The organism is Mesorhizobium sp. FG116 (assembly GCF_057809835.1).
Genome location: NZ_JBMDKS010000017.1, coordinates 1 through 55325, shown reverse-complemented (window position 1 = coordinate 55325; position 55325 = coordinate 1). Strand labels below are relative to the sequence as shown.

Sequence of the window (55325 nt, the reverse complement as noted above, 5' to 3'; positions counted from 1 at the left end):
GGCCTGGGACTGGATCGCGCCGACGAGCCCGAGCCGCACGGCCGCCGTCGCCAGCGATGCCGCTGCCTGATAGCCGCCCATCGCGATGGCTGTCTGTTCGTCGAGCCCCAATTGCCGCCACAATAGGCCTTGCACAACGGCAAGATGGCCAAGCGCCTTGCCTTCCGCGATCAAGGCTCGATAGGCGCTGGCACCCGTCGTGCCGATGCGGCTGTGGGTCGTCAAAAGGGCCACGCCATTGCGACGCGATCCGGCACGCAGGCCCTCCACAAAGGTCGATGCCTCGACCTCGAAATCGAGTTCCGCAAGTTTCTCAGCATCACCGGCTAGCCGGTGCGCACGCGCCAGCGCCACGCGGTCGGCGACAGCCCAACGGTGGCGAAGCTGCGTTTCCAGGAAGTCCTCGAAATTGCACGGCCCCAGCCGGGCAGATAGCTGCGATGACGCTTCCAGCCCTTGCGAGAAAGCAAAGCCGCCAGAGGGAAACTGGCTGTCGGCATGCTGCAAGGCAACAAGTAGCGTGCTGTCGATGCCGATGCTCATTCATCCTCCTCCGACAACGTCACCCTGTTTGCACTGATCATCGGCTCGATGCGCGCCGCGTAAGTGGCCGCAGGACCGTCCAGCGCAATCAGGAGATCGGTGCCGTCGAAGCGCACCCGCCAGTGCAGGTTGCCGGCGTGGTAGCCCAGTTCCAGCGCATCGCTCGATGTGGCAGGTTTTACGCGCAACCAGCGCTGCACCCCTGCCCGCACGATCACCGCGCGGTGATCGTCCAGCAGCAGCACCGCGCCGTCGTAGAGTTTCTGGTCACGCGGCAACGCAATCGCCACCTCCTCGCCGCCGTCGGTGCGCGCCAAAAGGCGTCGACGGTCGAGGTCGACCGGCGCAATGCCGACGAACTCCACCGTCCCGTGATGCTCAAGATGGTGAATAGCATGATGCAAAGCCGCATCCGCGCGGCTACCCAACACACTTTCAACTCGAAGCATTGCGCTGTCCTTTCAATAAAAATGTCCAAGCCACCATCATCAAAGGCTCATATGCTTGCGGATCAGGTCGTTGCTGAGGTCGGCCGTGTCGCCAGCGGCGGCGATGCGGCCCTTTTCAAGAATGGCAAAGCGATGCGCGGCGGTTCTTGCAAAGCGGATTTTCTGCTCGACAAGGATGATGGTCAATCCGTGGTCGCGGTTGAGCGAGATGATCGCCTTCTCGATATCTTCGACGATATTGGGCTGGATGCCTTCGGTCGGCTCGTCAAGCACGAGGATGCTGGGGTCCGTCGCCAGCGCGCGGGCAATCGCCAATTGCTGCTGCTGGCCGCCGGAAAGGTTCGTGCCGCGCCGGTTAAGATGCTCCTTGAGGAAGGGAAACAGCGTCCAAACCAGATCGGGCACCGATGCCTGACCGTCCTTCCGTGCGTTGCAGCCGAGCAGGATATTGTCGAGCACACTGAGACCGGGAACGATCTCACGCCCCTGCGGCACGTAGCCGATGCCCTTCCTGGCGCGCTCATAAGTAAGGTCGCGACTGATCTCGTCGCCCTCGAACTTGATGCTGCCCGTGGTGCGCACGTCGATGCCAAGCAGGCTGCGCAACAGCGTGGTCTTGCCCACCCCGTTTCGCCCGAGAAGACAGAAGGTTTCGCCCTTGCGGACCTCCATGTCGAGGCCGTGGATGATGTGGCTGGTTCCGTAGAACACGTTGAGGTTCGAGAATTTAAGCATGGCTGAGCGTCGCCGATCCGAGATATGCTTCGATGACTGCAGGATTGTGCTCGATTTCTTCCGCCGTTCCTTCGGCCAGAACCGCGCCCTGATGCATCACGGTAATCGTCCGGCAGATCTGGCGCACGAACGCCATGTCGTGCTCGATCACCAGCACGGTGTGGTCGCCGGCGAGATCGAGCAACAGGCCGGCTGTCTTGTCCGTTTCGGCAGCCGTCATGCCGGCGGCCGGCTCGTCCAGCAGGATGATCTTGGGTTCCTGGCTCAGCACCATGGCAAGCTCGAGCCATTGCAACTGGCCGTGCGAAAGCTCGGAAGCCCGCCGGTTCAGCGAGTCCTGCAATCCGGTGCGCTCGGCCACCGCCGCCTCGCGCTCATTGGCCTTGCCGGCGATGCGCTCGAACAGGTTTTCGAACACGCGAACGCGCCGATTGCTTGCCACCTGCAGGTTTTCGAGAACGGTCATGTCCTTGAACACGGTCGGCGTCTGGAACTTGCGGCCGATGCCGCTGCGGGCAATAGCTGCTTCGCCAATGCCGGCAATGTTCTTGTCACGCAGCCAGATTTCGCCTTCCGACGGCAGGGTCTTGCCGCAAAGGAGGTCGAGCAGCGTCGACTTCCCCGCACCGTTGGCGCCAATCACGACGCGCAGTTCGCCATCGGCAATGTCGAGATTGACGTCGCGAACCGCCGGGAACTCGTCGAAACGCACCGTCAGGTTGCGGGTCCGAAGAATCGGCGATGCCACCGGCTCGAACGCCTGTTTGCCATCAATTGCAGTCATCAGCATTAGCTTCCCTCAGCAGTTGCGGGGACGGCGCGGCCATCGTTTGCAGAGGCCGAACGACGATCGAAGAAGTCCTTGAACAGGCCAGCGATACCATTCGGCATGACCAGCACGACGAAGACGAAAAGCCCACCGAGAATGATCGGCCAGACCGGCTGGAAGGTCGCGCTTTCGCTGGCCAGCGAGCCGATGAAGTTGACGATGAGCGCGCCGATGCAAGCGCCGAGAAGCGATGCCCGCCCGCCGGTCGCAGCCCAGATCACCATCGAGATACTGAAGGACGTGGCCATCAGCGAGGGTGCGGCAAACTCGGACGTCACCGTAAACAGCATGCCGGCGAGACCTGCCACGCCAGCCGAGACGCAGAAGATGAAGAGCTTGTAGTTCTCAACGTCGTAGCCAAGGTAGCGAGCCCGCGCCTCGTCTTCGCGAATGGCCTTCAGCACCTGCCCGACCCGCCCGGATAGCAGGTAACGCGCCAGGAGCGTGACCGCGAGCAAGGTGAACGTCACCAGATAGTAGACGCTCGGTCCGTACGGATCGAACTCGAAGCCTGCGATTTCAAGCGCCGCCAGGCTGGCGAGACCATTGAAGCCGCCGGTCAAAGGCTGGTTGTTGATGATGAGCAACTGGCCGATGAGCGCAAAGGCCAGCGTGATGATCGAGACATAGACGCCGGTGGTGCGCCGCTTGAACATGACATAGCCAATGAGCGCCGCCAGAACGCAGGGAACGACAATGCCTGCAAGGAGGCCGACCGTGACCCATCGAAACGGTATCCAGAGGAACGAGCCGGTGGTCACGCAGCAAAGGTCGCGGACCGCGTCGGGCTCCATGTTGAGCAGCATGAGTTCAGGCACCGGATTGTTGCCCGGATCGGCCAGCGTCAATGACATGGCCAGCATGTATGCGCCCATGCCGAAGAACAGCCCCTGTCCCAGGCTGAGGATGCCGGCATAGCCCCATGACATCGCAATGCCGAGCGCGCAGATGGAGTAGACCAGATAGGTGGCCATCCGGTTGGTCCAGAAACTGTTCAGGAAAAAAGGCAGCACCATAAGCAGCGCAAAGAAGGCCACATACGCTACCAGAGAGGCTGATCTGTAAGTCATACGTTCTTCCACCATTCTCGTGGTTGACCGGCCGCCGACTATCGTCAGCGGCTTTTGGTCACGAAGAGGCCTTGCGGCTTGAACAGAAGGATCAGGATGACGACCGTGAAGAGCACCGTGCGCCCGTAAACGTCGTTGAGCCAGGTTGCGACGAAGCTCTGCACTTCGCCAAGGATGCCCGCTGACAAGAGCGTTCCCATGAGATGGCCAACGCCGCCGGCGACGACCACCAGGAAGGCGTCGACGACATAAGGCGTGCCCATGTCAGGCGAAACGGTCTTGAACCCCGACACCAGAACACCTGCGATGCCGGCCAATCCCGAACCGTAGGCAAACGCCAGCGTGTTGACACGCTTGTCGTTGATGCCACAGGCGGCAGCCGTGTTTCTGGCAACCGATACGGCCCGCAACTGGCTTCCGAACCGGGTCTTGAAGATCAGCCACCAGCTGATGGCGCCCAGCAACAAGGCCATCACGAAGATGAAGGCTCGATAGACCGGGATGTTGGCGCCAAGGAACTGGAAAGCCTGCTGCAACTCGGAAGGCACCGGAACATTCTGCAGGTCGGACCCTAGTCCGTCGATGTGGATGCCGAACAGCGCAAGGCCGAAGTGGATGCGAATGAGCTGCTGCAGGATGAGCGCAATGCCCCAGGTCGCAAGCAAGGTGTCGAGAAGCCGCCCGTAGAGACGACGCACGACCGTGCGTTCAATCACATAGCCGAATGCAGCCGTAACCAGGAAAGCGAGCGGTATGCAAAGGTAGAGATTGAAGCCGAGATGCTTGGTTGCGAGCACCGTGGTGTACGCACCGATCATCACCATCTCGCCATGGGCAAGATTGATGACCTTCATTGTCCCGTAGATGATGGCCAAGCCGAGGGCCACCATGAACAGGATGGAGCCTATGCTCAGGCCGATTACAAACGTTTCCATGCTTCTGCCCGACTGTTGCGAAATTGCGGCCGGCGCACTCGCTGCACCGGCCGACGCTTGTCGATGAAAGCGCTAGAGTGTCGCGCCCGAAGTGGTGCAAATGCGCTTGTCCGCAGTTTCGCCGACGCTTGAATACGGCAGCGGCTGCAGTGGCTCCGCGTACTGGTCGACGATGTCCAGCAGGCCGTCAGCCCTGGTCTTGCCGATACGTGGCGTCAGGAAGCTGTGCAGATTTTGCGGATCGATGGTGACCTTGCCCTGCGGTGCGTCGAACGACAGGCCGCCAGCATTTGCAACAACGGCTTCCGGCGATACGTCGCCAGCCTTTTCCGCAGCCATCGCCCACATGTTAACGCCAACGTATACTGCCTCCATGGCGGCGTGGGTGACGGAATCGGCACCCGCATAGGCCTTGAACGCCTCGACGAAGGTCTTGTTCTGCGGCGTGTCGACCGTCTGGAAATATGGCAGCGAAACATAGCTTCCGAGCGCATATTCCGGACCCATCGCCTTGATCTCGACCTCGGTGGTGGTCGATGCGCACAGAGGCAGCTTCTCGAAGTCGTAACCCTGGTTACGAAGCTCGCGATAGAACGCCACGATGGAATCGCCGACGACGTTGGAGAAGATCACGTCGGCGCCGCTGGAGCCGATTTTCGACACCATCGAGGCCCATTCGGTGTGGCCAAGCGGCAGGTACTCGTCGCCGACAACTTCCATGCCGATACCCTGGCAAATGGTCTTCGTGGTCTTGCCCATGCCGCGCGGGAACGCGTAGTCCGAGCCGACGATGAACAGCTTGTTCTTGCCAAGCGTCTTCTGCAGCCACGGAATGGAGTTTTCGAGCTGCTGGTTCGGCACCGCGGAACCTGCATAGAGCACGTTCTTCGAGCACTCTTCGCCTTCGTACCATGTCGGCCAGACGAGCAGGCCGTTGCGCTTTTCGACAACCGGCAGCACAGCCTTGCGGCTCGCCGTGGTGTAGCAGCCGAAAATCACCGGCACCTGGTCTTCGATGGTAAGCTTGCGGGCCTTTTCGCCGTAGATGCGCGGCTCGGATGCCGGGTCTTCGATAATCGGGCGAAGCTTCTTGCCGAGAACGCCGCCCTTGGCGTTGATCTCATCAATGGCCATCTGGGCGCATTGGTTCATCGACTTCTCAACGATGGCGGTGGTGCCAGTGAGAGAATACATGATGCCGACCGGAATTTCATCGGCGGCCCAAGCCCTGTCTCCAAGCCGCAAAATGGACGGCGTGGCCAGTCCCGCGGCAGCAAGGGTAGATACTTTCAAGAAAGTACGACGAGTTTGCTTAGTCATTTTTCCTCCACATGGCGCTTATACCGAAAATAAAGTGCATAGTTCCCTGTTTGATTTTTTTGCACTCGGAATGAGCTATTCTTCTAGATCGACAATTCTCCCTTCAAATACGACGCAGAAAATCCATTACTTGCCTGAACAACAAGCAAGCATCAGCCGGCCGTGCCGACATGAACGTTAGTAATGAAGCCTGGCCCTACACGCGCCTCAACAGATCTTCAGCGCCAAACCGGCCCGGCCCGACATTGCGGCAGTAACGCCTCTGTCGCCGCCGCCAAAAAGCAAAAAACCCGCCGATCCCTTCACAGGGACTTGCGGGCTACCCAGCCTGTTGGTGCTGACATCATTGTCGGGCACCAGCGAGATGTACAATTTCACTGTACATCAATTCTGTTTCATCTAGTCACGCAAATCCTTGAACGTCAAGAGCTCATGCGCATTAATTATCGCGGCAGCTAATTCGTCCATCGATATGCGCTTGGCCATGGCCTGCTTGCGGATGCTCTCATAGGCTTCCTGCTCGCTAAGGCCTTGCGTTTCCATCAGAATATTCTTCGCCTTGAGCGTGCGGTTGTTGCCGGCAAGCTTGCGTTCAAGCTTGCGGATCCGCTTGCCGGCATCACGGCGCTCCAGCCACAGCGACCGGGCGATGGTCAAATTGGTCAACAATCCGAACGGCCGGATGGGCCGCTCGATCACCGCCAGCGCCCCGCATTCCAACACCAGCTGCAAGGTGCTGGGGTCTTCGAATGTCACCACCGCGAGAAGGGCCGGATCGGTGGGCTGGCTGCTGCGGAACAGCCGCAGGATCTTATCGCGGTTTTCGCGTTCGATCGAAATCAGCACCACGGCAGCGGCAGGGCTGATGGTCGCGGGAAGCGGCCAAGTCGTCTCGCAGTTGCAGCCGATGCGGCGCAGATGCTCGACGAGCGCCACCCCCTCCTTGTCGGGCGGGTGGATGACCTGCACATGCAGGCCCTTCAGATCTTCAAGTATCTTCGTTGGCAACGTCGGAGCCCGCTAAGCTTGTTGTCTTGGCCGGTGATGCGATACTTTCCAATCATTCAGCGATGTCGTTACGAAATACGGGTCCGGTTTGATCCGCGTTTCCGACCGCCACACAATGTCGAACTTGCCCGCATCGTTGATGCGCCCGATGCTCGACCACAGTTCGGTGTGATGGTTATCCGGATCGATCCTGACCGGCCCCTGCGGCGCATCGAACTCCAGTCCGGGCAGGCGCGCAGCGATCATGTCGGGATCGTCCGTGCCCGCCAACGCCAATGCCTTGGCGTAGAGATGAACCTGGAAATAGGCAGCCTCGGCGCTGGCCGTTACCGGCGCATCGGCGCCGAACCGCTTCTTGAAGGCGGCGACAAACTTTTTCGCCTGCGGCGTGTCGAGCGTTTCGAAAAACGACGCGGAGGTCAGATGACCCGCAACGACTTCCGGCGACATCTGCGCCACTTCGGCTTCGGTCGTGGTCAGGCTGGCGATCGGCACGACGCTCGAATCGAAGCCCGCTTCCTTGTAGGCCTCGTAGAGCATGATCGCGCCTGTCCCGACGACGGTAGAGACGACCACGTCCGGCTTGAGATTGCGTATCTGCTTGATAACACGGTCGAAATCCTTGCGCACCGGATCTACCGGCACATAGAGCTCGGCGACGATGCTGCTGTTTGCCCGCACCACCAGGTCGGTGACGACGCGATTGTATTCGTACGGAAAGACGTAGTTGGAGCCGACCAGAAGGATCCTGGTGCCGAAGTTCTCGATCAGGTAGCGGGCAAGCTGCACGGCGTTCTGGTTCGAGGACGAGCCCGTGTAGAAGCAGCGCTTGGAGTATTCAAACCCCTCATAGAAGGTCGGGTAAAACAGAAGGCCGCGATAGGCCTCGATTTCGGGCAGCACCGACTTGCGCGCCGTGGACATGTAGCAGCCGAAAATCGTCTTGATGTTTTCCTTGGTGAGCAGTCGCACGGCAAGATCGCGATACTGCTCCGCCGAACAGCCAGGATCGTGGAAAACCGGCTCCAGCGGCCGTCCCAGCACACCGCCGGATGCGTTGATTTCCTCAGTCGCAAGCAGCGTCCCGTTGGCCTCGGCGATTTCCGCCGCAGCCGTTACGCCGCTGCGGGAAAACAGAGCACCGATGCGCCAGGAATTACCGACCATGAGAAAACACGCTATCCATCATGCGGTTCCAAGTCGGCGTAGCCTTTCACAAGCCGCGCGCACCTGATGCGCAGCTCAACTTGGAAACGCCACTGTTTCGAATGATTTAGCCATATCCTGACGGCGCGGAAATTGCAAACGCGCCGACGCTTATGAAGCTAAAGTTCAACAGACCCGCAAGCGCCATGGGGCCGCAACGACGTCGGCCCCATGGCTTCCTGCATCAGGCAGATGGGCTTCAGCCCAGCGCAACGACGAAGTGTTTCGTCACCGGCTCGATGATTTTCCAGGTGCCCTTGAAATCGGCTTCCACCACGAAAGCATCGCCTGCGCCAACTTCGACCGGTTCGCCGCCATCGGGCGTAATGATGATGCGGCCCGAAATCATGTGCACGAATTCATAGTCGGTGTAGGTGGCGTGATAGGTGCCCGGCGTTGCCTGCCAGGTTCCCGAAAGCACCTTGCCGTCCGCAGTGGTGTGCTGGACGGCTGTCTTCATCGTCGGCTTTCCCTCGATAACCTTCCAGCCGGGCAGGTCATTGGGATCGGCATTCTCCACCTTGCCGAACTTGAGGATAGTCTTGCGTGACATGATAAGGCTCTCCCGTTGTCATGCTGAGGCACGAACGCCTGCGGCAAGAGTAGCCAAACGATAATGGAAAGCAACTTAATTTACCTCAAGTAAAGTTGCCGCCGAATTCCAAGGCTAGATCTTCGCCTCTTTCAGCACGTCGTTCATGCGCGCCTGCCAGCCCGGCCCGATCGCCATGAACTTGGCGATCACTTCCGGCTCCAGCGCAACTTCGAGACGCACCCTCTCCGGTGGCGGCCGCCGAACCGGCGGCGGCGGGGGTGGCGGCGGCCTGCGAAACGCTTCCGGCACGTAGCCTCCGGTGCGCGGCCAGCGGCGGTGCTCATGGATGCCGTTCAGCACGTCACAGGCCGAGAGCGCCTCGGCTTCGTTCATGCCCGCCAGCACCCGGTCGCCGAACACCGCCGGCGTCTCATCAAGGGAATCCCATACGGCCCAAAGGTCCGTAGGTTCCAACATGAGACTGAATCGCTTCTCGCGCACCGTTCGCTGCTTTCCAACACTGGTTGGAAGCGAAACTTGGTGATTCTGATCGCCGGAAAATTAATATTAACAGGAAGATAAATCTTAAATAAGATACTGTTTTTATTAAATTTTTATCGATCACCGCGCTAGTTTTCAGGGCTGAAGCGAGGCCCCTGTTCCTGCCTAGTTCAGGCGCGTTGCAATGCCTTGCCTGCCCGTTTCCGGCAGCATCATGTCCTTGGCCAGCAAGCCGCTGACCCGGCAAAAAGCTGTGAATGCCTTGCAGGCTTCTTCGGTCGAAGCGATGTCAACGCTGGCGCCAAAGCAGGCGTCAAACGCCAATTGGTAAATCGGTCCCTGCCGTCCCACCGGCCAGCCTTGCAGGAAATCCAGCGCCTGCTCGACGCTGTAGATTTCCTCGACGGGCTCGCCTGCAGATGGCGAAATGCGAACCGGCACCGCGAATTGCAGCTTATGCATTTCATGCCTCTTCGAATTTTGAGCGCGCGACTGGTGTGAAAACCTGCCAATGAACGACGCTTTGTGGCCACTGCTGTGCCGCGCAATTGTGTCGCCAATGCGGTTTGGTCCAAACCACACGCTGGCGAAAGCTGAGCTTTCGGCGACTTCTACCTACACGAAAGGTTGAAGAAGGGCGCAATCGGTGTCACATGATGGGGCAATTGCCACCATCCCACCTTTCGCCCGAAGCCCATGATTACCTATCTCGACGCCGAAACCGCACCGCTCAGAAACACCGGCCAGATCCGCCTCTATGGCGCGGAAGGCTTCGCCGGTATGCGCAAGGCCTGCGACCTGACCGCGCGTTGCCTGGACGAACTTGTGGACAGGGTCCATCCCGGCGTCACCACCAACGCCATCGACCGCTTCGTGTTCGAGTTCGGCATGGACCACGGCGCCATTCCGGCCACGCTGAACTATCGCGGCTACACCAAATCGTCGTGCACCTCGATCAACCACGTCGTCTGCCACGGCATTCCTGACGACAAGCCGTTGCGCGAAGGCGACATCGTCAACATCGACGTCACCTACATCCTCGACGGCTGGCACGGCGATTCCAGCCGCATGTACCCTGTCGGCCAGATCAAGCGCGCCTCCGAGCGCCTGCTGGAAGTCACGCATGAATGCCTGATGCGCGGCATCGCCGTCATCAAGCCTGGCGTGCGCACTGGCGCCATCGGCGCAGCCATCCAGAGCTTTGCCGAGGGCGAGCGTTGCTCGGTCGTGCGTGACTTCTGCGGCCACGGCGTCGGCCAGCTCTTCCACGACGCGCCCAATATTCTCCACTACGGCAATTCCAGCGAAGGCGTGGAAATGCGCGCAGGCATGATCTTCACGGTCGAGCCGATGATCAATCTCGGCCGGGCGCACGTGAAGGTTCTGTCGGACGGCTGGACGGCGGTGACGCGCGACCGTTCGTTGTCTGCGCAGTACGAGCACACGATCGGCGTCACCGAGACCGGCTGCGAAATCTTTACGCTCTCCCCCAAAGGTCTCGATCGCCCTGGCCTGCCGGCATAGTATCCTCAGCAGGGCGGCGATTCCGCCAGGCAGTGTTCTGTGCGGGGGCATATGGACGACAATCACGACGACGCGCGCGGTTTCCTCGCGGAGCAGCCGGCAATTTCACTTGGCAAAGCCAAGGCGGTCGAGGAAAAGCCGCACTATCTCGGCCATCGCGACCGGCTGCGTGAGCGCTTCGCCAGTGCCGGACACGGTGCCCTGCCCGATTATGAACTGCTCGAACTTCTGCTTTTCCGGCTGATCCCGCGCGCGGATACCAAGCCCATCGCCAAGGCGCTGCTTGCCCGCTTCGGCACGCTGGCCGAAGTGCTTGGCGCACCGGTTAACCTGTTGCAGGAGGTCAAGGGCATCGGCCCTGCGGTGGCGCTCGATCTCAAAATCATCGCCGCCGCGGCTCAGCGCATGGTGCTCAGCGACCTTAAGGGCCGCGAGGTGCTGGCTTCATGGACGCAGGTGCTCGCCTACTGCAAGACCGCGATGGCCTTCGAGCAGCGCGAACAGTTCCGCATTCTTTGACAAACCATTGAATTGATTGGCTGACGTCCCTCGCTATGAGGTGACGTCCCTTACCTAACTTTACAATAAGGAGAGAACGCCATGCGCGTTTTCAGTATCAGGCCGTGCCCACCGGGCGGGGCTGCTGTGGCGACGTTCAACGTCGCCATCAACGAAGATATCAAAATTTTCAACGCCCGACTGCATCGGAAGCAAGACGGGACCTATCGTGTTTATGCGCCGCAAGCAGGTGGCGCGAGGGTCGTCACGTTCTCCGAGGATGCCGTCAACACGATCGTAGAAGCCGCCATGGCGGAACTGAAGGAGCCATGCGCCTATGAACGCAACTGCGCAGCCTAACACCGACATCGCCACCAATCCCATCCGCTCTCATGTCGAGATGATCCACAAGCTGGCAACCGGCATCGACGGCGTGCTCGTTGTTTCAGCCTTCAACGCCAGCCTGCCCAAAGACAAGGGCACCATAACGCACCACCGCGTGGGCGACGTCGATGGCATGATAGCCGCAATAGAAGCGCACCTCGAAACACCGCATGTTAACGTGTACACCGGCCTCCAAGTCATGCGCCGCAACCTTGAACGCGGCCAGCGTGGCGGTGAGCAAGACGTCCTGGCCGTGCTTGGACTTGTGGCTGATATGGACGCCGACACGGGACATAACAGCGGCGTGTATCCCATCGATCCGAACTATGTGATCGAGACGTCGCCTGGCAACTTTCAACCCATGTGGCTTTTTGACAGACCGATTGCCCCGAGCTTAGCGAAGGAAATAGCTCGTAACCTAAAAGTGGTCACAGGCTCGGATCACGGGACGTCCGACGTTGCGCACGTCTGGCGCGTGCCCGGCACACTTAACTGGCCGAACCGAAAGAAGCTTGAGCGTGGCCGCCCGGAGACACCGTCAACCGTCATTGTTGCAGCACCTTGGGACGGCACCTTGACCGATCCGACCGCCTTGGCGCTCGCGGTGGCAGGTCGTGCCAGTGGCGCCGCAAGAACTACCGCTGTCGAACTTGGGGAGTTGCCCGATGTCGATGGCGTTGAGGTATCGCCGGACGCGGCTCGATTGCTCTCGGCAAACGATGTCGGCGATCGTTCGGCTCATGCAGCGCGCGTTGTGGAAAAGCTCGCATTCGATGGCCTTCCGGTGGATGTGGCGGCCGCGCTGTTCATGTCTGCGACGGGCAACTGGCTCGATCGATATGCCACGGAAGATGCTGCCCGTACCGACTTCGCACGCTTGTGGGGGCGCTTTGGTGCGCAGCATGTAGAGACGAGTGTCAAGGCTGCCAAGTTTGCCGCGCGGATATCCGCAAAGCTGCAGCCTCCGGCGAATGACAACATACGCCCAGCCAAGGACGCGGCAACCTTCCCCGGCATTTTGACCAGTGCGCAGTTCGTGCAGGGGTTTACGCCTCCGGACTATCTTGTCGACGGCATCCTTCAGTCCGGATTTCTATACTCGATTACGGGCCAGACTGGATCCGGCAAGACCGCGGTCGCACTATTGATGGCATCGTGCATCGCCCTTGGTGCGCCGCTGGCTGGGCAGGAAGTAAAGCAGGGGCGTATCCTTTACTTCGCCGGGGAAAACCCCGACGACGTGCGAATGCGGTGGATCGGCCTATGCCACGAACTTGGCGTCGCGCCATCTGGCATTGATGCGCATTTCGTCGAGGGTGTTTTCTCGATCTCGGAATTTGCGCAGCGCATTGAAAAGGACGTCGAACGGCTGGGTGGAGTGGCCGCAATATTCGTCGACACGACCGCGGCCTACTTCCCCGGCACAGACGAGAACTCGAATGTCGAGATGGGCGCGTATGCGCGCCTGCTGCGTACGCTGACGCGCATGGACTGCCGTCCGTCCGTGATTGCGGCCAGCCACCCAATCAAGAACGCGGCCGCTGACAATCTGCTTCCTCGTGGCGGGGGCGCCTTTCTAAATGAGGTGGACGGCAATCTATCGCTGTCGAAGAAGGGCGAGCGAAGCGCAGAACTGCATTGGCAGGGCAAGTTTCGTGGGCCTGATTTCCGAGCCATCACATTCGACCTACCAGCAATCACAGTACCCGTGCTTGTCGATAGCCGAGGCCGCGAAATTCCCACCGTGCGCGCCGTGGTCGTGGGTGAGTCCGAAATTGCCGCCCGTGCCCATGCTGCTACTCGCGAGGATCAGCGCATGTTGCTGGCTATCAGGCAAAATGGTGCCAGATCGTTGCGAGAGCTTGGCGAATTCCTTGATCTTGGTGAAGGCGACACTGCAAAGCGGCGTGCTCAGACCATCACTGACAGGCTCAAACGCTCGCAGCACATTTCGTACGATTTGGGTGTCTGGAAGCTGACAAAAAAGGGGAATGACGCGGCCGCCGAGGCTGGAAAAGCAGTTCATGAAGAGGAAGTGCGCTCAAAAGCGGTAACCAGCCTTGTCAGCAACCACAGGCGCAAGCGCGGTGGGTCGTACCGTGCCCGGAAAGAAGGTACGGAAGGGTGATAAAAGCATTGTTATTCAATAACTTAAATCGCGTACCGGTGACAGTGCGCACATATTAAAAACCAAACTGTTGACGGGTGTGTGTGTTCAACACACCCCGTCAATGGGAAGATCATCATACCGTACGTGCGTACCCTTTTTCTATAGGGACCGCCGTACGGTACGCAAGGAGCCCCACATGACCGACACCACCGACAAGGAACCGCAACCCACCACCCACCGTGGCAGGCGCATCTCGTGGCAAGAGTTTTACAGGCAACGGCCCGACCTGCGGCCGGCGAATGACGATGCTATTCCGCAGCCTGAAGCAGCTGCTCATCGCCAAGAATTGTCGCCAAATCATCGAAGTTCATCGTGATCGTGTAGCGCTGGTTCGAGCCTTTGCTATAAATGTCCCTCACGATCAGGGTGATCGTCACGCCGTCGGAATCCGCCACAACGTCTTCAGCGGCGAGCGGCCTGTCGAAAAGTTCCTTTGGCCAGCCGTCTCGTTTTGCGGGTTGGGAAGTGATGCGCATGTGTCTCTCCAAATAACTGGAGAGACACATGCAACCCTCGTGCCACTGACTTAAGTTAATATATGTATCGAAATGGGACGGTTATCGTTTAGGTGGGTTCGCCTTCTGCGCCGTACGAATCTTCGACAGCATCTTACGCGCGGCACGCGCCCTTATCTCGGCGAGACCGATTAACGGCTTCCCGTCCAACGTGGCCGGTTCGTCCGCCGTCTTGTCCCATACGGCCCAAAGTCCATCGGGTTGTTGAATGCAAATGAAAGGCACGGCGTTTCCCTCACGTATGATAATACGCCTCGAAGCCTGTACGATCAACGGCCTGTCTAAGGGGGGCTGGGTCGGATCCTTTCCGCGTTTCATTTCCGCGGACCGGTAGTGCAGGCAAGTGTTAAATCCCGCAGGTTTTCAAAAAGTGTTCCAATGAGGTAATTTAGGGTTATGGGCGCAAGAGGACCGCGCCCTGAGACGCCGGAAATGCAGGCGCTTAAGGGCTGATATCGACGGCGGCCGTGAAGCCGCCGCCGTATGTCTCTTTAGGTAGAGGCGAGCGCGGTACTGCACGCGACAGCCAGCTTGTCGTTGGGTTTTTCTTTCCCGAGGGGCGTTGCCCAACCGGCGTTTTCAATGATGCCGCGCCGTTCGTAAGATTTGGCGGCTTCGAGCGCAGCTAAAACCTCAGCGGCATTCGGCGCACTCTTCGATTGAGCGACGCAGTATGGCGTCATCACGCCAACCACTGCTTGAACGCTGGCGTCTTCGGCCATCTTCTGGGCGGTCCCCCCTGTAACCCAACCGCCCCACGAAAACCCGACTACCGCAATCCCGATAGCGCCGACTACTGCTCCCATAATGCCGGGTTTTACCCATTCAGCGTCCTTCATCGTGGTTCTCCTTTTTTTCTAACGACGAGTACGAATGTAGAGTATCACAGATTTGTTTCATTCGGTAACTTTTCGTCATGTCTGCGCAGCCGGAGGTAGGGCTAGGTCAGATCCTGTTCAGTGTCTTCCCACAGACCGGCGGGGTAAGAAAAAGTTCGCATCCACAAAATTGCGAATTTGGCCGGGCCAGAAATATTTTTGGGGTGGCCTTCTCATTTTGCCTACTCGACCCCTATTTCCACCATGTCCGCACCGCGCGGCAAGAACTGCCAAATGGCCAACTAGCCGACTCCAACAATGGAGCGGTGCGCCGACTACGAGCGGCAATCACTACAAGGGAAACGATGAACCATCCGATCAAAGTGGCCGACTGCGGCATTGCTCGCACGGCCGACGCACGCCGTAAGGCAACCGGCGCTGCGACGAAGCTGATCGCAGCGAACGATAACACGCCGCCAAAGCCCCGGCTGCGCTACCGCGGCACCCGGCCGGCATGGACGTGGCTCAAAAAGCATGACGCTCGTCTTGCTGCGGCTTTGTGGCTTGTTGCTCGGCGGATGTTGCCGGCGGCGGACAACGAAAATCGCGAGCCAGGACTAAAGCGTCTTGATCGCCGTAAGGACGGCAAGCCCCGCGGCCCTGTCGAACCGGCGTTCGATGCTGGTTCGTATCTTGCGCTACCTTCCGTCCAACCGCGCCTTGGCGATGCGGAGCCAGAGGCGGTTTCATTGCGTGGCTGGCACAACGCTGCCGGGTTCGCGATAAAGGTGCAGAGGCAACGGGGGGAATATCCGTCGTCGCCACTGTGCCGATTCACGCGCTGCACAAGCGGTGTGGCCGCGTTGTACGGCTCTCTGATTGAGACGGTCGGCAAGGCCCGTCCCGGCAAAAGCCGTGGTGATGTTCGGCCTGTCGACGAGCCGGATATGCCGGAAATGCCCGACGACGTGTTTGTCACTATCGAGGCGATTCTGTCCGGCGCCACACTGTCCGGCGTGGGCGAGATGCACGGCGCTCGCGGCGGTTACGCCGATCGGCGCGGAAAGCAGGCGATGATAGCTGCGGGAACTTGGGCGCTTTCGGCCATAGATGCGCCAGAAACGCGACAAGCCGCATGAGCGGTAAACTATACCATAAGTAACCATCGCGCGTTATCGGCCATTTATATGGCGAATAGCGCTATGTGCCAAATCGTGGCCAGAAAAACCGTATACGCATGTAAGCATACGTAAATTCTATGCTTACGCCCTAGCACCACGCACCGCCTAAGCGGTGCTTTCTTTTTATCCTTCACAATCGAAAACTTCGAAAATCGAAAGGATTCTCGATGCCTACCACACAGGAGGCCGTCGACGCGCTCGTGCGTCATATCGGCTTCGATCCGCCGCGCGCAAAGGCCGTGGCCCGCGCCTTAACTGAAGACGGTCGCCTGCCTGCCGGTGCGCCCGGCCGCTCCCCGGAACTCGATCCCGAACACGTCATCGACATCGTGCTGGGCTGCAGCGTCGATGCACCGCTCCGCGCCATTGCCGACACCGTTGTGGCCTATCGCGCCCTCGTGCCTGGTGGCGCCAACCTCGATGGCGCACCCGCCAGCATCGATCGCACAGCGGGCGATGCGCTCGAGGTATTCGCGGACATCAGCATCCACGGCGATGCTGACATTCTTCGCCGCGACAAGATCGAGATCGTCGCGACCTGGCCAGAAGTAGCGATCCAGCGCGACGGCAAGGTCGCACGTTTCGTTCCGGTCGGCGCCCTTGCAACGCATTGGCGTGACAGCGGTCATCGCAAATCCACCATCATCAGCGGCGCGGCCTTGGTCGACTGCCTGCACGCACTTTTTGGAGAAAACCATGATCGGTAAGAAACCCACGGCTACGACCGGGTCTTTCCGCGTTCCGTCGCTGGCGGAAGTGGACACAACCTACGCCGACCTGCTGCAAAAGCAGGCGGAATTGACATCGCGGCAATCGGATCTTGAGCGGGAAAAGCGCGCCGTCGAGAAGGAAATCGCCGCCGATACAAGCCGCGACATCAGCCCCGCCATTGCGGAACTGCTTGGCGACGAACCTGGCGCCAAGTCGCTCAACCGCCGTCGCGTTGCGGAAATTCGGAAAGAGATCGCCGACATTGAATCGGCGCAGATTGTGCTCCGGCAGCGCCTCGCAGACGCCCGTGGTCGCGCCTCTACTGCTGTTGTTGCTGCCAGCCACCATGAGTATGCCCGTCGCGTCAAAGCCATGGTCGCAGCCGTCGAGTCACTGGCGGAAGCACGCGATGAATACGAGGCGCTGGTGGATGATTTCGTCGCCAACGACGTGGCTTGGACGAGCTTAACGCCGCTTCAACCGACTTTCTGCGGCGATCGGCAAGATGGTCACTTGCAGCGCTGGCTGCGCGCGGCACGGGAGGCTGGCTATGCAGAGTGAGCGGCGAGAATATGCAGACAAGCGCCGCAAGGGATCGGGCGCACGGCTGGTTAAGTTGCCCGGCGATGGCGGGTACACAACGCGCAGCGATTCACCTGAGTTGATCGCACAGCGTCTGCGTCTTGCTGCTGCGGAAAAGAGGATAGCCAAGAATGGCGGAAAATAGAGCGGTCAGTGGATGGGCCATCCGCTACGGCGAGCCGACGACGATTGGCGGCGCCTTTGTTGAGCGGATCGCGCCCGGTGCCTTTAAGTCGCTTACGGATATCGTGCTCCTGTGGGGGCACGACCATAACCAGCCGCTCGCACGCACCACTTCTGGCACGCTGAAATTGCGTGACAGCCGCATTGGTCTTTGGTTTTCCGCCGATCTGGACGAGAACAACCCCGACGCTGCGCGTGCGATTTCCGCGATCTCACGCACAGATGTTCACGGCATGTCTTTCGGATTCCGAGTGAAAAAGGAGGAGTGGCAGGAGCCTGAAGACTATGACGCCCTCCCAGAACGCACGATTCTGGAAGCCGAATTGATGGAGATCTCCGCTGTTACCTGGCCAGCCTATCCGCAGTCCGACGTTAGTATTGCCCGTTCCAACGCCAGCGCCGCGGCACGCCGCGTTCGCGCGAAGGCCGAGGCAGCTATGCGCGCGCGGGGGCTGTCATGCTGACGGGTCGCGTTATCTCGTTTACTGGCCGCTTCGGTTTCATCGATGCGGACGGCTCGCACCTGTATTTCAGTGCGCGCGATTGCCGGTGCGCGCCATATCGCGGTGACCTAGTTCGGTACGACGTAGACGAAAGCAGCGGCAAGCCACGAGCGATTAACGTTCGTGCTGTGCGATCGGCTGCGGTTTCGGAGTGCGATCGCGTATTCGGGCATCCCTAGGGGGTGTCTCAGTCTCTGGCGCAATCGCTGTTACGGGACCGGTGGGGTTCCAAAACACGCATTTCCTCAATTCAAATGTTGAGGGGGTGTCGCGAATGGACCCTGCAATCGCCGGAAGAGCATCAGGTAAGAGTGTGGGTTTGGGCGTTACGTCAAAAGGTTCTGATTTTTCTCTAGATACTCACGCGCCCATGGCTGCATGACGTACATGAATGTTGTGTGGTGAGCCGCTAGATTTGAGGCACGCAACACGACGGTCTTTCTCTCTAGTAGGTTGATTGGGCCGCTTGTGATGGCAGCACCTACCGACGATTCCCCATCGATGATGAAGCGCCTCAGGATTACCTTCTCGTCCTCAGTGAGGTTGTGAAGCGAACTTCTGTTGGCACGAATGTACAGCCACTGCTTAGCCCATGGCTTGATGAACCTTCCGACTGCCCAAAGCAGATTCGAGATAAGCGCTGTGGCGGAGAGCAAGAAAAGCACTCCCACCCATGTACGGTACGAATCCCGAAATTGGTCTATGCCCAGCGTCTGTGCATAGTTGTTCGGCAGGAAGAGCACCAAGCCTAGTGTAACGCAGATCGGCAAGGCGACCTTTGAGCTTATCTCGCGCGACAGTGAGAATAGATTAGCCAGCCATTCCGGCATCATCGCCCCCGCGAAGAATTTTTCCTAGCTACCACTGCCACGACCGGGGATGGGTCGGCAATTTTTGCCGTTTGGGCCAAGACCACCCGCGCCTCGCAACTAGCAATTCACCGCAAATAGGATTTTGCGCAAACCGCCCCTGTAGTCGGGTACATATAGGAAATCACATGGACTTTTACGACATTGCGCACGCCGCGGGCGAGCGCGTGGCCGGCGCATGTGCCGCGCTTGGCATTGACCCCGAAACTACCGCCGACGCGCTCCTCACGGTCGCGCTGGGATTGTGGGTGGCTGAAACAGATAGACTAGCCGACGCCATCGAATTGCTTCGCATATGGACGGAGACACGTGATGGCCGTTGATGTCGAGAAACTCGTCGTCAGCCTGAGTGCAGATATAAAGCGCTACGAGACCGCCCTGAATCGCGCCATGGGCGTAACCATCAAGCAGGCCAAGTCGATCGAAGGTCGGTTTGCCAAGATGAACAAGGGCCTCACCACGTCATTTATTGGCGTTGGCAAAGGGCTTGTTGGCATATTGGCTGGCGGCGCTTTTGCGCGTGAGGCTGTTCGCTTTTCGGACGCAGCGACACGCATTGATAACTCGCTGAAGGTTGCTGGCCTTTCCGGCGAGGCGCTGGAGAAGGTCTACAACCGCCTTCGTGATAGTGCCACGAGAAATGCCGCGCCGATTGAGGCGCTTACCGAGCTTTATGGCCGCGCAGCCTTAGTTCAGAAAGAACTTGGCATCTCCGGCGAGGAGCTGCTCGGTTTTACGGACAAGATTGCCGTGGCGCTACGGGTGTCGGGCAAGTCGGCTGCGGAATCCAGCGGCGCGTTGTTGCAGCTTTCTCAAGCGTTAGGCTCCGGCACTGTACGCGCCGAGGAATTCAATTCCATATTGGAAGGCGCGTTGCCTATTGCGCAGGCAGCCGCAGCCGGATTGAAGGAGGCGGGAGGTTCCGTTGCCAAACTTCGGCAACTGGTGGTCGATGGTGAAATCTCATCGCAGGCATTTTTCCGCGCCTTTGAGGCCGGCGCTCCGATGCTGGAAGAAAAGGTGAAAGGCGCGGAATTTACGGTTGCGCAGGCGGTTGGCAATATGAGCACCGCGATTATCAACGTCGCCCGCGAGTTCAACAATTCGACCGGCGCGAGCGAGCGCTTTGCTGGCGGCATCAACAATGCCGCCGAGGCTATCGCTGATTTCGACGTGTCCAGCTTCATTGCGAAGATCCGCGACGCCAAAAGCGAGTTGCAGAGTTTCTTCGACGAAATCAACAAGTCTTCCATCATGGAGCGCTTCGCGGAGTTTGTTACCGGCACCGAGTTGACCGTTGGCAAGCCAGTCGCGGTCGAGACGCTGGAGGCCGAGAAGAACCTTAAAGACCTTGAGCGCCAGATAAAAATTCTGGAAGACCGTATCAACGCCAATAAGGAAATGGCGATCGATACGTCTGAGGCGCAGGCGCAACTTGACGGTCTGATTGCCAAAGCGAACACGCTGCGTGCCGCAATGACTGGCGGCGGTGTTGTCGACCCAGAGTCGGCGCGAAACGCCGTCAACAGGCAGGTTCCATTCAATCCGCTTGGGCCGCTTCCAACAGTTAAAAAGCAGGTGTCAGTCAACGATTTCGCCCCGCCCTCGGGCGCAAGTAAGGGCGGCCGCGGCGGCGGTCGTGCCCGAGGCTCTCGCGACCGCAAGGACGAATTCCAGCGCGAAATCGAGCAGATCAAGGAGCGCACTGCAGCCATCCAGGCCGAAACGGCGGCAATGGCCGGCATCAATCCGCTGATTGACGACTACGGCTTTGCCATCGAGAAAGCGCGCGCAAAGCAAGACTTGCTAACGGCTGCGCAGAAGGCCGGCGTCGCCGTCACGCCCGAACTTAAAGCCAGGATCGACGAACTTGCGACGGGCTATGCCAACGCCAGCTTTGCGGCAGAGCAGCTTGCGGAAAGCCAGGATAAAGCCCGCCAGACTGCGGAAGAAATGCGCGATCTGGGCAAGGACGTCATGGGCGGCTTTATCCATGATTTGCTGGACGGCAAATCGGCCGCGGATGCATTGGCCGGGGCTTTGGGTAAGATTGGCGACAAGCTACTCGACATGGCGCTGGACGGCCTTTTTGACGGGTTCGGCAAGGGCGGTTCAGGTGGCGGGGGGCTGTTCGGCGGTAAGATCATACCGGGCATCCTACACAAAGGCGGTGTGGCCGGTTCGTCGGGGTATGGGCACGGTCGGTCGTTCTCGCCGAGCGTCTTCGCGGGCGCACCGCGCTACCACAGCGGCGGTATTGCAGGACTGAAGCCCGACGAGGTACCGGCAATATTGCAAAAGGGCGAAGTTGTGTTGCCGAGAGGCGCGCAAAGCCCGTCTGGCGGCACCACCTTCGCGCCGGTCTACCACATCGACGCCCGCGGCGCGGATGCTGCGGCTGTGGCGAGGCTGCAGGCAGGTCTGGATAGAACCAATCGCGAGATGCAGGCGCGCATTGTCGACGGCGTTCGCAAGGCGCAGAAGTCAAATGTGAAGCTTGGGTGATGGCTAGGCTACACCAGACTTCTTTCGCTTTTGACGTTCGAAATACAGGGGACCGGGATCTTCCTGAGATCCGTATAGTGACAGAAGTCGCAAATTAACGTGGTGTTGATCCTGTATCCAATCATCTAAAGCTTCTAACTGCGCTTCAAACAATTTTGATATTTGCGTGCCGGTCAGTGTTGTTGCGGCCGGCACCTCTCCAGACCAAAGCAATATCTGATACATTTCGACCACATCAGACGCTATAGACGGCCCCAATACACCAATTCTGGCAGCGTTCGCTGCAAATATTCGCGGTTCTGATGATGACAAATAACTAGCAACACGCACTGGTTGGGACGGAACCGCATCCCCGATTTGCTGGTAAACTAGTTTCTGAATAGACAAAATAGGACGAGTATTGAAAAGACGCGTGGCCGCTGCGCTTAATTCACCACAAAGCGAGGCAGCAAGTGCCCTTTTCTCATGATTCCAGTCATCCAATTTATGTTGGTGCGCAATTCTCGACTGATCTTCACGAGACTCCCGATCCAGCCTTGCTTGGTTATCTTGTGATTTTACGATGTTCTTAAAGCCTTGACGCGTCTGCCAAGCGACTGCGCTGAAACCGAGAATTGCAGCAATCAACGTGGCACCACTTGGAGAGATGCCGTTTTGCAACGCATTCTCAAGAAGCTGGAAAACGGGGCGAATACTTAGAAAAATGCCAACTGCGAGAGCACTCAAACAGAGCCAAGGCTTTACCCAAGTCGGCATCGATTCCCCCATCAGAGCATCATTTCCCTCTTGCCCCTCGCTGTCCAGCACCCATTGACTCCCCAAGGAATATGTTCCTATTTTGTTCCATGGCACGAGCAAAACGACGCGATTCAATCTACACAATAACGCTTGAGCGCATCGAGCGGCAGGCCGGACTATTGCGTGGCGAGATTAGCGCCGCACAGGCGCAGCTAACGCCGTTTAAGGCGCATTATGATGCGCTCAGCGAGCTGCAGGATGCGTTGGTCGAGGCGCTGAACGCGCTGCACGATCGGCCGCGCGGGTGGAGGGATTTGAGGCGGTAGTTAGTCTTGCTTCAATCCCGAGGGTAAAGATTAAGGGGATATTTGCCGACGCAAGGGCCTAGCTTCTAGACTTCACTCTGACGCTGGCATTCTTAGGAATGCAAATATGGGGGGAGTCGATGAGCGCTATTCTGAGCGGTGTTTGGGCGGCTTATAGTGTTCAGTTCGTATCTTTCGGGCTGACCTTACTGGCCGCGCTTATATTCTGGGTAGTTCAAGGACGTGCCAAAGTGCGCTGGGGCATTCAGCATGGGTTTGCACATAAGGTACCAAATCGGGAACCCCAACAAAATGGCGGTCAGACAAATACGATGGTCTACACTTCGGCAATTCTCTTTACGAACGTCGGTAGGTTGGCGGCCAAAGGGGTTGAGGTAACTCTGAACTTCGAGCCAGACAGCTTATCATTGTGGCCCCAACGGCATTACACAAAGGATTCCAATCCTGACAACCGATTGATCGTCCGGTTCGACAATCTGGCGCCGAAAGAGACACTTACATTAAATTTACTGACCATCGGAACCGCAGTACCAAACGTGCTAAGCGTACGCGCGGAAAATGGGGTGCCAAAAGAAATAGAAATTGCGCCATCAAGAACCTTTAGCAAGCCTACTCAGGTCGCATTTATGATCTGGCTGATGTTGGGTGCTATTGCTGCCTTTTATATACTCATCAGCTTGGTAGCGTGGTTTGCACAACTGGGCGGATGATATGCGTTCTTAATCTTGCCGCTGAGTCGGTGGCTCGGCCCGCCCAAAGCTTGGAGGGAAGAGCAGGCCGAGCCTGTCGCCAAGGTAAGTTTAGCGGCGCCGAATATTACAGGATGCGATGGGTATGCGTGTATTACTCGGAGGGGCTAGACCGTTTAGGCGCATTAATGGATCGTAGTAATGCCGCTTGGTATGCTTCGAAGCTTCTCGGTCACCACTTGGGCTACCGCTCGTCGGGTGCGATCCTTTATATCGCCCCACCGGCCGAATGCGGCGTCACAATTCGAATTGGGACATGAGGCGATGGAATCGTCCGTGAATTTCTCTGGTAAGTCTACGCCAGTGGAGCCACATAAGGGGCACTCATACTGAACCTTTATGGTGCTCACGTTAGGCGCTTCCATTCACATTAACCCAGACCAAGCTGCGCTCAGCAGAGAGTTGGTTCTATTAGACTTTCGTGGGGTTGGCTCGGCCGCGTCTGCTTGGGGGAGTGCGACCGAGCCGTGCCGCGGACGGGTGAGGATTAGCGGCGACTAAATATACGCCTGTGGCGAAGAGTGCGCTAGAGTTATCAGTCAGCATTCATTGCCCTTGTAGCGAGCGGCGTTGGGCCAGAAGACAACTGCAGAATTCGCTATGGTCAAGCCGAATACCCCGGCCCTAATCCAATCATCACGATGCTCAACGCCACGAATAGGCGGAGCAAACGAAGCGCAGATCAGGGCCGGGGAAAAGGCCGGGCTAAGTGTAGCTCCGGCCTGGATGCCTCTTCCTGCCAGTACATCCGTGGTCAGGTGAAGCGTATGATCTCAATGTAGGTTCGAAATTAAATAATGCAAGCCAGGTAGCGGCCCGGTCTTTGGGACTTGGTGAGCGCGGGACAGGCAGTTTGCGAAACTAGGGTAAATTCACGTTACAAGCGGCTCCATCGCGTAGCGATTGTCGTATGTATGAACGAGCGCAAACCGCAGCTGAGGATCGCTGTCCCACTCCGATATTTGCGAGGCGCCAACGTCGACAAGAATTGTATTGTAGGGGTACTGGCCGGCCACTACCGGGCAACCCAAATCTTTATACCCTATAGTCCTCATGCCGCCATCCTCTCAATCTTCAGACGCATTTCGCGGAGTCTGGCAGTTTTTTCGTCACGTCGCCTGCGTTCTTCAGCAATGTGTTCACGAGCAATTCTATCTGCACGTTCATGTCTATTTTCTGGTTTTTCTAACCGCGCTTTCATCATGATTTCTATTCTCCATTCTACATTATGGAGATAGGTGTTTCTATTTTAAAATCAATGATTTCGCGGCTCAGTGTCGCAGATGGCGGTGTAGGGTTACAAAAAAGCTCAATCTTTTCTGTGTCGCACGCCACTGTGATCCATAAGTTCGATACCGGCTTCTTCCAAAGCTCTCACGATTTTGTCCTGAATGGCAGGCGTACCGGCTAGCTCTCCGTCGATGGCTTCGAGGCGCTTAAGAGTGGTGGGCGCCACACCGGCGCTTAATGCCAGAGTTTCCTGCGACCACCGCAGCAGCGCTCTGGCGGCCTTGATTTGGCGCGTTGTAGGCCGTCTTGAAGTCATCGTTTCAACCGCACGCCCGGCCCGTCGCCGTTGCTGGCAATGAAGATGACGCCGGCTTCGGATAGGGCACTTTCAATGGCGCGCAGCGTGGATGCCTTCGGGTCAGCGTTGCCCTTCTCGATGTTGTTCAACCCAGTCGTGGATATGCCAGATGCCTTCGCAAGGGCAGCTTGGGTCATGCCAAGCATTGCTCGGGCACCCTTGATTTGTTCTGGCGTTATCATGGGGCAAAAATAGCCTGAAATTGATTTTTTATCAACTGTGCTTGACATTCGTCGAAATTGAATTTATAACAACTCTACTTGATAATTATTCAAGAGGAGCAACACTAATGACCGCAATGGACCTTCGCACCGCCGCCCATGGCGTGCCGCGACATAAAATCGAGAGGGCGATCCAGAACCTTATTGACCTGCTCGACGCCACCGAACCGGATCCCGACGAGGAGCCAAGCTTGGGTTGGTGCAGCCCCGTCGAATACCGCGGTTTTACGGCAGGCGGTTCCGACGATCGCGAGGAATGCTGCGACTTCGAGCCAGACGTCGACACCGAGGAAAACACTGCGCCCCAGATGGATGACCGTGGATTGTATTTCGGGGAGATCAGATAATGAACGCGCACGTCAAACTTGAAGCGCCGGCCAAGCCGATCGACATCGAAAACGCCACCGCAGAACTTTGTTCGCTAGTCCTCGCCGCAAGTTACCTGCAGGGCGAATCCGACATGAGGGACGTTTGCGGATTCTTGCTGAACATCGCCAACGTGCGCGCCAGGGAGATCGTCGAAACGTGGCCATGACCAACATCGAACTCCACGCTCGCCGCAGACAGAACCGCCGGCAGATGCAGACCGCGACAGGCGAGATGCTTGAGCTTTGCCAGCGGCTCGAAGACGTGCTGGCGGCTTTGATTTTCAAGCTGACGCACCGCGCCTAAACTATTGCCCCTGTATCGGCCGGAGCTTCTACCTCCGAAACCGTAACTGGATCTGATGCCGGTTCGATCCCGGCCAGGGGCTCCATTGACAAGATGAAAAGAGTCGATCCATATGAAGGCCTCGCAGCCTTTCGAGGCCAGCTCAAATCCCTTCAATGGGATCTTCGCCGCTCGTAACCCTATGCGGCCTTTTCATCGACCTAAACGCGCCTAACTGGCGCACCCGACCGCTTGTCTTTCGGCAGGCATATTGAAACGTTCGGCTGCGTGCCGGCGAAGAGGAGTGATGTTTATGGACCAATATACTCTTGCGGAAGTTTTTCTAGGCCAGGCTGAGTGGAGGGAGCAGAAGGCTCGCGAATTTCCCGATGATACCCGCAATGCCGAAGCTGCGAAACACAATCGAAAGATGGCAGAGTCCGCCAAGACCGTTGATCAGTCGCTAATTACGGCGGCAGAAGAGCTTTGTGAAGATGCGCCGGACACTGAAGTATGGAACGAAATGTTACGTCAGGAAGGTTTCCATACCGAACACGAGGACGCTGAAAGCTTCCTTCGTGACTTCATAAGTCGGCGGTCTTCGGGCAGGTAAAGCCACCCAATCAACAACCACGAAGGCAGCCCCGTCGTCAGCAATGGCGGCGGGGCACTTGCAAAGGCCGCCGACGCTAGACATTCTGTGATCGCCCTTGACTTGGCAATCCGAGTCGACTGCTAAATGGGTCTTCACCAACAACTGAACTTGCCACCTGCCCTTTTGGCGGGGGCTTTCGTGCGCCCGAAAAGGGGGAGACAGCATGTATCCGAATCCGCCGATTTCTGACCCGGAATGGATCCACACCGCCAGACACGAGGCTGGCCATGCCCTTGCCAAGCTGCTTGCGAGCAGGGCCTTCTATCAGAATGACTATGCGTTCGATTCCATACGTATCCGCCCCAGCGCCCGAGGTCCGCACAAGGACCGGCGAGGCCGGCGCTGCGATTGCTTAGGCTGCGTTCAGGGCGCTGGATTCTACAATGCAACCGGCTTCCCGGAAGGGAATTTAATAACCGAGGAATACCGCCACGCTGCCATGTTACGGGCAGAATGGCAGATCGTTATAGACTTGGCTGGCCCTTTCGCAGCCGCCGCGTCTCTCGGCGTCACGTCGAAAAGAAGTATGCCAGCCACTGCACTCTTTAGCGGCGGATGCGACTCTGACTATGAGTGCGCTGACCGAGTGTTCAAAGAACTGAATACTATGGCGGGCCGCCGCACCAGCTGGAAAAACCTGGAATACCGCACACGAGACATTGTGCTTGAATACTGGCAAGCCATTCAAGCTCTCGCTGACGCGCTCATGGTCAAACATAGGGTTGGGTGTGAGAGTGCTGTGGCAATAATGCTGCCGTACTTGGGACAATCACGGATGGCCGCCTGATGCGCGCCGACAACGATAACAGCGCCCTTTACCTGTCAGAAGCGTGCATCGCACACCGGGTGCTTGGCAGTGGCGCAAAAGGCCGCTGGGAGGCCATTGCGGCCGTCTGGGAGCGCGAGGGCTTGCCACGCATCGACCCTATGACTGGCTGCAGGTATTGGCCTGCCGTCCGGTCATTTCTGGACAGGCGGCACGGTCTGAGCCAATCTGTCCTGCCTAGCACGGCCGATGGAGCAGAAAATTGGACCTAGCGTTTCCGGGCCTGAAGCGAAAAAAGAACAAGGACGGCACGGTCCGCGAATATTGGGAAGCGCGGGCCGACTTGGCCAAGCGCGGCTTTCGGCCGTCCAGCATCCGCCTGCACTACCCCGACACGCCAGATGGCCGGCAGGCACTGTCTGCCAAATGCCACATCATGCAGGCGGAAATGCTTGCATGGGCGGCGCGTGACGGAAACGTTGCGCCTGGATATGACGGCACGCTGACGAGCCTTTCGCGCGTGTTCCAGACCAATGAGGATTCGCCCTATAGGACGATGAAATGGAACAGCCGCGAGAACGTCACCAAGTGCCTTGTCATCATCGAGCGCACCGTTGGCTCCCGCCAGATCGGTAAGCTGTTAGGCCCTGACTTTAAGCGCTGGCACCGGCAGTGGGGCGAGCCGAAGGCTCCAGACGAGCCGGACTCCCCTCCCCGTCCGTGGCGCGCAAAGCATTGTATGGACTCGGTGCGGCAGCTAATCGGGTACGGTGTGACACTCGGCTATGACGATTGTTTCCGCGCCGACACTATCCTGTCGAAGATCCGATTCAAGACACCACCGGCCCGCAAATCCATCATGACGGCCGCGCACGTCGATGCCATCCGCACGACCGCTCATGCGGGAGGCTGGCCGTCGATCGCTCTGGCTACGGTGCTCCAATTCGAGCTTGCCATGCGCCAGAAGGATGTCATCGGCGAATGGGAACCGGCACGCGATACGAAGGGCGGCATCGTCCATAAGGACACGCGATGGACCAATGGCATGGTTTGGTCCGACATCGGCCCGGACATGGTGCTGCGGAAGGTCCACACAAAGACAGGCTTCGAAGTAGAGCACGATCTGAAACTGCATCCGATGGTCTTGGAAGAGATCGCTCGCGTGCCGCAGGAGAAACGGGTCGGCCCAATGATACTAGCGGAGTCGACAGGCGAGCCGTACAAGCATCGGAAGTTCACCGAACGCTGGCGGAAGATCGCCAACAAGGCCGGCGTGCCCAACACCGTCTGGAACATGGACGCGCGTGCCGGAGCCATCACAGAGGCCTACGACCTTGGCGCTGCAGAGACCGACGTCATGAAATCTGCCGGCCATAAGAACCGGCAGACTAGCGCTCGATACAACCGCGGCACGCTGGAGCAGACCAATCGCGTTGCAGAATTGCGCATGGCGAAACGGACGAAGAACAGACCATAGGGGACGCCTAAGGGACGTTTGGGGGACGCTTCCTCCAACTATTTGAAATCGCAATAGAAACAGGAGGCAGGAAACACATCCGCATCCTGTTCCTCGACAAGAAGAACGCCATCATCGCCGACGAGGTCCAGCAGACCGGAACGGTCGATCATACGCCGGTTTATCCGCGCGAAGTGATCCGGCGGGCGCTGGAACTGTCTGCAACGGCGATCATACTGGTTCACAACCATCCTTCTGGCGACCCGACGCCCTCGCGGGCCGACATCGACATGACCAAGGAAATCATCGAGAGCGGCAAGAGGCTGGGCATTGCCGTTCACGACCACATCATCATCGGCAAGAAGGGCCACGCATCGATGAAAGGGCTGTTGCTGATCTGAAGCGTTTCGCCAAAGGGTTGCCGATAGTTGAAAATCAACGTGTTCGTTGACGGCAGAAACGACCCTCAAAATCCGCTAAGTTTTCCAGCCATATCCGCATTCCGAAGGTCCATTCTGCTTGAGATGCTGCAGCCGCTCCCACGCTTCGAAGAAGCTCGGCCTGGCATCGTCTTCGACGTCCCAAACGACCAGTTGTGGCCCCTCGACGGGTTCAAACCATTCAGACGTTCGCTTCAGGTAAACGCCATGAAGCGATTTGAACGTATAGTCCTGGAGGTCGGCCACACTGCGCCAAAGAGAAACAGTCGCCGAAATGCGATTGTCGAAACCGGCCGTCTTGAGCTGCGCGGCGATCGTCTCGTCGGGAATCCTCCATAGAAAACCGGGATGGGTCTCTGCGAGCCGATAGACCTCTTGAAGGCTATCCAGAAACTCTTTCAATCGCGGATCGTCGGCAGGGTACTTCATCCTGCCCCAGTTCATTTGCGCAATTGCCATTGAACCGCTCCACCACAGCTGAAAAGTTCAATCATATCAAGGCGATGTAAACCGGTTATGGCGAAATGGTGAATGCGCCGGAATGTATTGTGAAACCTTGTTAAAGGTGAGCGAAACACAAGCCGCTCAGCTCAGGACGCGGTTAGAAGTGCGCTGACACAATCACCTTCAACCGAAGGCACGGAACCTATGCTGGAAGACCTCAGTTCGTCTTTGCGGCATCCGGGGCCGGCACGTCAGACTTCTGTTTGCAGCCTTTCAGCCACACGTCGTAGACGGCGTGTTCGACGGCGTTGAGGCCGGGGCTTTCGGCGAACATCCAGCCGGTGAAGATGCGCCGGATCTTGCGGTCGAGCGTGATCTCGTCCACCTCGACGAAGGAATCCGTCTTCGGCGCTTCGGCTTCCGGGCGCGAATAGCAGACACGCGGCGTCACCTGCAGCGCGCCGAACTGCACCGTCTCATTGATGTAGACGTCGAAACTGATGATGCGGCCGGTGATCTTGTCCAGCCCGGCAAACTCGGCCACAGGGTTCTTCACCCGCTCGACGGCGGCCTTCTCCTGTGGAGCAGCAGGGGCCTCCTGCGCAATTGCGGTGCCTGCCGTCATGGCAAGAACCGCAGCGGCGGCTGCGGCTGCGCCAGTCGAATATCGGCCGAAAATCCTCATGCAGAAATACCGAAGGTTGCGCCCGCGATGATTCGTCATCGCCAAAGCTAGTCGCCGTTGAAAGTCAGGCAACCAGCTAAATGCCAAATGTGGCAAGAAATGCCGTGATGACCGGCCGTTTGTCAGGAACCGGGCGTCCAGGCGTCATAATCGCCCGTCACCTGTGGACGATGCTGGACGCCGAGGATGGAACCCTTGGGGCGATAGGCCGCTGCACTGCCGGTGAGATTCGGCTGATGCGGCTTTTGCCATTCGCGCGGCTTGTAGCTCTCCGCGGTCGGCGCAACATCAACGCGATGATGCATCCAGCCGTGCCAGCCCGGCGGAATGGACGACGCCTCGGAGTAATTCTTGTAGATCACCCAGCGGCGGGTAAAGCCCTCAGACGTCTTGCCGCCTTCGTAATAGACGTTGCCGAACTCGTCCTCGCCCACCCGCTGGCCATGCCGCCAGGTGTGGAAGCGCGTGTTGAGGGTCTGGCTGTTCCACCAGGTGAAAAGCTGCAGAAGGAACGTCTTCATTCAAGTCCTCGCGGGGCGACTGCCTGCTGTGCTGCTTATGGCTGCAGGACCCGCCATTGGCAAGCATTTTGCGTATGCGCATATCATCGCAAGCGGCTTGCAATGCGCATTCGATGTTTCTAATGCTCCGCCAGCATTCAGGCTGCCCACCGACAGGGAGGCATAGTTGGCATCTGCCATGTCCGCCGACGCACGAGCATCGACCGACGCCATCAGGCGGCGCAAGGGTGGCGATCCGATCGTATGCCTCACCGCCTACACTTATCCCATCGCCAGCCTACTCGACCCGCATGTTGACCTTCTGCTTGTCGGCGACAGCGTCGCCATGGTGCTGCACGGCCACCAGACCACGCTCGGCGCGACGATGGACATGATGATCCTGCACGGCCAGGCGGTGATGCGCGGCGCGCGCAATGCCTGCGTCGTCGTCGATATGCCTGCGGGCAGCTACGAGGCCTCGCCCGCCCTGGCGCTCGCGTCGGCGCGGCGCATATTCGAGGAAACCGGCTGCCACGCCATCAAGCTGGAAGGCGGCACCGACGTTGCCGGCCAGATCGAAGCCATCGTTGCCGACGGCATCCCGGTCATGGCCCATATCGGCCTGCAGCCGCAGTCCGTGGTCAAGGACGGCGGCTACAAGATCAAGGGCGGCACCGAGGAAAGCATCAAGCGCCTGCTTGCGGACGCCGATGCGGTCGAAAAGGCCGGAGCGTTTTCCGTCGTCATCGAGGGAACGATGGAGCCGGTCGCAGCCGAAATCACGCGGCGGCTTACCATCCCCACCATCGGCATCGGCGCAAGCGCGCTGTGCGACGGGCAAGTGCTGGTGATCGACGACGCCATCGGGCTCACCGTCGACCGCGTGCCGAAATTCGTCAAGGAATATGCCGAGTTGCGCACCGAGGTCTCGCGGGCCGCGATGAGCTACGCCGCCGAGGTCAAGGCGCGGACATTCCCAAGCGCCGAACACGTCTTCAAGCCGAAGGACAAATCCTGACGATGCCGCAGCCCGCTATCGCCGAGACCGTCACCGATCTTCGCGCCACGGTGCGGGCCTGGAAACGCGAGGGGCTGAGCGTCGGCATGGTGCCGACGATGGGTGCGCTGCATGAGGGCCATGTGTCGCTGATGAAGCTGGCGCTCGAGAAGGCCGACCGCTGCATCGTTTCCATCTTCGTCAACCCGGCCCAGTTCGCACCGACCGAAGACCTCGACAAATATCCGCGCCAGCTTGCCAAGGACCTCGCCTGCCTTGCCGATGCCGGCGTGCATCTGGCCTTCACGCCATCCGCTGCCGAGATGTACCCGGCAGGCTTTGCCAGCAAGGTTTCCGTCGGCGGCCCTTCCGCCGGTCTGGAAACCGATTTCCGCCCGCATTTCTTCGACGGCGTCGCCACCGTCGTCACCAAGCTGTTCCTGCAAACCGCGCCGGATCTGGCCGTTTTCGGCGAAAAGGACTACCAGCAGCTTTGCGTTGTGCGCCAATTGTGCCGCGACCTCGACATCCCCGTCGAAATCATCGGCGCGCCCACGGTACGCGACGCGCATGGCCTCGCCATGTCGTCGCGCAACGCCTATCTCGATGAAGCCGGCCTCGCCGTCGCGCGGCAACTGAACAAGATCCTGCGTGGAACAGCGGCAGCCATCGCGAAGAATGGCGACGCCGACGGCGAAACGGTGCGGGCGCGGCGCGCGATACAACAGGCCGGCTTCGAGGGTGTCGATTACGTCGCGGCGCGTGATGCGCTCACCCTTGGTGAATGGCAGCCGGGGCGTGAAGGCCGTCTTCTCGCTGCCGGATGGCTCGGCAAGACGCGCCTCATCGACAATGTCGAGATACCGGCCTGAGGCTTAGCCAAGCGGCTTTTCCAGCGTGACGATGGTTGCCCCTGCCACTCTCGTCGCCGGCCGCCGCTGCACTTCCACGAAGCCGCCGGACCGGTAGAAATCCAGCGCCTTGCCGTTCTTTTCCTCGACTTCCAGCCGCATCAGCCGGCAATCCCAGAAAGACTCCTCCAGTTCGGCAAGCAGCATGCGACCGACGCCCTTGCCCTGCATGGAAGGGCGAACGTCAAGCTCCTCCACCTCGACCAAGCCGCTGTCGCTGTCCTTGATCGCCGCATAGGCCATGCCGGCCAGTTCGGAGCCCGTATCGGCAACGATGAACTCCGAGCGCGGCCGCCGCATCAACTGCTTCAGCCAGACGACAGAGTGCCAGCGCTCGGAAATCTCGTTGACGCCCTCTGCCCCGTAAAGCGGATCGTAGGTGGCGTGCCAGGTCTCGACCAGAAGCGCCCTCACCGCTTCGAGGTCACGCTCGCTTGCCGTGCGGATAAACATCACTCGATGCCGAGCTTGGCCTTCACCAGGTCGTTGACCGCCTGCGGGTTCGCCTTGCCGCCGGTCGCCTTCATAACCTGGCCGACAAACCAGCCGGCCATGGTCGGCTTGGCCTTGGCCTGCTCGACCTTGTCCGGATTGGCGGCGATCACCTCGTCCACCGCCTTTTCGATGGCGCCGGTGTCGGTCACCTGCTTCATGCCGCGGCTTTCCACCAGTTCGCGCGGGTCGCCGCCCTCGTTCCAGACGATCTCGAACAGGTCCTTGGCGATCTTGCCGGAAATGGTGCCTTCCTTGATGAGGTCCAGTATGCCGCCAAGCTGGTCGGGCGAAACCGGAGTCTCCTCAATGTCTTTGCCGTTTTTGTTCAACGCGCCCAGCAAGTCGTTGATGACCCAGTTGGCGGCCGATTTGCCGTCGCGGCCGACCGCCACCTTCTCGAAATAGTCGGCAATCGCCTTTTCCGACACGAGGATCGAGGCATCGTAGGCCGACAGGCCGAGCTTCTCCACCAGCCGCGTTTTCTTGTCGTCTGGCAGTTCCGGCAGGTACTTGGCGAGGTCGTCGACATAGGCCTGGTCGAACTCGAGCGGCAGAAGGTCTGGATCGGGGAAGTAGCGGTAGTCGTGCGCCTCTTCCTTGGAGCGCATCGAGCGCGTCTCGCCCTTCACGGCGTCGAACAACCGCGTTTCCTGATCGATCGTGCCGCCGTCTTCCAGAATGGCGATCTGGCGGCGTGCCTCGTAGTCGATGGCCTGGCCGATGAAGCGGATCGAGTTGACGTTCTTGATCTCGCAGCGCGTGCCGAATTCACCGCCCGGCTTGCGCACCGACACGTTGACATCGGCGCGCATCGAGCCTTCGTCCATATTGCCGTCGCAAGTGCCGAGATAGCGCACGATGGTGCGCAGCTTGGTGACATAGGCCTTGGCCTCGTCGGCGGAACGCATGTCGGGCTTCGACACGATTTCCATCAGCGCCACGCCGGAACGGTTCAGATCGACATAGGACATGGTCGGATGCTGGTCGTGCATCGACTTGCCGGCGTCCTGTTCCAGATGCAGGCGCTCGACGCCCACTTCGATGTCCTCGAACTCGCCCTTCTTGTCCGGGCCGACCGAGATGGTGACGGTGCCTTCGCCGACGATCGGCTGCTTGAACTGCGAAATCTGGTAGCCCTGCGGCAAGTCCGGATAAAAGTAGTTCTTACGGTCGAAAACCGATTTGTGGTTGATCTGCGCCTTCAGGCCGAGGCCAGTGCGGATTGCCTGGCGCACGCATTCCTCGTTGATCACCGGCAGCATGCCCGGCATCGCCGCATCCACCAGCGACACGTTTGCATTGGGAGCTGCGCCGAAAGATGTCGAAGCGCCGGAGAACAGCTTCGCCTCGGACGTCACTTGCGCGTGCACTTCCAGGCCGATGATGACTTCCCAATCTCCGGTCGCACCGGGGATCAGGCGCTTGGCGTCAGGCGTGCGGGTATCGATGATGGTCATGAGGGCCTATAGACGATATGGAATTCACATAAGAATGTGAGCTTCACGCAGGATGTGATTTTCAGTCTTGGCTAGTGCAAAGCACATGCCGAGACAAGCGCAAACTGCCATGACAGGCTTGCCTGGCCTTACTGAACGAGTGCGGAGACCGACCTTGGACAGACCCCTGCCCGCCGATCCCATGCTGCAGATCACAGGCGCATCGCGCCGCTTCAGCGTTGAATTCGCGCTCGGGCCGCTCGACCTTGCCATCGCGCCCGAGGAAATCATCTGCCTCGTCGGCCATTCGGGCTGCGGCAAATCCTCGTTGCTGAGGCTTATCGCCGGGCTGGACAGGGCCGAACGCGGTTCGATCCGACTGAACGGCGTCGAACTTGCCGGGCCAAACACCTTCGTCGAGCCGGAGGAGCGCCAGATCGGCTTCGTCTTCCAGGACTATGCCCTGTTCCCGCATTTGAGCGTCGAGGAAAACATCCTGTTCGGCCTGCGCCGCCTGCACCGGCCCGAAGCGCACAGCCGTGTCGCCGACCTCCTCGCCCTCACCGGTCTTGCGGCGCTTGGCAAACGCTATCCGCACATGCTTTCGGGCGGCGAACAGCAGCGCGTCGCGCTCGCCCGCGCGCTGGCGCCCAAGCCCTCCGTGCTGCTGATGGACGAACCGTTCTCCAATCTCGACCGCGACCTGCGCGACCGCATCCGGCAGGACACGATCGACCTTTTGCGCAAGACCGGCACCACCGCCATCATCGTCACCCACGATCCCGAAGAAGCGCTTTCATGCGGCGACCGCGTCGTTCTTATGAAAAGCGGGTTGATCGTGCAGGCGGGCACCGGGCGCGAACTGCACGACCATCCGGTGGACCGTTATGCGGCCGAATTCTTCTGTTCCTTCAACAAGGTGCCAGCCACCTATCGCAACGGACATCTTGAAACAGCGCTTGGCCGCTTCCCCTGCCGGCTCGACCTTGCCGATGGCAGCCGCGCCGTCGCCTTCATCCGACCGCAAGCCATCGCGCCCTCGCAAGACAAGACGGCAATAGCCGGCAGGATCCTGCGCCGCAGCTTTCGCGGCGAGATCGAACAGATCGAACTGGAGATCGCCGGAAGCGACAGCGCGCTCATCATGCGCACCACGCAGCCGGCCTTTGCGGACGGCGATCACCTCGGCATCGCAATAGATTCCAGCCGGGTTCTGGCGTTCGCTGCCTGAACGCTCGTTTGGCGATATAAACTTTTTGTGATCGACAGCCGGCCATCCATTAAAAAACTTGACCTTAACACTCATAAATGTTGCTGCATCGTGGCACTCAAACAGGAGAAAGATGATGCGCAACGCCATGCTAACCAAGACGTTGTTCACCGCAGTTTCGTTTGTGTCGGTTGCCTCCATGGCATCGGCTGCCGAAGTCAGCATTTACACCACGCGTGAACCGGGCCTGATCCAGCCGCTGCTGGATTCCTTCAAGGCTTCCACCGGCATCACCGTGAATACCGTATTCCTCAAGGACGGCCTCGCCGAGCGCGTCGCTTCGGAAGGCGAAAGCTCGCCAGCCGATATCCTCATGACTGTCGATGCCGGCAATCTCGTCGATCTGGTCGAGAAAGGCGTCACGCAGCCGATCGAATCCGATGCACTGAAGAGCGCCGTGCCTGAACAGCTTCGCGATGCCAATGGGCATTGGGTCGGGCTTTCCATGCGTGCCCGCGTTCTCTATGCCGCGAAGGACGTCGATCTGGCCGCTTTCAACTATGAGGACCTTTCCGATCCGAAGTGGAAAGGCAAGATCTGCATCCGCTCTGGCCAGCATCCCTACAACACCGCGCTTTTCGCCGACCACCTCGCCCACTACGGCGCGGAAGAAACCGAAAAGTGGCTTTCCGGCGTCAAGGACAACCTCGCCCGCAAGGCCGCCGGCGGCGACCGTGAAGGCGCCAAGGACATCCTCGGCGGCGTCTGCGACATCGCGATTGCCAACTCCTACTATGTCGGCCTGATGCGCTCGGGCAAAGGCGGCGACGAGCAGAAGCAGTGGGGCGACGCCATCAAGGTCGTGCTGCCCACCTTCAAGGACGACGGCACCCACGTGAACATTTCGGGCGCGGCCCTTGCCAAGAACGCCCCGAACAAGGCCGAAGCCGTGCAGCTGCTCGAATATCTCGTTTCGGAAGATGCGCAGAAGATCTACGCGGAAGCCAATTACGAATATCCGGTCCGCGCCGGCGTTGCAGCCGATCCGATCATTGCCGAATTCGGCGAACTGAAGATCGATTCCAAGCCGCTTGCAGAGATCGTCAGCCACCGCAAGGCGGCCAGCGAACTGGTCGACAAGGTCGGCTTCGACAACTGATCCAACTGAAGAAGGGAGTGCCGCAGGGCGCTCCCTTTTTGCGATGACCTTGGCGCTTTCAACCCATACGGCAGGCAGGAAGCGGGCGGCGGCAAGCCACTGGCTGAAGCTTGCGGCCCTGACTGCTGCGCTGGTCTGCTTGCCCTTCCTCGCCCTGCTTTTTGAAGCCGTTCAAGGCTCAGAGGGGCTGTGGTCGCACCTTGCGGCAAGCGTGCTGCCAAAAGCCTTTCTCGATACCGTTATCCTGCTTGCCGGCGTCGGCATCCTCGTCGCCAGCATGGGTACGGGCGCGGCGTGGCTGGTGACCGCCTACGAATTTCCCGGACGGCGCACGATGGAATGGGCGCTGCTTTTGCCGCTTGCGGTGCCGACCTACATCGTCGCCTATGCCTATCTCGATATATTGCACCCGATTGGCCCGGTGCAGGGCGCGGTGCGCTGGCTGCTCGGCTATTCCAGCCCGCGCGAATTCCGCTTGCCGGACATCCGCTCCATGACCGGTTGCATCGTGCTGCTCGGTTTCGTGCTTTACCCGTACGTCTATATCGCCACCCGAGCGATGTTCCTGACCCAACCGGCCAGCCTCATCGAAGTGTCGCGCACGCTCGGCGTCTCGCGAAACGGCGTGTTCCGCCGCGTCGCCCTGCCGCTCGCCCGCCCCGCAATCGTCGTCGGCGTCAGCCTGGCGCTGATGGAAACGCTGAACGACATCGGTGCATCGGAATTCCTTGGCGTCCGCACCCTTACGGTTTCCATCTACACCACATGGGTCACTCGCTCGGACCTGCCCGGCGCGTCGCAACTGGCGCTGGCGCTGATGTTCGTCGTGGTCGCAATCGTCGCAGCGGAACAATATGCGCGCCGCAAGCAGCGTTTCGCACCCAACGCCCAGCGCAGTGGCGGCAGCATCGAACGGCAAAATGTTTCGCTACCGAAGGGGCTTCTGCTTCTCGCCCTTTGCCTGCTTCCCGTATTCGTCGGCTTCATCGCGCCCGCCGCGCATCTAGCGGTCGAAGCCTATGCGCGCCTTGACTACGCCGGCCTGCCGGCGCGCTTCCTCGCCAACATGTCCAACACGATATCTTTCTCGGCGGCGGCCACCATCATCACCCTCGTGCTAGGATCGGCAGCGGCCTATGCGGCAAGGCTCCATCCCGGAGCGCGGTCGGCATGGTTCTATCGCCTTGCCACCATAGGCTACGCCGCGCCCGGAACAGTCGTGGCGCTCGGCCTTTTGATCGCGCTGGGTGCGTTCGACCGCACTGCCGACAAGATTGCTTCATCGTGGCTCGGCTTTTCGACCGGCCTTTTGTTCCTTGGCTCAGGCGCTGCCCTGCTCTACGCCTATTCGACCCGGTTCCTCGCCATATCGGCAGGCGCAATGGCCGCCGGCCTCAGCCGCATCCCGCAATCGCTCGATGACGTCTCGCGCATGCTTGGCGAAACGTCTTCGGGAACGCTGAGACGCGTGCACCTGCCGCTCTCGAAGACAGCACTTGCCGCATCCGGCCTGCTCGTCTTCGTCGATTGTATCAAGGAACTGCCGGCGACCCTGCTTCTGCGTCCGCTCAACGTGGAGACGCTCGCCACCCATCTCTATGGCGAGGCCGCGCGCGGCACCTATGAGGAAGCCTCGATCTCGGCGCTGATGATCGTCCTGATCGCGCTGTTGCCGGTTATCTGGCTGGCAAGGGTCGGGCGCGCCGAAAACCGCTGAACGGTACCCGGCGCCATCCCTTAGCCGAAACCTAGGCCGTGGCGATATAGGCCCTGATTTCCTCCGCCTCGCGCTCGACGTCTTCAATGCGGCGCTTGACCACGTCGCCAATCGAGATGATGCCGTAAAGCAGGCCATCCTTTTCCACCGGCAGGTGGCGGAAACGGCCTGCCGTCATGATCTCCATCAGCTCGTTGACCGTATGGTTCTCGTTGCAGATCTTGACCTTCGGCGTCATCGCCGTTCGAACCGCAAGGTCGAATGCGGCCGCACCTTCCTTGGCGAACACGCGCACGATATCGCGCTCCGAGAGGATACCGACGATCTTGTTGTCGCCATTGGTGATGACGAGCGCGCCGACCCGATGTTCGGCCAGAAGGCGAATGGCTTCCGAAAGCTTCTCATTGGGGCCGAGCGTAAAAACGTCGTGGCCTTTTCTGTCGAGAATTGCCTTTACAGTCATCGCGTCCTCCTCTGCGTTAGGCCGGCTGAGCCGCAGCCGACGTCACGATTGCAGGAGCATGGTGCGCTGTGCGTGTTCGCATTTCAAGTGTCGGGCGAACGGGCCGGAACAAAGGCCGGAGCAATCTTCAACTATCGCCGCGCACATATGCGCAAAACCGTCTCAGGCGAGCTACCGGGGCCGTTTTTCGAACAGCCTGAGCCCGAAGAAGCCGGCCGCAAAGCCGCCGATATGCGCCTCCCAGGCGATCTGGCTTTCATCGCCCGGCGCCAGTCCGATCAGCCCTGTCGCCAGATTGACCACCATCCACACGGCAAGGAAGGTCATCGTGCCGCGTGATCGCAACACATCGCGCATCGGCAGCGGCGCGCCGGCAAACGCCGCCTTGCCCGACGAGCGGTCGATGCGAAAGGCAAAGCGGGCCGCCGCTCCCATCATGCCGGAGATCGAGCCGGAAGCGCCCACCAGCGGCGACTGGCCGTCTGGATGGATAACGTAGAACAGCCCCGCCGCCGCGAGGCCCGTCACCGCGAAGAAGATAATGAAGCGCGTAGCGCCGATGCGGTTTTCCAGCGGCGAGCCGAAGGCGGCCAGCCAGACCATATTGATGATCAGGTGCGCGAACCCACCATGCAGAAGCGCGTAGGTAAACGGGCTGGTGAAGGCCCAGACATCGATCTGGTACTGGCCCGAATAGCGGATCGGAATGAAGGCCGCATAGGTCAGCAACATCTGTTGGCCGTACGCGTCCAGCAGGTAATTCTGGATCAGGAAGATGCCGGTGCACAGCGCCATCACACCCACCACCGTGGCAGGCATGTTGAACACCGGCTCGCGCGGCGGCGCGGCACGAGGCCTCGCCTCGCCGCTATCTTCCGCGCCTTCCGGCTCATTCATTCGGGTCGGGTCCATAACCGGCCATGTAATGCACTGCCCGCCGTTACACAAACCGAATCGCGAAGCCGAATCAAAGGACCGCGAATCAAAGAAAAGCCGTCCAAGGTTGCCCTTGAACGGCTTGTCGAGCCCCCACAGCTCCCCTGAACTTTTGACTGAAAGCCTGTCGCCGTTTTCGCGGCCAGCCGACTTTCTGGAGTGATTTCAATGTTTCACATTCGAACTTGGCCGGCAATGTAAACCGTTTTTTAACCTTAACGGCCCCGAGGCGTGAACAAGCCAGATCCGGACTGGCACGCATCGTGCTGCGCGCAGCATGTAGTCCATCGGGAAGGCGACCTTCTGTTCACCGATGGGACATCAGGCGACAGATTGCGCGGAGCGGAACGAAAATGAACCTGAACGGATCGATCGGACTGTTCCAGTATTGGAACCGGCTGCGCGATGGACGTCCCGCTCCGCGACGCACCGAAGTGGAGCCGGCCGACATCAAGACGCTTTTGGCCGATACTTTCATCCTCGAAAAAGACACGCGCGGCGAAGCCGTGTTCCGTCTCGCCGGCACAAGGCTGTGCGCAACCTATGGCCGCGAGCTCAAAGGCTTCTCGTTCCCCTCGCTCTGGCGCAGCAAGGACCAGCGCCTGGTCTCGCGCCTGGTCGATGGCGTCTTCCGCCAGCAGTCGGTGGTGCTGGTCACCTATTCCGGCCTCAGCCGCAACCGGCGCTCGGTCGAATTCGAACTGCTGGCGCTGCCGCTCGACGGCGGCGCGGAAAACCTGCGTTGCCTCGGCGTCATCACGGCTGCCGAAAAGCCGTTCTGGCTGGGTGTCGACCCGATAATCGACGCACAAATCGATTCCGTGCGCATTATCGACCCGGACAAGGAAAACCTCTTCCTCGGTAACCGGCCCGCCATCAGCGTACCCGAACTTGCGCCCACCGAGCTGGATTCGGCTGAGACGCTGACCGAATACGGGCGCGCGCGCCGCATCCGCCATCTCGTCGTGCTGGATGGCGGGCGCGAGGAATAGGTCAAATCGTTAAAAAATCCGCCCCGCGCTTTTCCGTTTGTTAACCTTCACTACCTAGAGTTCCCGGTGAAATCCGCGCGTCAAACGCGCAACGGCCAACGGGGTGTAGGCAGTGATGAGATCAGCGGCGGTCGACTACGCACCGTCCAGGGTTGAAAGGCGTAACTTTCAACGCGTCCGCGTGAAGATTTACGGGCGTTTCATGCTGGAAGATCGCTCAGAGCATCCGTGCCAGGTTGTCGAGATGTCGCCCGGCAACGTGGCGCTGCGCGCCGAACGCATCGGCGAACCCGGTGAAAAGATCATCGCCTATATCGATCATATCGGCCGCGTCGAAGGCGTCGTCACGCGCACCTTGCAGGACGGCTTCGCCATGACGGTGATCGCCTCGGAGCGCAAGCGCGACAAGCTCGCCGCCCAGCTCACCTGGCTTGCCAACAAGCACGAACTCGACCTGCCGGAAGATCGCCGCCACGAGCGCGTCGCTCCGCGAAATCCGATGAGCGTCCTGCAACTCACGGACGGCCGTCAGTACCAGTGCCGCATCATCGACCTGTCGCTGTCAGGTGCTGCAATCGAAATCGAGGTCAAGCCGGCCATCGGTATCCAGGTCACGCTTGGAACCATGCGCGGCCAGGTGGTGCGCCATTTCGAAGACGGCGTGGCAATCGAATTCGCCGTCATCCAGCGGCCCGAGACGCTCGACGCGGAATTCAACTCGCCGCGCTCCTGAGATTTGCCCAGTCAATCGGCGGACACGCAAAGAGCGGCTCATTGAGCCGCTCTATTCTTTTCACGACTTCTTTTCACCACGCCGGGCGGCCGGAACCGGGAACTACAGGCGTCAATTCGATCGATAAAATCCGAGCGAAATGTGCTTAATATTCTATTCTGTTTTTCTTAGATTTTTATATTAAGTCTCGGTACGTTTTACTTAATATCTACTTCGGCCTTTTGCGTCAAATAAATCCGGAACTGGCATTGTCTCCTTAAACGGGGAGACACAACAATGAACAAGAAGTGGAGCGCGCCGTTACTTGCGGCAGTAGCACTGCAGTTCGGCTGTTGGGGAACAGCTTTTGCCGGCGCTTCTTTCATGCCCACTGGCGGGCGCACCACTCAGCCTGTCGGCCATTACGAATTCTGCCAGAGCTTTCCGCAGGAATGCAGGCAAGCGACGCCGAAGCAGGCGCCGGTTGAACTCACCCGCGCGCTCTGGGACAGGATCGTCTCCGTCAACAACTCCGTCAACACCTCCGTCGCGCCGCGCACCGACATGGAAATGTGGGGTCGCGAAGAGGTCTGGTCCTTCCCCGCCAATGGCGAAGGCGATTGCGAAGACTATGTGCTCGAGAAGCGCCGCCAACTGATGCAGGCGGGCGTGCCCGCCGGCAACCTGCTCGTCACCGTGGTGCGCCAGCCCAATGGCGACGGCCATGCCGTGCTCACCGCCCACACCAGCATGGGCGACTTCATCCTCGACAATCTGGAGCCTAGGGTGCTGACCTGGGACGAGACCGAATACACCTATCTCAAGCGCCAGTCCGACCGGAACTCCGGTGCGTGGGTCACCATCAATGACGGCCGCGCCGACGCGGTCGCCAGCGTCCGCTAGCAGGGCGCAACCAGAAAACCCGGTCGAGTCCCCACCCTCCCCGTCCCCAACGACCGGGTTTACGGAGCCGGCCCAGTCCCCGGGCCGGCTCCACCTATTTTATCGACAAGAAAACCGTGGGCCGTCTCAGGCGGGCTTCAACCCGGCCTTGAAGCGCTTGCCGTTGGCAACATAGTGGGCGGCGGATTTCCGCAATCGCTCCACCGCGGCATCATCCAGTGCCCGTATGGCCTTGGCCGGCGAACCGACGATCAGTGAATTGTCGGGGAATTCCTTGCCCTCGGTCACCAGCGCGCCGGCTCCAACGAGTGAATTCCGGCCGATCTTTGCCCCGTTCAGCACGATCGCGCCCATGCCGATCAGGCTGTTGTCGCCAATCGTGCAGCCATGCAGCATAGCCCGGTGGCCGATGGTGCAGCCTTTGCCGATCGTCAGCGGAAAGCCCGGATCGGTGTGCATGATGGTGTGTTCCTGCACATTGCTGTCTTCGCCGATTTTGATCTCTTCATTGTCGCCGCGCACGACGGTGCCGAACCAGATGCCGACATTGCGCCCCAGCGTGACGTTGCCGATCAAGGTGGCATCGGAAGCCACCCAGTTGCTGTCCCTGTCCTCGAAGCGCGGCTCCACTCCGTCGATGGCATAAATCGGCATTTGGTCTCCCAGAAAAGTTCAGCGCGGCAGATTCACCGGCAAACTTAGAAGGGAGGCCACCACCGATGCAACGGTGATCGTCACCACGCCCAGCGCCATCAACCAGATAACGGCGGTGCACATGCACGAACCGAGGCCGGCGGTGGAGAGGCGCTGTTCGCGATGTGCGTCCAGCGCGTCGTTGACCAGCATGAAAGGCCCTGCCGCTACCGTCATCGCCAGCGAACGGGCGACATGGGCAGGCGTGACATAGGGAGCCGCAAAGGCAAGCCTGCGCCCCGATACCAGTTCCATGATCGAGCCGGCGAGGCCGCACAGCGTCAGCCCGACAAGAAATGCAAAGGCGCCCAACTGCAAAGCGGTCATCTTTACTCTCCATTTACCATGAAACCGCACAGTCGCGGTTTAACGGCAGCATGCAAGAGCCGTGCCGCCACTTGCCGCAAGCCATGTCCCGCTATGGGACAGTCAGGGATTGCAATGACCAAGACAGTCACGGCCGAACCGGAATTCAGGGTGGTCGATTCCTCGCTGATGCTGAAAGTCTTCTACGTTTTCGCTGCGATGGCGCTGCTCTCGGTTGTCATCACGCTGGCCGGCAAATGGTTTGGCCATGAGATCGCCATGGGCGGCCACACCGACGATGCAACGATGCGCGAGGTCGTCATCGGCAACAACGTCATTGCCGCACCCTCCAACATGATCCGTTTCGAACAGGCGCGGCGTGACGGTGTCGCCTCGCGGCTCGACCTCTACATGCGCTATCCGCAGATGGACGGCTACAGCGAGGCGGCAAGGGACGACTTCAACAATGCGCGCGGCAGCCGCAACATCCTGTTCATGGCCTTCGAGGACCAGATGATGTCGCGCGACATGAGCGGGCGCTTCGCGCCGATCTACAGCGCCCTCATCGTGCGCCCAGGCGTGCCGGGCCCTGCCGGCATCACCTTTTACGATTTCACGGAAAAGTCAGGCTATCTGGGCGAAGTGCTGGCCGTAGCCGAGCGTCCCGGCCGCGACCCCTTCGTCGCGCGCTGCCTCAGCGGAGCAAGGGCGGAAGAATCGCTGGCCCCATGCGAGCGCGATGTGCTCGTGGGCGACAGCCTCAGCCTCTCCTACCGCTTTTCCAGTGAGTTCCTGGGCGATTGGCAGGCTCTGGACGCGGCCGTGGTGACGGAAGCAGCCACGATGGCCAGGACGTCTGCAGCGCCGGCAGCAATGCCGGCGCAACAGTAAGCGCCTGCGGCTCAGGCGAGATCGACGTCGAGGATCGCCATCGAGAAATTGTAGTCGCCATCGTCCTCGTCCTTGAACACGATGCCGAGGAATTCGTCGCCGACATAGACTTCTGCCGAATCGTCCTTGCGCGGGCGGGCCTTCACTTCAAGCCGCGGATTTTGGAACACGCGCTTGAAATAGGCGTCGAGCTTACGGATTTCGTCGGGTTTCAAGGTATCTCTCCGGGAACGGCTGTTTTCAGGAACGCGCTTCTGGCACGGCGGTCACCGCACTGTAAAGGCAAAGCCGCAGCGGTGGAAACCTCAAGCGCGGTCCCGCAATCGAGAAAACTCAGATATCGAAGGTAACGACGTGGTCCATCGCCTGCGACGGCAACAACTGGTCCATCTGGCGTGACGGCTCGTCGCAGCCGGTCTCGCCGACGATACGGGCCGGCACGCCGGCGACCGTCTTGTTGTGAGGCACGGGCGACAGAACGACGGAACCTGCAGCCACCTTGGAGCAATGGCCGATCTCGATATTGCCGAGGATCTTGGCCCCTGCCCCGATCAGCACGCCGCGGCGAATCTTCGGGTGGCGGTCGCCGCCAGCCTTGCCGGTACCGCCCAGTGTGACGCCGTGCAGGATCGACACATCGTCCTCGATGACGGCGGTTTCGCCGACGACGAGGCCGGTCGCGTGGTCGAGGAACACGCCCTTGCCGATGCGGGCAGCCGGGTTGATGTCGGTCTGGAACACCGATGACGACCGGCTTTGCAGATAGAGCGCAAAATCCTTGCGGCCGCGTTTCCAAAGCCAATGCGCAAGACGGTGCGTCTGGATGGCGTGAAAGCCCTTGAAATAAAGCACCGGCATCAGAAAGCGGTCGCAGGCCGGATCACGGTCGTAATAGGCCTGGATGTCGACGCGCACGATTGACGACCACTGGGGATCGTCCTGCAGCATCGCATCGAAGGTCTGGCGGATAAGGTCGGCGCCGATGTCCTGGTGCGCAAGCCGCTCCGCCAGGCGATGTATCACCGCGTCTTCCAGGCTTTCCTGGTTGAGAATGGCCGAATAGAGGAACGCCGCCAGCAGTGGGTCGCGATTGACCGCTTCCATCGCTTCGTCGCGTATGGAGCGCCAGATCGGATCGACCGGCTCAATCACGTTTTGACGGGCAATGCTGTTCATCGAAGTCTCTCCGGCTGCCTGCTGCCGTTTCGCAGGTCGCTCTATAAGTCAGATGATAACACGGGTGAACTGAATTTTCCTTATCGCTCGTTCAATTGGGCGCACTTGGCTGGAATTCAACTGGCAGCGGAAAACGAACCCGCTCGCTCGACAACGCACAGGCATCAGCGCGCGCAGACGAATTCTCCCCGTTATCCACATAAGTGACACACAAGATGTTGGGGTCATAAAAGTTACAGAAACGAACTCTTGACGACGCAAACCGAGTCGCTTTTTATGGGCCATGCGCTCCTGTTGCGGGCGTGACCGGAAAGTTTCGAGCCCGGTCTTTTTTTCCGGATTTTGTGCGTTTTGCCCGCATGCCGCCCGTTTACGAGGCCGGCGGATGCATTGGGCTCGGGGCTGTTTTGGGTGGCAAAAAGGAGAATTGTCGGACTGGCATAAATTGTCTGTTAACACTATATTTAGTGTTTGCAGGTAGGTTCGACGCTAGATAATGTGAGTTTCCCTCCCAGAGGGATTTGCAACAAGTTTCAGTTTTTGAGGGACCAGCGACGTCACTGGTTACAGGCACCGAGTTCTGAAGGGAATTTGGCAAGCTGGACCGGAGGCGGCGTGAAAAGGAGAGCCGGGTGCGCCAGAGCGCAACCGGAATAGGCGGACGTGCGCTTTTGAGCAGGTTGGGGTAACCTCGCGAAAAATGCGCTATATATAGTCGAAGGGACAGGACACGATGCGCATTGAACGGCACTTCACCAAGGCGGGCCAATCTCCCTATGCGGAGATCGAATTCCGCAAGGCGCTCTCCGAGATCAAGAACCCGGATGGCTCGGTGGTGTTCCGCCTCGACGACATCGACGTGCCCACCCAGTTCAGCCAGGTCGCCGCCGACATCCTCGCGCAGAAGTATTTCCGCAAGGCCGGCGTTCCCGCGCGCCTGAAGAAGATCGAGGAAAACGACGTTCCCTCCTTCCTGTGGCGCTCTGTGCCCGACGAGGCCGAGCTTGCCAAGCTGCCCGAGGCCGAGCGCTTCGGTTCCGAGCGCGATGCGCGCCAGGTCTTCGACCGTCTGGCCGGCACATGGGCGTACTGGGGCTGGAAGGGCGGCTACTTCAAGTCCGAGGAAGATGCCCGCACCTTCCGCGACGAGCTTGCCTATATGCTCGCCACCCAGCGCGTCGCGCCGAACTCGCCGCAGTGGTTCAACACCGGCCTGCACTGGGCCTACGGCATCGACGGCCCCGGCCAGGGCCATTTCTACGTCGATCCCTTCACCGGCAAGCTGACCAAGTCCAAGTCGGCCTATGAGCATCCGCAGCCGCATGCCTGCTTCATCCAGGGCGTGCAGGACGATCTCGTCAACGAAGGCGGCATCATGGACCTTTGGGTGCGCGAGGCGCGCCTGTTCAAATACGGTTCCGGTACCGGCTCCAACTTCTCCATGCTGCGCGGCGAAGGCGAGAAGCTTTCCGGCGGCGGCCGCTCGTCCGGCCTGATGTCCTTCCTCAAGATCGGCGACCGCGCTGCCGGCGCCATCAAGTCGGGCGGCACCACGCGCCGCGCCGCCAAGATGGTCATCGTCGATGCCGACCACCCCGATATCGAGAGCTTCATCGACTGGAAGGTGAAGGAAGAGCAGAAGGTCGCAGCACTCGTCACCGGCTCCAAGATCGTGCGCAAGCACCTCGATGCCATCATGAAGGCCTGCGTCAACTGCGAAGGTCAGGACGACGACTGCTTCGACCCGTCGATCAACACCGCGCTGAAGCGCGAGATCAAGGCGGCCAAGAAGGACGCCGTGCCGGAAAACTACGTCCAGCGCGTCATCCAGTTCGCGCGCCAGGGCTACACCTCGATCGAGTTCAAGACCTACGACACCGACTGGGATTCGGAGGCCTACCTCACCGTTTCCGGCCAGAATTCGAACAATTCCGTCTCGCTCAAGGACGACTTCCTGCGCGCCGTCGAACAGGATGGCGACTGGAACCTGACCGCCCGCAAGGACGGCCGCGTCATGAAGACCATGAAGGCGCGCGACCTGTGGGAGAAGATCGGCTATGCCGCATGGGCGTCCGCTGATCCGGGCCTGCACTTCAACACCACGATGAACGACTGGCACACGTCGCCGGCAGCCGGTCCGATCCGCGGCTCCAACCCGTGCTCGGAATACATGTTCCTCGACGACACGGCCTGCAACCTCGCCTCGATCAATCTCCTGCCCTACCGCAACGCCGACGGCACCATCGACATCGCCGCCTACGAGCATTCGGTGCGGCTGTGGACCATCGTGCTCGAAGTCTCCGTGATGATGGCGCAGTTCCCGTCGAAGGAGATCGCCAAGCAGTCCTACGAGTACCGCACGCTCGGCCTCGGCTACGCCAATATCGGCGGTCTCCTGATGACCTCCGGCATACCCTATGACTCGGACGAGGGCCGCGCAATCTGCGCCGCGCTCACCGCCATCATGACCGGCGTTTCCTACGCGACCTCGGCGGAAATGGCCTCCGAACTCGGCGCGTTCCCGGACTACGACCGCAACGCCGTGAACATGCTGCGTGTCATGCGCAATCACCGCCGCGCCGCCTATGGCGAGAAGGACGGCTACGAGAAGCTGGCGGTCAATCCGGTTCCGCTCAATGCCGACCACATCTGGCAGAAGGATCTCGTCGCCCACGCCAAGGCCGCATGGGACCGCGCCATCGAGCTTGGCGAGGAGCATGGCTACCGCAACGCGCAGGCCACCGTCATCGCGCCGACCGGCACCATCGGCCTGGTCATGGATTGCGACACCACCGGCATCGAGCCCGATTTCGCGCTGGTCAAGTTCAAGAAGCTCGCCGGCGGCGGCTACTTCAAGATCATCAACGCCGCGGTGCCGGAAGCGCTGCGTTCGCTCGGCTATTCCGAAAGCCAGATCGCCGAGATCGACGCCTATGCCGTCGGCCATGGCAATCTGAATCAAGCGCCGGGCGTAAACCCTTCAACGCTCAAGACAAAAGGCTTCACCGACGAGAAGATCGCGGCCCTTAACGCCGCGCTGAAGTCGGCCTTCGACATCAAGTTCGTGTTCAACCAGTGGACGCTCGGCGCCGACTGGGTGAAGGAAACCTTCGGCTTCACCGACGAGCAGCTTTCCGACTTCTCGTTCGAAATGCTGCCGGCGCTGGGCTTCACCCGCAAGGAAATCGAGGCCGCCAACATCCATGTCTGCGGTGCGATGACGCTGGAAGGCGCGCCCTTCCTCAAGGTCGAGCACTATCCGGTGTTCGATTGCGCCAACCCCTGCGGCAAGATCGGCAAGCGCTACCTCTCGGTCGAGTCCCACATCCGCATGATGGCGGCAGCCCAGCCCTTCATCTCGGGCGCCATTTCCAAGACCATCAACATGCCGAACGAGGCGACCGTCGAGGACGCCAAGAACGCCTACATGCTGTCGTGGAAGCTGGCGCTCAAGGCCAACGCCCTTTACCGCGACGGCTCCAAGCTGTCGCAGCCGCTCAACGCCTCGCTCATCGCCGATGACGAGGAGGACGAGGACGATGCCGTCGAGGCGCTGATCGCGTCGCCTGCCGCCGCCAAGGCCGTGCAGGTCACCGAGAAGATCATCGAGCGCATCGTCGAAAAAGTGGTGCGCGACCGCGAGAAGCTGCCGAACCGCCGCAAGGGCTACACCCAGAAGGCTATCGTCGGCGGCCACAAGGTCTACCTGCGCACCGGCGAGTTCGACGACGGGCGGCTCGGCGAAATCTTCATCGACATGCACAAGGAAGGCGCTGCCTTCCGCGCCATGATGAACAACTTCGCCATCGCCATTTCGCTCGGCCTGCAATACGGCGTGCCGCTGGAGGAATATGTCGAGGCGTTCACCTTCGTAAAATTCGAGCCGGCCGGGATGGTGCAGGGCAACGACGCCATCAAGAGCGCCACCTCGATCATCGACTACGTGTTCCGCGAGCTCGCCATCAGCTATCTCGGTCGCAACGACCTCGCCCATGTCGATACCGACTTCTCCAACACCTCGCTCGGCAAGGGCATCACCGAGGGCAAGGCATTCGCCTTCTCCAAGGGCCTGACGCGCGGCGTCTCGCCGGTCAAGCTGGTGTCGGCAGCCAGTGAGCCGAAGGGTTTTGCCGGTGGTTCGGGCTCCGGCACGGGCGACCGCCCTGCCCGCGCCGCACCCACCGCCTTTGCCGGCAACGTGTTGTCGCTTGCCACCGCAACGGCCACGGCGCTGAAAGCCGAGGTTTCAAGCGACGAGGCTGTCGCCTTCAAGCGTGACTATGAGGAGCGCGCCCGCGAGGAAGCCAGCGAGGCAGTCGAAACCGAGGCGCTGTTCACCGACGCCGCCGCCCAGGAAGCGGCCGACGCCAAGAAGGTCGCAGCCGACCGCCGCGCTAAGTCGCTGTTGCAAGGCTACACCGGCAATTCCTGCTCGGAGTGCCAGAACTTCACCATGGTGCGCAACGGCACCTGCGAGAAGTGCGACACCTGCGGTGCTACGAGCGGCTGCAGCTAAAAAATAAAACGCAACATCACCGGCCCGGTCACAACCTGACGCGTCACTGAATCTCGCTCAGCGTCAAGATAGATTGCTCATTCGACATACGAAGTCTGCTCACCCGGCTTGAACAAACCGGGTGAGCCTCAAGAAGGCCCCGGGCGCTTCATCGGCGCCCGGGAAATCGCAAAGGGAACGAAACGTAAACAGGCTGTACTTGGGGAGGAACAGCCTGGGCTCTTTCACTCTTATTTCAAAGGATGAGACCGTGCCTGCCTATCTAACGTTCTTCCCCCTCGGGAACGCTGACACCACGTTGATCCGCCTCGCCAACGACGACTTGGTCCTGATGGATTACGCGAACATGCGCGTCGCGGACGACGCAGCCGACAAACGCATCGACCTCCCGAAGGCGCTCCGCGACGAACTGGACGATGCTGACCGCGAATCGTTCCGAGTGGTCGCCTTCACTCATCTCGATGACGATCACATTTGCGGCGCACGCGACTTCTTCTGGTTCGACCACGCCCGCATCCTGCAAGGAGACGACCGCGTAAAGATCGACGAACTCTGGGTGCCGGCGGCTGCGATCACCGAGACCTCCCTCGAAGGTGATGCTTGGACCATCCGGGCCGAGGCCCGTCATCGCCTGAAAGAAGGCTACGGCATTAAGGTCTTCTCGCGGCCCGAGAGACTCGCCGCGTACCTAGCCGAATGGGACCTGACCGTAGAGGATCGTGCCCACTGCATCGTCAACGCCGGCGAACTCGTTCCAGGTTTTTCAAAATCGGACGCAGGACAGGCAGAGTTTTTCGTCCATAGCCCGTTCGCCTGGCGGACCGATGGGGGTCTTGAAGACCGGAATGAATGCTCCATTGTGGTGCAGATGACGGCACGAGAGGGCCTGAGCGAAAGCTATGCCCTTTTGGGGGCCGACATCGATCACGAGTCATTGTCGCAGATCGTCCGGACGTCCAGGAAACATGGAAACGAACATCGTTTGCACTGGGACGTTCTGAAGCTCTTCCACCATTGCTCCTACAAGTCCCTATCGCCTGAAAAAGGCGATGACATCACCGAACCCGTGGAAGACGTGAAATGGCTATTCGAGGAGCTCGCGCGCCAGCGGGAGATCATCGTTTCTCCAAGCTGGCCTATTCCCGCGAAGGGAACGCCTGAGGACGAGGACAAGCAACCTCCGCACCGACAGGCCGCGAACTACTACAAGAAGATCATCCAGGACTCGAACGGGCAGTTCAAGGTCACGATGGAAACGCCGACGGAGTTCAAACCGAAGCCGATCAAGCTGAAAATCTCGGCGACCGGGGTGGCGATAGTGACGGCCGCTTCGGCGACAGTCGCCAGCGTAGCGTCGGCAGCCACGACACGGGCAGGCTAACGCATGTGGCAGCCGGAAGCGAGCGAGCCGATCAGTGCGGATGACCTCGCCATCCCTCTTGCTCATGCCTTCGCGATCCATGTCGCGAAGGCATGTTCGGATTTCGCGCGTCTGGTTGAATGTCGCAGGTTGCCCGAGAAAGGGATCGAGATCGTCACTTTCGAGATCGATGTTGGGGTGCCGCAGCGCCCTGTTTACGCGATCAACGCGACCGAGGCGGTTTCCGTCTGCTTCGTGCCCAGCAACGCTGCTCCTCCCCTGATCGCCGTTGGGCGGCCAGACTTTCCGGACACTCCTCATCAGAATCTTGTGCCGGAAGGCTTCCCGAGCCTCCTCTGCGTGGACGACAGGCCGTGGCAAGACATCCGTGGCGGCTACACGGCCTCCGAACTCATGGCTCGAATCCAGGTCTGGTTCACAAAGGCCTGCGAAGGCGAACTTCATGGGGACGACCAGCCCTTCGATCCTTTCTTCCTTTACGACGGGAGCCACGAGATCATCGTTACGCAGGATGCGGCCAAAGCGATGGGCGCGAAAGGCAAGCTGAGCATTTGGGCCGCCGACGAACCGCCGCGTTTCCTGATCGTAACCGGCTCCCACGAAGGTCGGGGCGCCAACGGACAGCTGCACTTGCATGTCCTACACCTCGACGTCGCACCAGAAGCGATGAAGCGTATGCGTAGGGCGCCCAGAACACTGGGTCAGCTCGCGGAACTGTTGGCGGAAAGGAGTACCGACCTTATCGTGCCCTTGAAGCAATCGATCGTCGAATGGCTTAGTACTGGCAAGACCGATGACGATATACGCTGGATCACCTGCATCCTGGTAAGCGTACCCCAGATACATCCGCATACCGGGGAAATCGGTGCGTCACGGCCAATGGCCTTTCTGTCCGCCGCCAGTCCGGGCAAGATTGGCGAGGCGTTGGGGATTCTGAGCAGAAACGGTTCGGACGCTGCAAAAGCGGTGCGCTACGTGCCGTTGATGTTCCCCGAAATCACCACTGACGGGCTGGACGGCTTTCCGATTGAAGTTGCACCTGTTCACATGGAGATGAATGCGGAGGGTGCCTCGATCATTGCCGGAAGGCGCTCCGACCTTCGCGAGTTAGTGATCGTCGGTGCTGGTTCACTCGGCTCACATCTCGCCGAATACATGTCCAGGGAAGGATTGTTTCGCTGGACGGTGGTCGACAACGATACGTTTCTCCCTCACAATATTGCGCGACATACGTTGACGCGAGAGCACTTCGGATTGCAAAAGGCGCGCAACCTCGCTGCGCGGCTGGAACTCATTCGCCCCGACTCGGCGCCGCGAGCAATCCGGGAAAACGTCCTCGACAGTGAACCAAGCGACGCGCTCGTCGACGCGTTTCAACACGCCGACATCATCTTCGACGCTTCGGCCTCCGTTCCGGTGTCCCGGTGGCTGTCAGACCGCCCGTATCAAGCCCGCCGGATGTGCGCCTTTTTCACACCCGACGGTCGTTCGGCCGTTTTAATGGCTGAGGCAGCGGACAGGTCGGTGACTCTACGAGATATCGAGGCGGTATACCTTCGGGAAATCCTGGCGAATCCTGGCCTTAAGAACCACCTCCAGCCTGGCCAGCAGCTACGCTACACAGGGGCATGCCGAGCACTCACCAATAAGATTCCGGCCTCCTCGATCGCCGTCCTTTCGGGGCTTCTGGCGGCGGGCCTCGCTGAAGCGTCGGGCGACGACGTTCCCGTACTGCGTGTCTGGTCGATGCAGAGTGAAGGAGGCATCGGCTGCGAGAATGTCTGTCCATCTACCATCAGGAGTTCCATCTCCGGTTGGACCATCGTTATTCCGGAAGGCCTGCACTACGATCTTGTCGCAAGGCGCGATGGAGCCTTGCCTTGCGAGACAGGCGGTCCGCTTGTCGGTGTAGTCGACTATGAGGCAAAGTATCTCGCAGCAGTTCACGCCCTTGCGGCTCCTCCAGACAGCGCCGGGACGCGGACGGAATTCGTCCGCGGCACACGCGGCCTGCAGCGCCTCATCGAAGAGGCGCAAAGCCGATCCGGAGGTCAGGTGCGTTACATCGGTGAGTGGCACTCGCATCCGAAGGGAGCCTCCGTGACACCCAGCGTCACGGACATGAAGCAGATCTGTCAGCTGTCAATTGTCGCAGACCTCGATGGCCTTCCGGCTTTGTCGTTGATCGTAGGGGAGCAGGGATTGGGAATGCTCGTCGGCAAGGTGGTGTGATGGACGGCGAGGTAGCGCACGAAAAAATGAGGATTGGCCTCGCTTTTTCCGGAGGGGGGTTCCGTGCGGCCGTTTTCCATCTCGGCGTGCTCAGGTTTCTAGCCGAACAGCGTCTTCTCGAACGGGTGACTCAGGTCTCGACAGTTTCTGGCGGCAGTCTGCTCACGGGCGCCATTCTGTCTTCCGCAGGAGGGATCTGGCCTTCGTCATCGCAATTTCTACAGACCGCCTATCCTTACGTAAGGGACCTGCTTTTATCGAGAGATCTCTTTAGCTTCCGGGCGCTGGGTGCACGAGGACTCCTACATCACCATGTCGGAGTCCTCGGCCATCGTGCACGGGTGCTTGCCTGGCTGATTACCGAGCGATGGCAGATTAAGGCCCGGCTCGCTGAACTTCCTGAAAGTCCGGTTTGGCACATCAACACGACGTGCCTTGAAACAGGAAAGAACTGGCGCTTCACAAGGGATTCGATGGGGGACTGGCAGTTCGGCCGCCACTATTCCCCTGACGTTTTGGTGGCCGAGGCAATGGCTGCCTCCGCGGCGGTCCCGTACGTGATCGGCGGGCTTCGGCTCCGGCTGCCTCGAGACGGGTGGTGGCAGACCGATCCGGCCACCAAGGCTCCTTTGCGTCAGTGTGAACCGCGACACTCAAAGGTGCGTCTTTGGGACGGCGGGGCATATGAAAACATGGCTCTTGAGCCATTGTACAAGCCTGCGAATGGTCTCCAAGGCTGCAATATCCTCATGGTCAGCGACGCCTCCGCGCCGCTTGGGCCTCCTGCCGGAATGTTGAAAAGCATGATGAAAGGCAGGTTGGCCTCCCCTCGCCTCCTTGACGTCACGGGAGATCAGATCAGAGCGCTGCGATCGCGGATGCTGATGAAGGCAATCACCCAAGGTGAAATCAAAGGCTTCCTTTTCAGGCTCGGGACTTCCGCGAGGACGTTCGCGAAAACATCGGGTGAACTAGCCGGACTTACCGACGAAGAGTGCCAGTATTGTCTGAACTACCCCACGCATCTCACCAAAATGGAAAGCAGAGATTTCGAGCAGCTTGCCCAGCACGGGTATGAGGTTGCGCAAATGACTATGGGTGCCACAACGGAATCCTAGCAGCGATCGCCGCCGCAATCTGGGACTGCGTCTGCGGCGATATGAATAGGGCTGATCTCTATGACTGACGACTTGGACACTAAACAACCTGCGGCGGATTCCCCTCCCGAAGAACGTCCGGAACCCTCGATGCCGGTTGACCTCAGCGTCTCGGTATCCGGGTTCGTCGAGGAAGACGCCACCCGGCTCGGACACGCGATTCTCGGCGCGATTCACGAAATCAGCAGGTATGTTGTCAATGACCGCGGAATCGGGACCCTTTTTTTTCATGTAAAAGGGACCCCGGTT

At 59.7% G+C, this 55325-nt stretch carries 58 protein-coding genes, 1 tRNA gene and 2 pseudogenes (1 of these 61 running past the window's edge); 32 read left to right on the top strand and 29 right to left on the bottom strand.

Annotated elements, in window-relative coordinates; all coding sequences use genetic code 11:
• The 12 genes from ACODTY_RS14520 to ACODTY_RS14465 all read right to left on the bottom strand — a co-directional run.
• A protein-coding gene (locus ACODTY_RS14520) for an urease accessory protein UreF (protein WP_488994958.1) crosses the window boundary here: on the bottom strand, nucleotides 1–543 show its 5' portion. 144 nt of this gene lie to the left of the window's left edge; only the first 543 of its 687 coding nucleotides appear in the window; it begins with the start codon at nucleotides 541–543; its stop codon lies off the left edge, out of view.
• Complete coding sequence (ureE, locus tag ACODTY_RS14515) at nucleotides 540–992, bottom strand: urease accessory protein UreE (protein ID WP_488994957.1); 453 nt, start codon at nucleotides 990–992, stop codon at nucleotides 540–542. Before ureE ends, ACODTY_RS14520 begins: the two co-directional genes overlap by 4 nt.
• A gap of 39 nt (nucleotides 993–1031) precedes the next feature.
• The gene (gene urtE / locus ACODTY_RS14510; RefSeq protein ID WP_488994956.1) at nucleotides 1032–1727 is read right to left on the bottom strand and encodes an urea ABC transporter ATP-binding subunit UrtE; all 696 of its coding nucleotides are present in this window, start codon (nucleotides 1725–1727) and stop codon (nucleotides 1032–1034) included.
• Nucleotides 1720–2475, bottom strand: a complete 756-nt coding sequence (gene urtD, locus ACODTY_RS14505; protein ID WP_488995014.1) for an urea ABC transporter ATP-binding protein UrtD — start codon at nucleotides 2473–2475, stop codon at nucleotides 1720–1722. Before urtD ends, urtE begins: the two co-directional genes overlap by 8 nt.
• Before the next feature lie 41 nt (nucleotides 2476–2516).
• The gene (urtC, locus tag ACODTY_RS14500) at nucleotides 2517–3626 is read right to left on the bottom strand and encodes an urea ABC transporter permease subunit UrtC (RefSeq protein WP_488994955.1); all 1110 of its coding nucleotides are present in this window, start codon (nucleotides 3624–3626) and stop codon (nucleotides 2517–2519) included.
• 44 nt (nucleotides 3627–3670) lie between these two features.
• Complete coding sequence (gene urtB / locus ACODTY_RS14495; RefSeq protein ID WP_488994954.1) at nucleotides 3671–4561, bottom strand: urea ABC transporter permease subunit UrtB; 891 nt, start codon at nucleotides 4559–4561, stop codon at nucleotides 3671–3673.
• A gap of 72 nt (nucleotides 4562–4633) precedes the next feature.
• The gene (locus ACODTY_RS14490) at nucleotides 4634–5881 is read right to left on the bottom strand and encodes a transporter substrate-binding domain-containing protein (RefSeq protein WP_056235812.1); all 1248 of its coding nucleotides are present in this window, start codon (nucleotides 5879–5881) and stop codon (nucleotides 4634–4636) included.
• 399 nt (nucleotides 5882–6280) lie between these two features.
• Nucleotides 6281–6889 carry an ANTAR domain-containing response regulator gene (locus tag ACODTY_RS14485; protein WP_488994953.1) on the bottom strand — a complete coding sequence of 203 codons (609 nt, stop codon included), beginning with the start codon at nucleotides 6887–6889 and terminating at the stop codon, nucleotides 6281–6283.
• A 12-nt stretch (nucleotides 6890–6901) separates the two neighbouring features.
• Nucleotides 6902–8056 (bottom strand): transporter substrate-binding domain-containing protein, encoded by a 1155-nt coding sequence (locus tag ACODTY_RS14480; RefSeq protein WP_488994952.1) that lies wholly within the window; start codon nucleotides 8054–8056, stop codon nucleotides 6902–6904.
• A 238-nt stretch (nucleotides 8057–8294) separates the two neighbouring features.
• On the bottom strand, nucleotides 8295–8648 hold the full coding sequence (locus ACODTY_RS14475) for a cupin domain-containing protein (RefSeq protein WP_488994951.1): 354 nt from the start codon (nucleotides 8646–8648) through the stop codon (nucleotides 8295–8297).
• Between the two features lie 114 nt (nucleotides 8649–8762).
• Nucleotides 8763–9107: a BrnA antitoxin family protein gene (locus tag ACODTY_RS14470; protein WP_488994950.1), complete on the bottom strand. Its 345-nt coding sequence runs from the start codon at nucleotides 9105–9107 to the stop codon at nucleotides 8763–8765.
• A 189-nt stretch (nucleotides 9108–9296) separates the two neighbouring features.
• Nucleotides 9297–9560 (bottom strand): DUF982 domain-containing protein, encoded by a 264-nt coding sequence (locus tag ACODTY_RS14465; RefSeq protein WP_488995013.1) that lies wholly within the window; start codon nucleotides 9558–9560, stop codon nucleotides 9297–9299.
• Between the two features lie 267 nt (nucleotides 9561–9827).
• On the opposite strand from ACODTY_RS14465, the gene map reads away from it, so the two are divergent.
• From map to ACODTY_RS14445, 4 genes and pseudogenes are all read left to right on the top strand, one after another.
• Entirely contained in the window at nucleotides 9828–10655 is an 828-nt protein-coding gene (gene map, locus ACODTY_RS14460; RefSeq protein ID WP_488994949.1) for a type I methionyl aminopeptidase, read from the top strand.
• A 51-nt stretch (nucleotides 10656–10706) separates the two neighbouring features.
• A pseudogene (locus tag ACODTY_RS14455) lies at nucleotides 10707–11171 on the top strand (UPF0758 domain-containing protein); the annotation flags it as partial.
• A 129-nt stretch (nucleotides 11172–11300) separates the two neighbouring features.
• Entirely contained in the window at nucleotides 11301–11513 is a 213-nt protein-coding gene (locus ACODTY_RS14450; RefSeq protein ID WP_488994948.1) for a hypothetical protein, read from the top strand.
• 40 nt (nucleotides 11514–11553) lie between these two features.
• The gene (locus ACODTY_RS14445; RefSeq protein ID WP_488994947.1) at nucleotides 11554–13665 is read left to right on the top strand and encodes an AAA family ATPase; all 2112 of its coding nucleotides are present in this window, start codon (nucleotides 11554–11556) and stop codon (nucleotides 13663–13665) included.
• 290 nt (nucleotides 13666–13955) lie between these two features.
• Here ACODTY_RS14445 and ACODTY_RS14440 read toward each other — a convergent pair whose 3' ends face one another.
• Together ACODTY_RS14440 and ACODTY_RS14435 are read right to left on the bottom strand one after the other, a co-directional pair.
• Nucleotides 13956–14183: a hypothetical protein gene (locus tag ACODTY_RS14440; protein WP_488994946.1), complete on the bottom strand. Its 228-nt coding sequence runs from the start codon at nucleotides 14181–14183 to the stop codon at nucleotides 13956–13958.
• 530 nt (nucleotides 14184–14713) lie between these two features.
• Complete coding sequence (locus tag ACODTY_RS14435; protein ID WP_488994945.1) at nucleotides 14714–15061, bottom strand: hypothetical protein; 348 nt, start codon at nucleotides 15059–15061, stop codon at nucleotides 14714–14716.
• Nucleotides 15062–15138: 77 nt separating this feature from the next.
• On the opposite strand from ACODTY_RS14435, the gene ACODTY_RS14430 reads away from it, so the two are divergent.
• From ACODTY_RS14430 to ACODTY_RS14415, 4 genes are all read left to right on the top strand, one after another.
• A complete protein-coding gene (locus tag ACODTY_RS14430; protein ID WP_488994944.1) occupies nucleotides 15139–16179 on the top strand; it encodes a hypothetical protein in 1041 nt (346 codons plus the stop codon).
• 209 nt (nucleotides 16180–16388) lie between these two features.
• Nucleotides 16389–16928, top strand: coding sequence for a hypothetical protein (locus ACODTY_RS14425; protein ID WP_488994943.1), 540 nt, complete (start codon nucleotides 16389–16391; stop codon nucleotides 16926–16928).
• The gene (locus ACODTY_RS14420; RefSeq protein ID WP_488994942.1) at nucleotides 16906–17493 is read left to right on the top strand and encodes a hypothetical protein; all 588 of its coding nucleotides are present in this window, start codon (nucleotides 16906–16908) and stop codon (nucleotides 17491–17493) included. Before ACODTY_RS14425 ends, ACODTY_RS14420 begins: the two co-directional genes overlap by 23 nt.
• 152 nt (nucleotides 17494–17645) lie before the next feature.
• Entirely contained in the window at nucleotides 17646–18161 is a 516-nt protein-coding gene (locus ACODTY_RS14415; protein ID WP_488994941.1) for an HK97 family phage prohead protease, read from the top strand.
• 365 nt (nucleotides 18162–18526) lie between these two features.
• Here the strand turns inward: ACODTY_RS14415 and ACODTY_RS14410 are convergent, their stop codons facing one another.
• On the bottom strand, nucleotides 18527–19030 hold the full coding sequence (locus ACODTY_RS14410) for a super-infection exclusion protein B (RefSeq protein ID WP_488994940.1): 504 nt from the start codon (nucleotides 19028–19030) through the stop codon (nucleotides 18527–18529).
• Between the two features lie 167 nt (nucleotides 19031–19197).
• On the opposite strand from ACODTY_RS14410, the gene ACODTY_RS14405 reads away from it, so the two are divergent.
• Entirely contained in the window at nucleotides 19198–19392 is a 195-nt protein-coding gene (locus ACODTY_RS14405; protein ID WP_488994939.1) for a hypothetical protein, read from the top strand.
• Nucleotides 19382–21574, top strand: coding sequence for a tape measure protein (locus tag ACODTY_RS14400; RefSeq protein WP_488994938.1), 2193 nt, complete (start codon nucleotides 19382–19384; stop codon nucleotides 21572–21574). Before ACODTY_RS14405 ends, ACODTY_RS14400 begins: the two co-directional genes overlap by 11 nt.
• Before the next feature lie 3 nt (nucleotides 21575–21577).
• Here the strand turns inward: ACODTY_RS14400 and ACODTY_RS14395 are convergent, their stop codons facing one another.
• Nucleotides 21578–22381, bottom strand: coding sequence for a hypothetical protein (locus tag ACODTY_RS14395; protein WP_488994937.1), 804 nt, complete (start codon nucleotides 22379–22381; stop codon nucleotides 21578–21580).
• Between the two features lie 376 nt (nucleotides 22382–22757).
• On the opposite strand from ACODTY_RS14395, the gene ACODTY_RS14390 reads away from it, so the two are divergent.
• Nucleotides 22758–23348 (top strand): hypothetical protein, encoded by a 591-nt coding sequence (locus ACODTY_RS14390; protein WP_488994936.1) that lies wholly within the window; start codon nucleotides 22758–22760, stop codon nucleotides 23346–23348.
• 1090 nt (nucleotides 23349–24438) lie between these two features.
• Here ACODTY_RS14390 and ACODTY_RS14385 read toward each other — a convergent pair.
• Nucleotides 24439–24591 carry a hypothetical protein gene (locus ACODTY_RS14385; protein ID WP_488994935.1) on the bottom strand — a complete coding sequence of 51 codons (153 nt, stop codon included), beginning with the start codon at nucleotides 24589–24591 and terminating at the stop codon, nucleotides 24439–24441.
• A gap of 338 nt (nucleotides 24592–24929) precedes the next feature.
• A complete protein-coding gene (locus tag ACODTY_RS14380; protein ID WP_488995012.1) occupies nucleotides 24930–25157 on the bottom strand; it encodes a helix-turn-helix transcriptional regulator in 228 nt (75 codons plus the stop codon).
• Between the two features lie 107 nt (nucleotides 25158–25264).
• Here ACODTY_RS14380 and ACODTY_RS14375 point away from each other — a divergent pair, with 107 nt between their 5' ends.
• The 8 genes and pseudogenes from ACODTY_RS14375 to ACODTY_RS14340 form a co-directional block, all read left to right on the top strand.
• Nucleotides 25265–25543 (top strand): hypothetical protein, encoded by a 279-nt coding sequence (locus ACODTY_RS14375; RefSeq protein ID WP_488994934.1) that lies wholly within the window; start codon nucleotides 25265–25267, stop codon nucleotides 25541–25543.
• Nucleotides 25543–25731: a hypothetical protein gene (locus tag ACODTY_RS14370; protein ID WP_488994933.1), complete on the top strand. Its 189-nt coding sequence runs from the start codon at nucleotides 25543–25545 to the stop codon at nucleotides 25729–25731. Before ACODTY_RS14375 ends, ACODTY_RS14370 begins: the two co-directional genes overlap by 1 nt.
• Nucleotides 25728–25868: a hypothetical protein gene (locus ACODTY_RS14365; protein WP_488994932.1), complete on the top strand. Its 141-nt coding sequence runs from the start codon at nucleotides 25728–25730 to the stop codon at nucleotides 25866–25868. Before ACODTY_RS14370 ends, ACODTY_RS14365 begins: the two co-directional genes overlap by 4 nt.
• A 6-nt stretch (nucleotides 25869–25874) precedes the next feature.
• Nucleotides 25875–25953, top strand: a tRNA-OTHER gene (locus ACODTY_RS14360).
• A 207-nt stretch (nucleotides 25954–26160) separates the two neighbouring features.
• Nucleotides 26161–26460: a hypothetical protein gene (locus ACODTY_RS14355; protein ID WP_488994931.1), complete on the top strand. Its 300-nt coding sequence runs from the start codon at nucleotides 26161–26163 to the stop codon at nucleotides 26458–26460.
• Nucleotides 26461–26665: 205 nt separating this feature from the next.
• Nucleotides 26666–27289: a hypothetical protein gene (locus ACODTY_RS14350; RefSeq protein ID WP_488994930.1), complete on the top strand. Its 624-nt coding sequence runs from the start codon at nucleotides 26666–26668 to the stop codon at nucleotides 27287–27289.
• Between the two features lie 241 nt (nucleotides 27290–27530).
• Nucleotides 27531–28745, top strand: a complete 1215-nt coding sequence (locus ACODTY_RS14345) for an integrase (protein ID WP_488994929.1) — start codon at nucleotides 27531–27533, stop codon at nucleotides 28743–28745.
• A 68-nt stretch (nucleotides 28746–28813) separates the two neighbouring features.
• A pseudogene (locus tag ACODTY_RS14340) lies at nucleotides 28814–29125 on the top strand (JAB domain-containing protein); the annotation flags it as partial.
• 75 nt (nucleotides 29126–29200) lie between these two features.
• On the opposite strand, the gene ACODTY_RS14335 reads toward ACODTY_RS14340, so the two are convergent.
• From ACODTY_RS14335 to ACODTY_RS14325, 3 genes are all read right to left on the bottom strand, one after another.
• On the bottom strand, nucleotides 29201–29623 hold the full coding sequence (locus tag ACODTY_RS14335) for a DUF3291 domain-containing protein (RefSeq protein ID WP_488994928.1): 423 nt from the start codon (nucleotides 29621–29623) through the stop codon (nucleotides 29201–29203).
• Between the two features lie 202 nt (nucleotides 29624–29825).
• The gene (locus ACODTY_RS14330; RefSeq protein ID WP_488994927.1) at nucleotides 29826–30293 is read right to left on the bottom strand and encodes a DUF2155 domain-containing protein; all 468 of its coding nucleotides are present in this window, start codon (nucleotides 30291–30293) and stop codon (nucleotides 29826–29828) included.
• A 122-nt stretch (nucleotides 30294–30415) separates the two neighbouring features.
• Nucleotides 30416–30814, bottom strand: a complete 399-nt coding sequence (locus tag ACODTY_RS14325; RefSeq protein WP_488994926.1) for an NADH:ubiquinone oxidoreductase subunit NDUFA12 — start codon at nucleotides 30812–30814, stop codon at nucleotides 30416–30418.
• A 178-nt stretch (nucleotides 30815–30992) separates the two neighbouring features.
• Here ACODTY_RS14325 and panB point away from each other — a divergent pair, with 178 nt between their 5' ends.
• A complete protein-coding gene (panB, locus tag ACODTY_RS14320) occupies nucleotides 30993–31811 on the top strand; it encodes a 3-methyl-2-oxobutanoate hydroxymethyltransferase (protein ID WP_488995011.1) in 819 nt (272 codons plus the stop codon).
• A gap of 2 nt (nucleotides 31812–31813) precedes the next feature.
• Nucleotides 31814–32662 carry a pantoate--beta-alanine ligase gene (gene panC / locus ACODTY_RS14315; protein WP_488994925.1) on the top strand — a complete coding sequence of 283 codons (849 nt, stop codon included), beginning with the start codon at nucleotides 31814–31816 and terminating at the stop codon, nucleotides 32660–32662.
• A 3-nt stretch (nucleotides 32663–32665) separates the two neighbouring features.
• Here panC and ACODTY_RS14310 read toward each other — a convergent pair whose 3' ends face one another.
• The gene (locus ACODTY_RS14310) at nucleotides 32666–33157 is read right to left on the bottom strand and encodes a GNAT family N-acetyltransferase (RefSeq protein ID WP_488994924.1); all 492 of its coding nucleotides are present in this window, start codon (nucleotides 33155–33157) and stop codon (nucleotides 32666–32668) included.
• On the bottom strand, nucleotides 33154–34653 hold the full coding sequence (gene gatB / locus ACODTY_RS14305; protein ID WP_488994923.1) for an Asp-tRNA(Asn)/Glu-tRNA(Gln) amidotransferase subunit GatB: 1500 nt from the start codon (nucleotides 34651–34653) through the stop codon (nucleotides 33154–33156). The genes ACODTY_RS14310 and gatB overlap by 4 nt, the downstream gene beginning before the upstream one ends.
• Nucleotides 34654–34819: 166 nt before the next feature.
• On the opposite strand from gatB, the gene ACODTY_RS14300 reads away from it, so the two are divergent.
• The 3 genes from ACODTY_RS14300 (at nucleotide 34820) to ACODTY_RS14290 (ending at nucleotide 38718) form a co-directional block, all read left to right on the top strand.
• Nucleotides 34820–35863, top strand: coding sequence for an ABC transporter ATP-binding protein (locus tag ACODTY_RS14300; RefSeq protein ID WP_488995010.1), 1044 nt, complete (start codon nucleotides 34820–34822; stop codon nucleotides 35861–35863).
• Nucleotides 35864–35990: 127 nt separating this feature from the next.
• A complete protein-coding gene (locus ACODTY_RS14295; protein WP_488995009.1) occupies nucleotides 35991–37001 on the top strand; it encodes an extracellular solute-binding protein in 1011 nt (336 codons plus the stop codon).
• Nucleotides 37002–37044: 43 nt separating this feature from the next.
• Nucleotides 37045–38718: an ABC transporter permease gene (locus tag ACODTY_RS14290; RefSeq protein ID WP_488994922.1), complete on the top strand. Its 1674-nt coding sequence runs from the start codon at nucleotides 37045–37047 to the stop codon at nucleotides 38716–38718.
• 31 nt (nucleotides 38719–38749) lie between these two features.
• Here the strand turns inward: ACODTY_RS14290 and ACODTY_RS14285 are convergent, their stop codons facing one another.
• A complete protein-coding gene (locus tag ACODTY_RS14285; RefSeq protein ID WP_488994921.1) occupies nucleotides 38750–39181 on the bottom strand; it encodes a CBS domain-containing protein in 432 nt (143 codons plus the stop codon).
• A 171-nt stretch (nucleotides 39182–39352) separates the two neighbouring features.
• Nucleotides 39353–40078 carry a rhomboid family intramembrane serine protease gene (locus tag ACODTY_RS14280; protein WP_488994920.1) on the bottom strand — a complete coding sequence of 242 codons (726 nt, stop codon included), beginning with the start codon at nucleotides 40076–40078 and terminating at the stop codon, nucleotides 39353–39355.
• A gap of 392 nt (nucleotides 40079–40470) precedes the next feature.
• Between ACODTY_RS14280 and ACODTY_RS14275 the strand changes: the two genes are divergently transcribed.
• The 3 genes from ACODTY_RS14275 (at nucleotide 40471) to ACODTY_RS14265 (ending at nucleotide 42724) form a co-directional block, all read left to right on the top strand.
• On the top strand, nucleotides 40471–41109 hold the full coding sequence (locus ACODTY_RS14275) for a PAS domain-containing protein (RefSeq protein WP_488994919.1): 639 nt from the start codon (nucleotides 40471–40473) through the stop codon (nucleotides 41107–41109).
• Nucleotides 41110–41224: 115 nt separating this feature from the next.
• Complete coding sequence (locus tag ACODTY_RS14270) at nucleotides 41225–41842, top strand: PilZ domain-containing protein (protein ID WP_488994918.1); 618 nt, start codon at nucleotides 41225–41227, stop codon at nucleotides 41840–41842.
• 276 nt (nucleotides 41843–42118) lie between these two features.
• A complete protein-coding gene (locus ACODTY_RS14265; protein ID WP_488994917.1) occupies nucleotides 42119–42724 on the top strand; it encodes a transglutaminase-like cysteine peptidase in 606 nt (201 codons plus the stop codon).
• Nucleotides 42725–42850: 126 nt separating this feature from the next.
• Here ACODTY_RS14265 and ACODTY_RS14260 read toward each other — a convergent pair whose 3' ends face one another.
• Nucleotides 42851–43378 carry a gamma carbonic anhydrase family protein gene (locus ACODTY_RS14260; RefSeq protein WP_488994916.1) on the bottom strand — a complete coding sequence of 176 codons (528 nt, stop codon included), beginning with the start codon at nucleotides 43376–43378 and terminating at the stop codon, nucleotides 42851–42853.
• Nucleotides 43379–43396: 18 nt separating this feature from the next.
• Nucleotides 43397–43744 carry a DUF6949 family protein gene (locus ACODTY_RS14255; protein WP_488994915.1) on the bottom strand — a complete coding sequence of 116 codons (348 nt, stop codon included), beginning with the start codon at nucleotides 43742–43744 and terminating at the stop codon, nucleotides 43397–43399.
• 114 nt (nucleotides 43745–43858) lie between these two features.
• Between ACODTY_RS14255 and ACODTY_RS14250 the strand changes: the two genes are divergently transcribed.
• Nucleotides 43859–44614 (top strand): hypothetical protein, encoded by a 756-nt coding sequence (locus ACODTY_RS14250; RefSeq protein WP_488994914.1) that lies wholly within the window; start codon nucleotides 43859–43861, stop codon nucleotides 44612–44614.
• Between the two features lie 11 nt (nucleotides 44615–44625).
• On the opposite strand, the gene ACODTY_RS14245 is transcribed toward ACODTY_RS14250, so the two are convergent.
• Together ACODTY_RS14245 and cysE are read right to left on the bottom strand one after the other, a co-directional pair.
• Complete coding sequence (locus ACODTY_RS14245; protein ID WP_488994913.1) at nucleotides 44626–44829, bottom strand: DUF3126 family protein; 204 nt, start codon at nucleotides 44827–44829, stop codon at nucleotides 44626–44628.
• Nucleotides 44830–44947: 118 nt separating this feature from the next.
• Nucleotides 44948–45790 (bottom strand): serine O-acetyltransferase, encoded by an 843-nt coding sequence (cysE, locus tag ACODTY_RS14240; protein ID WP_488994912.1) that lies wholly within the window; start codon nucleotides 45788–45790, stop codon nucleotides 44948–44950.
• 733 nt (nucleotides 45791–46523) lie between these two features.
• Here cysE and ACODTY_RS14235 point away from each other — a divergent pair.
• The 4 genes from ACODTY_RS14235 to ACODTY_RS14220 all read left to right on the top strand — a co-directional run bounded on the left by ACODTY_RS14235 (nucleotide 46524) and on the right by ACODTY_RS14220 (nucleotide 55037).
• A complete protein-coding gene (locus ACODTY_RS14235) occupies nucleotides 46524–50306 on the top strand; it encodes a vitamin B12-dependent ribonucleotide reductase (RefSeq protein WP_488994911.1) in 3783 nt (1260 codons plus the stop codon).
• Between the two features lie 250 nt (nucleotides 50307–50556).
• Nucleotides 50557–51687 carry an anti-phage 6A-MBL system MBL-fold protein gene (gene mblB, locus ACODTY_RS14230; protein ID WP_488994910.1) on the top strand — a complete coding sequence of 377 codons (1131 nt, stop codon included), beginning with the start codon at nucleotides 50557–50559 and terminating at the stop codon, nucleotides 51685–51687.
• A gap of 3 nt (nucleotides 51688–51690) precedes the next feature.
• The gene (cap2-3, locus tag ACODTY_RS14225) at nucleotides 51691–53919 is read left to right on the top strand and encodes an anti-phage 6A-MBL system cap2_3 protein (protein ID WP_488994909.1); all 2229 of its coding nucleotides are present in this window, start codon (nucleotides 51691–51693) and stop codon (nucleotides 53917–53919) included.
• The gene (locus ACODTY_RS14220) at nucleotides 53919–55037 is read left to right on the top strand and encodes a patatin-like phospholipase family protein (RefSeq protein ID WP_488994908.1); all 1119 of its coding nucleotides are present in this window, start codon (nucleotides 53919–53921) and stop codon (nucleotides 55035–55037) included. The genes cap2-3 and ACODTY_RS14220 overlap by 1 nt, the downstream gene beginning before the upstream one ends.
• The last annotated feature ends 288 nt before the right edge of the window (nucleotides 55038–55325 follow it).

What these genes read in the sequence shown, in the direction of transcription:
- ACODTY_RS14220 (WP_488994908.1), top strand. Translation starts at nt 53,919, where the DNA reads ATGGACGGCGAGGTAGCGCACGAAAAAATGAGGATTGGCCTCGCTTTT.
- ureE (WP_488994957.1), bottom strand. Translation starts at nt 992, where the DNA reads ATGCTTCGAGTTGAAAGTGTGTTGGGTAGCCGCGCGGATGCGGCTTTG.
- ACODTY_RS14425 (WP_488994943.1), top strand. Translation starts at nt 16,389, where the DNA reads ATGCCTACCACACAGGAGGCCGTCGACGCGCTCGTGCGTCATATCGGC.
- panB (WP_488995011.1), top strand. Translation starts at nt 30,993, where the DNA reads ATGTCCGCCGACGCACGAGCATCGACCGACGCCATCAGGCGGCGCAAG.
- urtB (WP_488994954.1), bottom strand. Translation starts at nt 4,561, where the DNA reads ATGGAAACGTTTGTAATCGGCCTGAGCATAGGCTCCATCCTGTTCATG.
- ACODTY_RS14235 (WP_488994911.1), top strand. Translation starts at nt 46,524, where the DNA reads ATGCGCATTGAACGGCACTTCACCAAGGCGGGCCAATCTCCCTATGCG.
- cysE (WP_488994912.1), bottom strand. Translation starts at nt 45,790, where the DNA reads ATGAACAGCATTGCCCGTCAAAACGTGATTGAGCCGGTCGATCCGATC.
- ACODTY_RS14255 (WP_488994915.1), bottom strand. Translation starts at nt 43,744, where the DNA reads ATGACCGCTTTGCAGTTGGGCGCCTTTGCATTTCTTGTCGGGCTGACG.
- ACODTY_RS14430 (WP_488994944.1), top strand. Translation starts at nt 15,139, where the DNA reads ATGTCTGCGCAGCCGGAGGTAGGGCTAGGTCAGATCCTGTTCAGTGTC.
- map (WP_488994949.1), top strand. Translation starts at nt 9,828, where the DNA reads ATGATTACCTATCTCGACGCCGAAACCGCACCGCTCAGAAACACCGGC.
- ACODTY_RS14250 (WP_488994914.1), top strand. Translation starts at nt 43,859, where the DNA reads ATGACCAAGACAGTCACGGCCGAACCGGAATTCAGGGTGGTCGATTCC.
- ACODTY_RS14375 (WP_488994934.1), top strand. Translation starts at nt 25,265, where the DNA reads ATGACCGCAATGGACCTTCGCACCGCCGCCCATGGCGTGCCGCGACAT.
- ACODTY_RS14415 (WP_488994941.1), top strand. Translation starts at nt 17,646, where the DNA reads ATGGCGGAAAATAGAGCGGTCAGTGGATGGGCCATCCGCTACGGCGAG.
- ACODTY_RS14295 (WP_488995009.1), top strand. Translation starts at nt 35,991, where the DNA reads ATGCTAACCAAGACGTTGTTCACCGCAGTTTCGTTTGTGTCGGTTGCC.
- ACODTY_RS14365 (WP_488994932.1), top strand. Translation starts at nt 25,728, where the DNA reads ATGACCAACATCGAACTCCACGCTCGCCGCAGACAGAACCGCCGGCAG.
- ACODTY_RS14390 (WP_488994936.1), top strand. Translation starts at nt 22,758, where the DNA reads ATGAGCGCTATTCTGAGCGGTGTTTGGGCGGCTTATAGTGTTCAGTTC.
- ACODTY_RS14475 (WP_488994951.1), bottom strand. Translation starts at nt 8,648, where the DNA reads ATGTCACGCAAGACTATCCTCAAGTTCGGCAAGGTGGAGAATGCCGAT.
- ACODTY_RS14405 (WP_488994939.1), top strand. Translation starts at nt 19,198, where the DNA reads ATGGACTTTTACGACATTGCGCACGCCGCGGGCGAGCGCGTGGCCGGC.
- ACODTY_RS14400 (WP_488994938.1), top strand. Translation starts at nt 19,382, where the DNA reads ATGGCCGTTGATGTCGAGAAACTCGTCGTCAGCCTGAGTGCAGATATA.
- ACODTY_RS14265 (WP_488994917.1), top strand. Translation starts at nt 42,119, where the DNA reads ATGAACAAGAAGTGGAGCGCGCCGTTACTTGCGGCAGTAGCACTGCAG.
- urtE (WP_488994956.1), bottom strand. Translation starts at nt 1,727, where the DNA reads ATGCTTAAATTCTCGAACCTCAACGTGTTCTACGGAACCAGCCACATC.
- ACODTY_RS14385 (WP_488994935.1), bottom strand. Translation starts at nt 24,591, where the DNA reads ATGATGAAAGCGCGGTTAGAAAAACCAGAAAATAGACATGAACGTGCA.
- ACODTY_RS14335 (WP_488994928.1), bottom strand. Translation starts at nt 29,623, where the DNA reads ATGGCAATTGCGCAAATGAACTGGGGCAGGATGAAGTACCCTGCCGAC.
- ACODTY_RS14330 (WP_488994927.1), bottom strand. Translation starts at nt 30,293, where the DNA reads ATGAGGATTTTCGGCCGATATTCGACTGGCGCAGCCGCAGCCGCCGCT.
- ACODTY_RS14350 (WP_488994930.1), top strand. Translation starts at nt 26,666, where the DNA reads ATGTATCCGAATCCGCCGATTTCTGACCCGGAATGGATCCACACCGCC.
- ACODTY_RS14275 (WP_488994919.1), top strand. Translation starts at nt 40,471, where the DNA reads ATGAACCTGAACGGATCGATCGGACTGTTCCAGTATTGGAACCGGCTG.
- ACODTY_RS14355 (WP_488994931.1), top strand. Translation starts at nt 26,161, where the DNA reads ATGGACCAATATACTCTTGCGGAAGTTTTTCTAGGCCAGGCTGAGTGG.
- ACODTY_RS14270 (WP_488994918.1), top strand. Translation starts at nt 41,225, where the DNA reads ATGAGATCAGCGGCGGTCGACTACGCACCGTCCAGGGTTGAAAGGCGT.
- cap2-3 (WP_488994909.1), top strand. Translation starts at nt 51,691, where the DNA reads ATGTGGCAGCCGGAAGCGAGCGAGCCGATCAGTGCGGATGACCTCGCC.
- ACODTY_RS14440 (WP_488994946.1), bottom strand. Translation starts at nt 14,183, where the DNA reads ATGCGCATCACTTCCCAACCCGCAAAACGAGACGGCTGGCCAAAGGAA.
- ACODTY_RS14410 (WP_488994940.1), bottom strand. Translation starts at nt 19,030, where the DNA reads ATGCCGGAATGGCTGGCTAATCTATTCTCACTGTCGCGCGAGATAAGC.
- urtC (WP_488994955.1), bottom strand. Translation starts at nt 3,626, where the DNA reads ATGACTTACAGATCAGCCTCTCTGGTAGCGTATGTGGCCTTCTTTGCG.
- ACODTY_RS14325 (WP_488994926.1), bottom strand. Translation starts at nt 30,814, where the DNA reads ATGAAGACGTTCCTTCTGCAGCTTTTCACCTGGTGGAACAGCCAGACC.
- ACODTY_RS14480 (WP_488994952.1), bottom strand. Translation starts at nt 8,056, where the DNA reads ATGGTCGGTAATTCCTGGCGCATCGGTGCTCTGTTTTCCCGCAGCGGC.
- ACODTY_RS14260 (WP_488994916.1), bottom strand. Translation starts at nt 43,378, where the DNA reads ATGCCGATTTATGCCATCGACGGAGTGGAGCCGCGCTTCGAGGACAGG.
- ACODTY_RS14470 (WP_488994950.1), bottom strand. Translation starts at nt 9,107, where the DNA reads ATGTTGGAACCTACGGACCTTTGGGCCGTATGGGATTCCCTTGATGAG.
- panC (WP_488994925.1), top strand. Translation starts at nt 31,814, where the DNA reads ATGCCGCAGCCCGCTATCGCCGAGACCGTCACCGATCTTCGCGCCACG.
- ACODTY_RS14490 (WP_056235812.1), bottom strand. Translation starts at nt 5,881, where the DNA reads ATGACTAAGCAAACTCGTCGTACTTTCTTGAAAGTATCTACCCTTGCT.
- gatB (WP_488994923.1), bottom strand. Translation starts at nt 34,653, where the DNA reads ATGACCATCATCGATACCCGCACGCCTGACGCCAAGCGCCTGATCCCC.
- ACODTY_RS14290 (WP_488994922.1), top strand. Translation starts at nt 37,045, where the DNA reads ATGACCTTGGCGCTTTCAACCCATACGGCAGGCAGGAAGCGGGCGGCG.
- ACODTY_RS14280 (WP_488994920.1), bottom strand. Translation starts at nt 40,078, where the DNA reads ATGAATGAGCCGGAAGGCGCGGAAGATAGCGGCGAGGCGAGGCCTCGT.
- ACODTY_RS14370 (WP_488994933.1), top strand. Translation starts at nt 25,543, where the DNA reads ATGAACGCGCACGTCAAACTTGAAGCGCCGGCCAAGCCGATCGACATC.
- ACODTY_RS14285 (WP_488994921.1), bottom strand. Translation starts at nt 39,181, where the DNA reads ATGACTGTAAAGGCAATTCTCGACAGAAAAGGCCACGACGTTTTTACG.
- ACODTY_RS14380 (WP_488995012.1), bottom strand. Translation starts at nt 25,157, where the DNA reads ATGATAACGCCAGAACAAATCAAGGGTGCCCGAGCAATGCTTGGCATG.
- ACODTY_RS14445 (WP_488994947.1), top strand. Translation starts at nt 11,554, where the DNA reads ATGATCCACAAGCTGGCAACCGGCATCGACGGCGTGCTCGTTGTTTCA.
- ACODTY_RS14435 (WP_488994945.1), bottom strand. Translation starts at nt 15,061, where the DNA reads ATGAAGGACGCTGAATGGGTAAAACCCGGCATTATGGGAGCAGTAGTC.